Source organism: Streptomyces sp. NBC_00568, assembly GCF_026341855.1.
Classification (GTDB): domain Bacteria; phylum Actinomycetota; class Actinomycetes; order Streptomycetales; family Streptomycetaceae; genus Streptomyces.
Window position 1 is genome coordinate 3,280,997 of record NZ_JAPENW010000001.1, and the last position, 57,671, is coordinate 3,338,667.

41 protein-coding genes, 8 tRNA genes and 1 riboswitch (2 of these 50 running past the window's edge) are annotated in these 57,671 nt (G+C 70.8%); of the genes, 24 read left to right on the top strand and 25 right to left on the bottom strand.

Annotation, left to right across the window (positions count from 1 at the left end; translation table 11 throughout):
- The 6 genes from OOK38_RS14300 to OOK38_RS14325 all read right to left on the bottom strand — a co-directional run.
- Positions 1-325, bottom strand: the start of a protein-coding gene (locus tag OOK38_RS14300; RefSeq protein ID WP_266765755.1) for a sensor histidine kinase. It extends 974 nt beyond the left edge of the window; only the first 325 of its 1,299 coding nucleotides appear in the window; its start codon is at positions 323-325; its stop codon lies off the left edge, out of view.
- A gap of 20 nt (positions 326-345) precedes the next feature.
- Positions 346-1,149 (bottom strand): ABC transporter permease, encoded by an 804-nt coding sequence (locus OOK38_RS14305; RefSeq protein WP_266760332.1) that lies wholly within the window; start codon positions 1,147-1,149, stop codon positions 346-348.
- The gene (locus OOK38_RS14310; protein WP_266760330.1) at positions 1,146-2,177 is read right to left on the bottom strand and encodes an ABC transporter ATP-binding protein; all 1,032 of its coding nucleotides are present in this window, start codon (positions 2,175-2,177) and stop codon (positions 1,146-1,148) included. Before OOK38_RS14310 ends, OOK38_RS14305 begins: the two co-directional genes overlap by 4 nt.
- Positions 2,178-2,405: 228 nt before the next feature.
- Positions 2,406-2,481: transfer RNA gene (locus tag OOK38_RS14315), tRNA-Gly, on the bottom strand.
- A 79-nt stretch (positions 2,482-2,560) separates the two neighbouring features.
- Positions 2,561-2,632, bottom strand: a tRNA-Gly gene (locus OOK38_RS14320).
- 139 nt (positions 2,633-2,771) lie between these two features.
- Positions 2,772-3,089, bottom strand: coding sequence for an Lsr2 family protein (locus OOK38_RS14325; RefSeq protein WP_266760328.1), 318 nt, complete (start codon positions 3,087-3,089; stop codon positions 2,772-2,774).
- Between the two features lie 361 nt (positions 3,090-3,450).
- On the opposite strand from OOK38_RS14325, the gene purS reads away from it, so the two are divergent.
- The 7 genes from purS (at position 3,451) to purM (ending at position 11,231) form a co-directional block, all read left to right on the top strand.
- On the top strand, positions 3,451-3,714 hold the full coding sequence (gene purS / locus OOK38_RS14330) for a phosphoribosylformylglycinamidine synthase subunit PurS (RefSeq protein ID WP_005482678.1): 264 nt from the start codon (positions 3,451-3,453) through the stop codon (positions 3,712-3,714).
- Positions 3,711-4,391 (top strand): phosphoribosylformylglycinamidine synthase subunit PurQ, encoded by a 681-nt coding sequence (gene purQ, locus OOK38_RS14335; protein WP_266760327.1) that lies wholly within the window; start codon positions 3,711-3,713, stop codon positions 4,389-4,391. Before purS ends, purQ begins: the two co-directional genes overlap by 4 nt.
- A complete protein-coding gene (gene purL / locus OOK38_RS14340) occupies positions 4,388-6,664 on the top strand; it encodes a phosphoribosylformylglycinamidine synthase subunit PurL (protein ID WP_266760326.1) in 2,277 nt (758 codons plus the stop codon). Before purQ ends, purL begins: the two co-directional genes overlap by 4 nt.
- Before the next feature lie 167 nt (positions 6,665-6,831).
- Positions 6,832-7,629 carry a maleylpyruvate isomerase family mycothiol-dependent enzyme gene (locus tag OOK38_RS14345; protein WP_266760324.1) on the top strand — a complete coding sequence of 266 codons (798 nt, stop codon included), beginning with the start codon at positions 6,832-6,834 and terminating at the stop codon, positions 7,627-7,629.
- Between the two features lie 106 nt (positions 7,630-7,735).
- Positions 7,736-8,527 (top strand): META domain-containing protein, encoded by a 792-nt coding sequence (locus OOK38_RS14350; protein ID WP_266760322.1) that lies wholly within the window; start codon positions 7,736-7,738, stop codon positions 8,525-8,527.
- Between the two features lie 61 nt (positions 8,528-8,588).
- Positions 8,589-10,115: an amidophosphoribosyltransferase gene (purF, locus tag OOK38_RS14355; protein ID WP_266760320.1), complete on the top strand. Its 1,527-nt coding sequence runs from the start codon at positions 8,589-8,591 to the stop codon at positions 10,113-10,115.
- Positions 10,116-10,157: 42 nt separating this feature from the next.
- Positions 10,158-11,231: a phosphoribosylformylglycinamidine cyclo-ligase gene (purM, locus tag OOK38_RS14360; RefSeq protein ID WP_266760319.1), complete on the top strand. Its 1,074-nt coding sequence runs from the start codon at positions 10,158-10,160 to the stop codon at positions 11,229-11,231.
- A gap of 160 nt (positions 11,232-11,391) precedes the next feature.
- Here purM and OOK38_RS14365 read toward each other — a convergent pair whose 3' ends face one another.
- Both OOK38_RS14365 and OOK38_RS14370 read right to left on the bottom strand, forming a co-directional pair.
- Positions 11,392-11,646, bottom strand: coding sequence for a DUF3073 domain-containing protein (locus OOK38_RS14365; RefSeq protein ID WP_037615441.1), 255 nt, complete (start codon positions 11,644-11,646; stop codon positions 11,392-11,394).
- 301 nt (positions 11,647-11,947) lie between these two features.
- The gene (locus OOK38_RS14370; protein WP_266760318.1) at positions 11,948-13,042 is read right to left on the bottom strand and encodes a Glu/Leu/Phe/Val dehydrogenase dimerization domain-containing protein; all 1,095 of its coding nucleotides are present in this window, start codon (positions 13,040-13,042) and stop codon (positions 11,948-11,950) included.
- A gap of 222 nt (positions 13,043-13,264) precedes the next feature.
- On the opposite strand from OOK38_RS14370, the gene OOK38_RS14375 reads away from it, so the two are divergent.
- Both OOK38_RS14375 and bldC read left to right on the top strand, forming a co-directional pair.
- The gene (locus OOK38_RS14375; RefSeq protein WP_266760317.1) at positions 13,265-14,113 is read left to right on the top strand and encodes a hypothetical protein; all 849 of its coding nucleotides are present in this window, start codon (positions 13,265-13,267) and stop codon (positions 14,111-14,113) included.
- Positions 14,114-14,725: 612 nt separating this feature from the next.
- Positions 14,726-14,932, top strand: a complete 207-nt coding sequence (bldC, locus tag OOK38_RS14380) for a developmental transcriptional regulator BldC (protein ID WP_003949541.1) — start codon at positions 14,726-14,728, stop codon at positions 14,930-14,932.
- A gap of 467 nt (positions 14,933-15,399) precedes the next feature.
- Here the strand turns inward: bldC and OOK38_RS14385 are convergent, their stop codons facing one another.
- From OOK38_RS14385 to OOK38_RS14425, 9 genes are all read right to left on the bottom strand, one after another.
- On the bottom strand, positions 15,400-15,591 hold the full coding sequence (locus tag OOK38_RS14385) for a DUF6274 family protein (protein ID WP_266760315.1): 192 nt from the start codon (positions 15,589-15,591) through the stop codon (positions 15,400-15,402).
- A gap of 329 nt (positions 15,592-15,920) precedes the next feature.
- A tRNA-Asp gene (locus OOK38_RS14390) sits at positions 15,921-15,995 on the bottom strand.
- Positions 15,996-16,090: 95 nt separating this feature from the next.
- Positions 16,091-20,068 carry an ATP-dependent RNA helicase HrpA gene (gene hrpA / locus OOK38_RS14395; protein ID WP_266760314.1) on the bottom strand — a complete coding sequence of 1,326 codons (3,978 nt, stop codon included), beginning with the start codon at positions 20,066-20,068 and terminating at the stop codon, positions 16,091-16,093.
- Between the two features lie 156 nt (positions 20,069-20,224).
- Positions 20,225-20,500 (bottom strand): hypothetical protein, encoded by a 276-nt coding sequence (locus OOK38_RS14400; protein WP_323178804.1) that lies wholly within the window; start codon positions 20,498-20,500, stop codon positions 20,225-20,227.
- Between the two features lie 142 nt (positions 20,501-20,642).
- Positions 20,643-20,716: transfer RNA gene (locus OOK38_RS14405), tRNA-Phe, on the bottom strand.
- 24 nt (positions 20,717-20,740) lie between these two features.
- Positions 20,741-20,815, bottom strand: a tRNA-Asp gene (locus OOK38_RS14410).
- 46 nt (positions 20,816-20,861) lie between these two features.
- Positions 20,862-20,934 (bottom strand) — tRNA-Glu (locus OOK38_RS14415).
- Positions 20,935-21,133: 199 nt separating this feature from the next.
- A complete protein-coding gene (locus OOK38_RS14420) occupies positions 21,134-22,624 on the bottom strand; it encodes a metallophosphoesterase (protein WP_266760312.1) in 1,491 nt (496 codons plus the stop codon).
- 110 nt (positions 22,625-22,734) lie between these two features.
- Complete coding sequence (locus OOK38_RS14425) at positions 22,735-23,085, bottom strand: metallopeptidase family protein (protein ID WP_266760310.1); 351 nt, start codon at positions 23,083-23,085, stop codon at positions 22,735-22,737.
- 176 nt (positions 23,086-23,261) lie between these two features.
- Between OOK38_RS14425 and OOK38_RS14430 the strand changes: the two genes are divergently transcribed.
- The 6 genes from OOK38_RS14430 to OOK38_RS14455 all read left to right on the top strand — a co-directional run bounded on the left by OOK38_RS14430 (position 23,262) and on the right by OOK38_RS14455 (position 31,233).
- Positions 23,262-24,512: a serine hydrolase gene (locus OOK38_RS14430; protein ID WP_266760308.1), complete on the top strand. Its 1,251-nt coding sequence runs from the start codon at positions 23,262-23,264 to the stop codon at positions 24,510-24,512.
- 192 nt (positions 24,513-24,704) lie between these two features.
- On the top strand, positions 24,705-25,214 hold the full coding sequence (locus OOK38_RS14435; RefSeq protein ID WP_266760306.1) for a hypothetical protein: 510 nt from the start codon (positions 24,705-24,707) through the stop codon (positions 25,212-25,214).
- A 473-nt stretch (positions 25,215-25,687) separates the two neighbouring features.
- On the top strand, positions 25,688-27,919 hold the full coding sequence (locus tag OOK38_RS14440) for a DEAD/DEAH box helicase (protein ID WP_266760304.1): 2,232 nt from the start codon (positions 25,688-25,690) through the stop codon (positions 27,917-27,919).
- A 433-nt stretch (positions 27,920-28,352) separates the two neighbouring features.
- Positions 28,353-29,888: an amino acid permease gene (locus OOK38_RS14445; protein WP_266760302.1), complete on the top strand. Its 1,536-nt coding sequence runs from the start codon at positions 28,353-28,355 to the stop codon at positions 29,886-29,888.
- 120 nt (positions 29,889-30,008) lie between these two features.
- A tRNA-Lys gene (locus OOK38_RS14450) sits at positions 30,009-30,081 on the top strand.
- Positions 30,082-30,279: 198 nt separating this feature from the next.
- Positions 30,280-31,233, top strand: coding sequence for an epimerase (locus OOK38_RS14455; protein WP_266760301.1), 954 nt, complete (start codon positions 30,280-30,282; stop codon positions 31,231-31,233).
- Positions 31,234-31,299: 66 nt separating this feature from the next.
- On the opposite strand, the gene ribA is transcribed toward OOK38_RS14455, so the two are convergent.
- On the bottom strand, positions 31,300-31,953 hold the full coding sequence (ribA, locus tag OOK38_RS14460; protein ID WP_266760300.1) for a GTP cyclohydrolase II: 654 nt from the start codon (positions 31,951-31,953) through the stop codon (positions 31,300-31,302).
- A 122-nt stretch (positions 31,954-32,075) separates the two neighbouring features.
- The gene (locus tag OOK38_RS14465; RefSeq protein ID WP_266760298.1) at positions 32,076-32,585 is read right to left on the bottom strand and encodes a MarR family winged helix-turn-helix transcriptional regulator; all 510 of its coding nucleotides are present in this window, start codon (positions 32,583-32,585) and stop codon (positions 32,076-32,078) included.
- A 66-nt stretch (positions 32,586-32,651) separates the two neighbouring features.
- Here OOK38_RS14465 and OOK38_RS14470 point away from each other — a divergent pair, with 66 nt between their 5' ends.
- The 5 genes from OOK38_RS14470 (at position 32,652) to OOK38_RS14490 (ending at position 38,072) form a co-directional block, all read left to right on the top strand.
- Positions 32,652-33,791, top strand: a complete 1,140-nt coding sequence (locus OOK38_RS14470) for a dihydrofolate reductase family protein (RefSeq protein ID WP_266760297.1) — start codon at positions 32,652-32,654, stop codon at positions 33,789-33,791.
- An 81-nt stretch (positions 33,792-33,872) separates the two neighbouring features.
- Positions 33,873-33,946 (top strand) — tRNA-Met (locus tag OOK38_RS14475).
- 191 nt (positions 33,947-34,137) lie between these two features.
- Complete coding sequence (locus OOK38_RS14480; RefSeq protein WP_266848476.1) at positions 34,138-35,313, top strand: PP2C family protein-serine/threonine phosphatase; 1,176 nt, start codon at positions 34,138-34,140, stop codon at positions 35,311-35,313.
- A gap of 304 nt (positions 35,314-35,617) precedes the next feature.
- Positions 35,618-35,775: riboswitch (cyclic di-AMP (ydaO/yuaA leader) on the top strand.
- Positions 35,776-35,786: 11 nt separating this feature from the next.
- Positions 35,787-36,827: a M23 family metallopeptidase gene (locus tag OOK38_RS14485; protein ID WP_266760293.1), complete on the top strand. Its 1,041-nt coding sequence runs from the start codon at positions 35,787-35,789 to the stop codon at positions 36,825-36,827.
- A gap of 300 nt (positions 36,828-37,127) precedes the next feature.
- Positions 37,128-38,072 (top strand): aldo/keto reductase, encoded by a 945-nt coding sequence (locus OOK38_RS14490; RefSeq protein ID WP_266760291.1) that lies wholly within the window; start codon positions 37,128-37,130, stop codon positions 38,070-38,072.
- A gap of 185 nt (positions 38,073-38,257) precedes the next feature.
- On the opposite strand, the gene OOK38_RS14495 is transcribed toward OOK38_RS14490, so the two are convergent.
- From OOK38_RS14495 to OOK38_RS14510, 4 genes are all read right to left on the bottom strand, one after another.
- Positions 38,258-39,598: a PrsW family intramembrane metalloprotease gene (locus OOK38_RS14495; RefSeq protein WP_266760289.1), complete on the bottom strand. Its 1,341-nt coding sequence runs from the start codon at positions 39,596-39,598 to the stop codon at positions 38,258-38,260.
- Positions 39,599-39,690: 92 nt separating this feature from the next.
- Positions 39,691-40,527, bottom strand: a complete 837-nt coding sequence (gene trmB / locus OOK38_RS14500) for a tRNA (guanosine(46)-N7)-methyltransferase TrmB (RefSeq protein ID WP_266760287.1) — start codon at positions 40,525-40,527, stop codon at positions 39,691-39,693.
- A gap of 298 nt (positions 40,528-40,825) precedes the next feature.
- Entirely contained in the window at positions 40,826-42,061 is a 1,236-nt protein-coding gene (gene lhgO, locus OOK38_RS14505; protein WP_266760285.1) for an L-2-hydroxyglutarate oxidase, read from the bottom strand.
- A 77-nt stretch (positions 42,062-42,138) separates the two neighbouring features.
- Positions 42,139-43,563, bottom strand: a complete 1,425-nt coding sequence (locus tag OOK38_RS14510) for an MFS transporter (RefSeq protein ID WP_266760283.1) — start codon at positions 43,561-43,563, stop codon at positions 42,139-42,141.
- Positions 43,564-44,750: 1,187 nt separating this feature from the next.
- Here OOK38_RS14510 and OOK38_RS14515 point away from each other — a divergent pair.
- Positions 44,751-46,850, top strand: coding sequence for an asparagine synthase-related protein (locus OOK38_RS14515; protein WP_266760282.1), 2,100 nt, complete (start codon positions 44,751-44,753; stop codon positions 46,848-46,850).
- A 495-nt stretch (positions 46,851-47,345) separates the two neighbouring features.
- Positions 47,346-51,005 (top strand): BTAD domain-containing putative transcriptional regulator, encoded by a 3,660-nt coding sequence (locus OOK38_RS14520; protein WP_266760281.1) that lies wholly within the window; start codon positions 47,346-47,348, stop codon positions 51,003-51,005.
- Positions 51,006-51,015: 10 nt separating this feature from the next.
- Here OOK38_RS14520 and OOK38_RS14525 read toward each other — a convergent pair whose 3' ends face one another.
- Positions 51,016-53,088 carry a sigma-70 family RNA polymerase sigma factor gene (locus OOK38_RS14525; RefSeq protein ID WP_266848478.1) on the bottom strand — a complete coding sequence of 691 codons (2,073 nt, stop codon included), beginning with the start codon at positions 53,086-53,088 and terminating at the stop codon, positions 51,016-51,018.
- A gap of 357 nt (positions 53,089-53,445) precedes the next feature.
- Entirely contained in the window at positions 53,446-54,225 is a 780-nt protein-coding gene (locus OOK38_RS14530) for a TetR/AcrR family transcriptional regulator (RefSeq protein WP_266760277.1), read from the bottom strand.
- A 373-nt stretch (positions 54,226-54,598) separates the two neighbouring features.
- Between OOK38_RS14530 and OOK38_RS14535 the strand changes: the two genes are divergently transcribed.
- Both OOK38_RS14535 and OOK38_RS14540 read left to right on the top strand, forming a co-directional pair.
- Positions 54,599-55,963 carry an NAD(P)/FAD-dependent oxidoreductase gene (locus OOK38_RS14535; RefSeq protein ID WP_266848480.1) on the top strand — a complete coding sequence of 455 codons (1,365 nt, stop codon included), beginning with the start codon at positions 54,599-54,601 and terminating at the stop codon, positions 55,961-55,963.
- Between the two features lie 130 nt (positions 55,964-56,093).
- Positions 56,094-57,671, top strand: partial view of a SpoIIE family protein phosphatase gene (locus OOK38_RS14540; RefSeq protein WP_266760274.1) — the 5' portion only. Its footprint extends 90 nt past the window's final position; only the first 1,578 of its 1,668 coding nucleotides appear in the window; it begins with the start codon at positions 56,094-56,096; the stop codon falls past the right edge of the window.

The following is a 57,671-nucleotide window of genomic DNA, read 5'->3' on the forward strand; positions in this document are numbered from 1 at the left end:
GGCGCCAGGGGGTGCCCGAGAGGACGACCCCCACGACGGCCACCACGGCGGTGCCCACGGCGAGCGCGAGCAGCGTCCGCCTGATCTCCTCCCTGGTGCCGCGTGCCCGGTCCAGCGCCCGCGAGGCGGTCACCGCGCAGAGCACGGAGTGTCCGCACACCAGCAGGAAGAGGGCCCAGGACCGTGCCGTCGACACGTTCCCGAAGATCGGCAGCCCGATCGAGGCGGCCTCGAGCACGGCGAAGAAGTGGAACGACCACCGCGTGTACGTCTCGACCTTCGCCGGTGTGCTCTTGCCCCGCCACCAGCCCGCCGGTCTGGTCATGCCCGCCCCCGCGTCCGTGGTCACCGCCGCGGCTCCCAGCGGAACCACCGTCGTACAGCAAACACCGCGATCACGGTCCAGGCCACCGCGGTGACGACGGCACCCACGGTGTTGTGGGCGGAGAGGTGCCCGGTCCAGCCGCCGCGGATCAGGGTGATCACCGGGGTGAGGGGCAGCAGTTCGCAGAAGGAGGCCATGCCGTCGGGCAGCATCTCCAGGGGGATGAAGGTCCCCGAGCCGACCAGCGACACCAGGGTCAGGGGCGTGGCCGCGACCTGGGCGCCCTCGATGCTCCTGCTGAAGCCGGCGGTGACGGCCGCGAGCGCGGGCCAGGTGACGAGCGCCAACAGCAGCCCCAGCAGGACGAGATGGGGTGCCCTGGGCGCTCCGACGCCGAGCGTCACCTGGTAGGCGACGGCCAGGATCAGGCACTGGGCGAGACCGATCGCCACCGAGGGCAGCGCGGCGCCCGCGAGGATCTCCGTGTCCCGCAGTTCACCGGTGCGCAGCCGCTTGAGGACGAGTTCTTCCCGGCGGGCCGCGTACACGGTCACCAGCGAGCTGTAGACGGCGAAGAGGAGCGCGAAGCCGATGGAGGAGGGGAGCAGGATCGCGCCGACGGTGAGTCCGGTGCCCTTCAGGTTCATCTGGTCGACGGTCGAGCGGAGCGTGAACGGCAAGGCCAGCGGTACGAACACCGCTGCGGCCAGGGTCGCCTTGGTGCGGCCGAGCAGCGTCAGCTCGGCGCGTGCCAGCGCGATCGTCCGCCCCGCGGTCGTGGTCCCGGCCGTGCCGGTCCCGGTCGTGACTGCCGTTCCCGTCATGCCGCTGTCCCCCTGTTCCGGGCGCCCGCGATCGGCCCCGTCGTCCTCGCGCCGGGTGGCCCCGCCGTCGCTGTCCGCTCCGCGCCCCGCGCGGCCGCGTCGCGCGCGATCCGCAGGAACGCCTCCTCCAGGGAGGCCGGGCGCACATCGAGCCCCCGCAGCTCGACCCGCGCCCGCTCGGCCCACACCAGCAGGGCGGTCGCCGTCCGTTGCAGCTCGTTCGTGCGCAGCTTGATCACACGGCCCGCCGTCTCATGGCCGCTCACCCCGAGTCCGGGCAGCGGGGGAAGATCGCCGGGGAGGTAGCCGTCGGGCAGTTCGAAGGAGATGCGCGACGGCTGGGAGGCGGTGACCTCGGCCGGGGTGCCGATGGCCGCGACGTGTCCTTCGTGGAGGATCGCCAGCCGGTCGGCGAGTTCCTCAGCCTCTTCCAGATAGTGGGTGGTCAGCAGGACCGTGGTCCCGCCGTCGCGCAGCTCGCGCACCAACTCCCAGGTGCTCCGGCGGCCTTCCGCGTCGAGCCCGGTCGTCGGCTCGTCGAGGAAGAGGACCTCGGGGCGGCCGAGCAGCGCGAGCGCCAGGTCCAGGCGCCGCTTCTCACCCCCGGACAACTGCTTCACGCGTACGTCGGACCGGTGCGCGAGGCCGACCAGCTCCAGCGCCTCTCCGGTGGGCCGGGCTCCGCTGGTGCACGCCGCCCACATGCGGATGGTCTCCGCGACCGTCAGCTCGGAGGGGAAGCCGCCTTCCTGGAGCATCACGCCGATGCGGGGCCGTACGGCCGCCCGGTCCGTGTAGGGATCCTGCCCGAGGACCCGTACGCGTCCGCCGGCCGGGGGAGCGAGACCCTCGATCAGCTCGACGGTGGATGTCTTTCCCGCGCCGTTGGTACCGAGGAGAGCGAAGAGCTCACCGCGGCCCACGGAGAAGGTGACTCCGCGCACCGCCTCGAAATCGCTTCCGTCGCCCCCGTACACGCGCCGCAGATCAGTGACCTCAATCACGTCATCGTGCTCGTTCGTGTTCATGAAATCAGCGTCCCGGCGGACGGGTTCCGGCAGCAGTGCGCGGTGTCATCACTCCGCATGACAAATGTCAGACGGCACCCTGCGCGAGCGGACGGCGATACGCGGGAGGAGCGGGCGGCGGTACGCGGGAGGACGTGGATAGCGGGCGGACATCCGCGCCCGGACGAAGATCCCGGTCCACGTGAACACGAGAAAGACCCCGGTCGACTGACCGGGGCCTTTGCTTACTGGAGCGGACGACGAGGCTCGAACTCGCGACCTCAACCTTGGCAAGGTTGCGCTCTACCAACTGAGCTACGTCCGCATTGCCTCCGACCGGCTTTCACCGATCGGCGCGAGCACCACCCTACCTGATCCACAAGAGCGGTAGGTAAGGGATGCAGAGCGGGTGACAGGAATTGCACACTGCGCCTTCCCCCTGGAAGGGGGATGTTCTGCTACTGAACTACACCCGCACGACCCTGGGGTTCCGGCTTTTCGGCCTGGCCCCTCGGCGTGTTCCAGACTCTAGCTGATCTGCGGGGGGTCAGCGCAAGTCGGTTCTTCCGGGGTCCGGTGGAGGGGTCGGTGGGCACCCCGCGAGGGGGTGCCGGCTCAGTGCGCCTCGGCGAACGCCTCGTAGACCTTCTTGGGGATCCGGCCGCGCGGCGGCACGTCCATCTTGTTGGAGCGGGCCCAGGCGCGGACCGCGGCCGGGTCGGGCGTCAGCGCGGTGTGCGTGTACGCCTTCCCGGACTTCGACTGCTTGCGGCCGGCCTCGAGGTAGGGCTCGAGCGCCTTACGCAGTTTCTTGGCATTGGCTGGATTGAGGTCGATCTCGTACGACTTGCCGTCGAGTCCGAAGGCGATCGTCTCCGCCGCTTCCGAGCCGTCGATGTCGTCAAAGAGAGTGACCACGACACGCTGCGCCACGAATATCGGTCCCTTCGTGCGACACCTCTGCGATCAACGGGCATGACGTGCACGGACGTCACGGAGTTGTCGGGGAGATGTCGACTGTCCGGCTGTTATTGAGCAAAGTATCGGCTATTGCCAATTCCTTTGTACAGTGCCCGGCATTGCATTGTGAAGCCCGACTAAATCCCTCCGCGTGTCCGAAGGCAATGGGGTCCTGCCGTTCTTCTGCGGTTTTTCCCAGGATTTTCCGTGCGTGCCCCCGCGCCGATGCGGGATCGTGATCGGGGTCACGTAGGATTCTACGAATCTACGCGAGTAGAAATTTTGTGCGGGTAGTCTGAAGGGACCTGCTCAGCACCACACACCGGGAGTGCCAGTGGCACGCGTCGTAGTCGACGTCATGCTCAAGCCGGAGATCCTCGACCCCCAGGGCCAGGCGGTGCAGCGTGCACTGCCGCGCCTCGGTTTCGAAGGTGTCTCCGACGTCCGTCAGGGAAAGCGATTCGAACTGGAAGTGGACGGACCGGTGGACGACGCCGCGCTCGCCCGCATCCATGAACTGGCGGAATCCTTCCTCGCCAACACCGTGATCGAGGACTTCACCGTCAAGGTCGAGGAAGTCGCGGAGGCCGGAAAGTGACCGCTCGTATTGGAGTCGTCACCTTTCCGGGCAGCCTCGACGACCGCGACACGCAGCGCGCGATCAAGCTGGCCGGTGCCGAACCCGTCGCTCTCTGGCACAAGGACAAGGACCTCAAGCAGGTCGACGCCGTGGTGCTGCCCGGCGGTTTCTCGTACGGCGACTATCTGCGGGCCGGCGCCATCTCGCGCTTCTCGCCGGTGATGGAGACCGTCATCGAGCAGGCGAAGTCCGGAATGCCGGTTCTCGGCATCTGCAACGGCTTCCAGGTCCTCACCGAGGCCCACCTCCTCCCCGGAGCGATGCTCGGCAACAACCACCTCCACTTCATCTGCCGCGACCAGAAGCTGCGGGTGGAGAACGCGGGGACCGCCTGGACCGCCGACTACACGGCCGGCCAGGAGATCTACATCCCGCTGAAGAACATGGACGGCCGGTACGTCGCCGACGAGCACACGCTCGACATGCTGGAGGCCGAAGGCCGGGTCGCGTTCCGTTACGTGGACGTCAACCCGAACGGCTCGCTGCGCGACATCGCCGGCATCACGAACGAGGCGGGCAACGTCGTCGGTCTGATGCCGCACCCGGAGCACGCCGTCGAGCCGCTCGTCGGCTCCGGCCGCACCGACGGCCTCCCCTTCTTCACCTCGATCCTCAAGAAGCTGGTCAACGCATGAGCCGCACGCCTCTGGACACGGTCGAGAACGCGGCCGCGACCCCCGACGTCGAGCTGCCCTGGGCCGAACTGGGCCTGAAGAAGGACGAGTACGAGCGCGTCGTCGAGATCCTCGGCCGCCGGCCCACCGGCGCCGAGCTCGCCATGTACTCCGTCATGTGGTCCGAGCACTGCTCCTACAAGTCCTCGAAGGTCCACCTTCGCCAGTTCGGCGAGAAGGCCCCGCAGTCCGACGCGCTGCTCGTCGGCATCGGCGAGAACGCCGGTGTCGTCGACGTCGGCCAGGGCTACGCGGTGACCTTCAAGGTCGAGTCGCACAACCACCCGTCGTACGTCGAGCCCTACCAGGGCGCGGCCACCGGCGTCGGCGGCATCGTGCGCGACATCATCGCGATGGGCGCCCGTCCGGTCGCGGTCGTCGACCCGCTGCGCTTCGGCGCGGCCGACCACCCCGACACCAAGCGCGTTCTGCCGGGCGTCGTCGCGGGCATCGGCGGCTACGGCAACTGCCTGGGCCTGCCGAACATCGGCGGCGAGGTCGTCTTCGACGCCTGCTACCAGGGCAACCCGCTGGTCAACGCCGGTGCCATCGGCGTCATGCGGCACGAGGACATCCACCTCGCGAAGGCGTCCGGCACCGGCAACAAGGTCATCCTGTACGGGGCCCGCACGGGCGGCGACGGCATCGGCGGCGCGTCGATCCTCGCCTCGGAGACCTTCGACGACGCCAAGCCGTCGAAGCGTCCCGCCGTCCAGGTCGGCGACCCCTTCCAGGAGAAGCTCCTCATCGAGTGCACCCTGGAGGCCTTCGCCGAGAAGCTGGTCGTCGGCATCCAGGACCTCGGCGCGGCCGGTCTGTCCTGCGCCACCAGCGAGCTGGCGTCCAACGGCTCCGGCGGCATGCGCGTCACCCTGGACGACGTACCGCTGCGCGACTCCACGCTCTCGCCCGAGGAGATCCTCATGAGCGAGTCGCAGGAACGCATGTGCGCGGTCGTCGAGCCGGCGAAGGTCGACCGCTTCCTGGAGATCTGCGACAAGTGGGACGTCATCGCCACCGTCATCGGTGAGGTCACCGACGGCGACCGCCTGGAGATCTTCTGGCACGGCGGCAAGATCGTCGACGTCGACCCGCGCACGGTCGCGCACGACGGTCCGGTCTACGAGCGCCCCTACGCCCGCCCGTCCTGGCAGGACGCCCTCCAGGCCGACGACGCGAACAAGCTGCCCCGCCCGGAGACGAGCGAGGAGCTGAAGGACCAGGTCCTGAAGCTGGTGTCCTCCCCGAACCAGGCCTCCAAGTCCTGGATCACCTCCCAGTACGACCACTTCGTGCAGGGCAACACGGTGCTGGCGCAGCCCGAGGACTCGGGCATGATCCGCATCGACGAGGAGACCGGGCTCGGCGTCGCCATCGCGACCGACGGCAACGGCCGCTACGCCAAGCTCGACCCGTACACGGGCGCGCAGCTGGCCCTCGCCGAGGCGTACCGGAACGTCGCCACCACCGGCGCCAAGCCGCTCGCCGTGTCCGACTGCCTGAACTTCGGCTCGCCCGAGGACCCGGCCGTCATGTGGCAGTTCGCCGAGGCGATCCGTGGACTGGCCGACGCCTGTCAGCAGCTGGGCACCCCGGTGACCGGCGGCAACGTCTCGCTGTACAACCAGACCGGCGAGGTCGCCATCCACCCGACTCCGGTCGTGGCCGTGCTGGGCGTGATCGACGACGTCGCCCGCCGCACCCCGGTCGCCTTCCAGGAAGAGGGCCAGCTGCTCTACCTGCTCGGCGACACCCGCGAGGAGTTCGGCGGCTCGGCCTGGTCGCAGGTCGTCCACGACCACCTCGGCGGTCTGCCGCCGAAGGTCGACCTGGAGCGTGAGCGGCTGCTCGGCGAGATCCTGATCTCGGCCTCCCGCGACGGCATGATCGACTCCGCGCACGACCTGTCCGACGGCGGTCTGATCCAGGCCGTGGTCGAGTCGGCGCTGCAGGGCGGCAAGGGCGCACGGCTGATCGTGCCCGACGGCCTCGACGCGTTCACCTTCCTCTTCTCGGAGTCGGCGGGCCGCGCGGTCGTCGCCGTCCCGCGCTCGGAGGAGCTCCGCTTCAACGACATGTGCGGTGCCCGGGGTCTGCCCGTCACCCGTATCGGTGTCGTCGACGGCACCGAGTCCGACGCGACCGCGGTGGTCGACGTCCAGGGCGAGTTCGTGCTCTCCCTGGCCGAGCTGCGCACGGCCCACGAGGGGACGATCCCGGCGCTGCTGGCGTAACCCGTTGGTGTGCACGAAGGCCCCGTCCGGGTTCCGGGCGGGGCCTTCGCCTGTCCCGGCGCTTTCGCCTGTCCCGACGGTCCGAACCCCGCTCCGAGCGGCAGGCCAGGAGGCCCGGAGACGAAAATGCCGACGCCCGGCCGTTCCCCGGTTCTAGGGTGAGGATCATGCCCCCGGCCAAGAAGCGCGCCCGTACGTACGACTCCGCCAAGATCCGCGCCGCGGTCCTCGCGCAGTTCGGGAACGTACGGGAAGGTGTCCGCGCCCTGAGCGAGGAGCAGTTGGCGCTCCCCACGCACCTCGGCGCGTGGACCGTGCGGGAGCTGGCCGCACACGTCACCATGGCCGTCGAGACCGTGAGCCGGAACCTCGACCGGCCGGAGCCCGCCACCAGGGAACTCGCGCTGCTCGACTGGCCGTTCGCCACCGCCGCGCGGGCCGGGGACATCGCCGACGACAGCCGTGACCTCGCGGAGCGGAACCCGGACCTCGACGCCCTGTACGCCCGGACCGGGCAGCGGATCACCGAGCGCCTGGCCACGGCCCCGGACGGACGGCTCCTCGCCACGCGCACCGGTGTCATGACCCTCGCCGACTACCTGGTCACCCGGACCGTCGAACTCGTCGTCCACACCGACGACCTGAACCGCGCGGTGCCGGGCCCCGACATCCCGTACGACCGCCAGGCCCTCGCCGCCTGCACCCGCCTGCTCGCCGACGCGATCGCCGTGAAGGCGCCCGGCGCGTCGACGGAGGTCAGGGTCCCGCCGTACGCCGTCGTGCAGTGCGTGGAAGGGCCCCGGCACACCCGTGGCACCCCGCCGAACGTCGTCGAGACGGACCCGCTGACCTGGATCCGGCTCGCGACGGGACGTACGGGGTGGAAGGCGGCGCTGGACGACGCGAAGGTCAGTGCGAGCGGAGAGCGCGCCGACCTGGGCGGACTGCTCCCCCTGATGGGCTGAACCCCCGGGCAGGCTCCCCGAGCCCACCCGGGCGGCCGAGGGCGGGCGCGGCGGAGAGTCCGGGCCCGAAGGGAACCGACACCCCCACCCCTCCCGTCACATCGGCATGGACAAGCAGCGAACGACCCTCAGTGTCCTGACCCTGCTTCCCCTTGCCGTGGCGTGCGGCAGTCAGACGGCGGGGAGCGGCTCCGCCCGGACCGAACCGGCACCGGTGACCGGGGTCCACTGGACGGTCGACAGCCTCACCGTGGACGGAAGGACCGCGCGGGCACCGTCCGGCGCGTATCTGAAGATCGGGGAGGACGGTCGCGTCAGCGGCAACCTCGGCTGCAACGGGTTCGGTTCGAAGGCCACCCTCAAGGGTGACCGTGTCGAGTTCGGCGAGATCCGGACGACCGACATGGGCTGCGAGAAGGGCCCGATGAGCTTCGAGCGGAGCCTGAGCCGCACGTTCGCGGACGCGAGCGCGTTCACGACGAAGGCCGACGGCGACCGGCTGACGCTCACCGCCGACAGCGGCGACCGGGTCGGCCTCACCAAGGAGCCGGACGTGCCCCTGCGGGGGACGAAGTGGACGGTCACGGCACTCGGTGACAAGAACGTGGCCCAGTCGCTCCCGAAGGGCACCGAGGCGTACTTCGTCCTCGGCGAGAACGGCACCTTCGACGGCCGGCTCGGCTGCAACCACGCGTCCGCCCAGGCCACCGTGAGCGACGGACATATCACCCTCGGCCCGGTCAGGACCACCCGCATGATGTGCCAAGGCTCACTCATGAGGACCGAGAAGTCGCTGCTGAAGGCCTTCGACGGCAAGGTCACCTACGAGTTGGATCATCGTGGCATCACGCTGACCAGCGAAAACGGCACTGTCGTCAGTGCGGTGGCCGACGAGTGATCCATTGGGGCGCCGAATCCCCAATTCGGACCAGTGGTCGATCTCGCCTACACTCGGTGCCGTGCCACGTGGTGACGGTCGACTCAATCATGATCTGCTCCCCGGTGAGAAAGGCCCCCAGGACGCTTGTGGCGTCTTCGGTGTCTGGGCTCCGGGCGAAGAGGTCGCCAAGCTCACTTACTTCGGGCTCTACGCCCTCCAGCATCGGGGTCAGGAATCCGCGGGAATCGCGGTCAGCAACGGCTCCCAGATCCTCGTCTTCAAGGACATGGGCCTCGTGTCCCAGGTCTTCGACGAGACCTCGCTCGGTTCGCTCCAGGGTCATATCGCGGTCGGTCACGCCCGCTACTCGACCACCGGTGCCTCCGTGTGGGAGAACGCCCAGCCGACGTTCCGTGCCACCGCGCACGGTTCCATCGCGCTCGGTCACAACGGCAACCTCGTCAATACGGCGCAGCTCGCCGAGATGGTCGCCGAGCTGCCTAAGCAGGAAGGCCGCACCACTCGTGTGGCGGCCACCAACGACACCGACCTGCTCACCGCGCTCCTCGCGGCCCAGGTCGACGATGACGGCAAGCCGCTGACCATCGAAGAGGCCTCCACAAAGGTCCTCCCGCAGGTCATGGGCGCCTTCAGCCTCGTCTTCATGAACGAGCACACCCTCTACGCCGCCCGTGACCCGCAGGGCATCCGCCCGCTGGTCCTCGGCCGCCTGGAGCGCGGCTGGGTGGTGGCCTCCGAGTCCGCCGCCCTCGACATCTGCGGCGCCAGCTATGTGCGCGAGATCGAGCCGGGCGAGTTCGTCGCCATCGACGAGAACGGTCTGCGGAGCTCGCGATTCGCGGAAGCGAAGCCCAAGGGCTGCATCTTCGAGTACGTCTATCTGGCCCGCCCCGACACGGACATCGCCGGTCGGAACGTGTACCTCTCGCGCGTCGAGATGGGCCGCAAACTCGCCAAGGAAGCCCCTGTGGAGGCCGACCTGGTGATAGCGACCCCGGAGTCCGGGACGCCCGCCGCGATCGGTTACGCGGAAGCCTCCGGCATCCCCTTCGGTGCCGGCCTGGTCAAGAACGCTTATGTCGGCCGGACCTTCATCCAGCCCTCGCAGACGATCCGCCAGCTCGGTATCCGTCTGAAGCTGAATCCGCTCAAGGAAGTCATCAAGGGCAAGCGCCTGGTCGTCGTCGACGACTCGATCGTGCGCGGCAACACCCAGCGCGCCCTGGTCCGGATGCTTCGTGAGGCGGGTGCCGCCGAGGTCCACATCCGGATCTCCTCGCCGCCCGTGAAGTGGCCCTGCTTCTTCGGCATCGACTTCGCGACCCGCGCCGAGCTGATCGCGAACGGCATGACCATCGAGGAGATCGGCACCTCGCTCGGCGCCGACTCCCTCTCGTACATCTCCATCGACGGGATGATCGAGGCCACCACGATCGACAAGCCGAACCTGTGCCGCGCCTGCTTCGACGGCGAGTACCCGATGGACCTTCCGGACCCCGAACTGCTCGGCAAGCAGCTCCTGGAGACCGAGCTGGCCGCGGGTCCCGCAGCCACGGCCGCGGCTGACGCCATCCGTCGCCCGTAGCGCCGCAGAGCCCCGTTTCACCAACCCGAAAGATCCCAGGCAATGTCTGAGACCAGTGCTTCCGGTGCGTCCTACGCGGCTGCCGGAGTCGACATCGAGGCGGGCGACCGCGCCGTAGAGCTGATGAAGGAGTGGGTGAAGAAGACGCAGCGCCCCGAGGTCCTCGGTGGCCTCGGCGGCTTCGCCGGCCTCTTCGACGCCTCCGCCCTCAAGCGTTTCGAGCGTCCGCTGCTTGCCTCCGCCACGGACGGTGTGGGCACCAAGGTGGACATCGCCCGCCAGCTGGGCGTGTACGACACGATCGGCCACGACCTCGTCGCGATGGTCATGGACGACATCGTGGTGTGCGGGGCCGAGCCGCTCTTCATGACCGACTACATCTGCGTGGGCAAGGTCCACCCGGAGCGTGTGGCGGCCATCGTGAAGGGCATCGCCGAGGGCTGTGTCCTCGCGGGCTGCGCCCTGGTGGGCGGCGAGACGGCCGAGCACCCCGGTCTGCTGGGTCCGGACGACTTCGACGTCGCGGGCGCCGGTACGGGCGTGGTCGAGGCCGACGAGCTGCTCGGCCCGGATCGCATCCGTAAGGGTGACGCGGTGATCGCCATGGCGGCCTCCGGTCTTCACTCGAACGGGTACTCGCTCGTCCGGCACGTCCTCTTCGACCGGGCGAACCTGAGCCTGGAACGGCACATCGAGGAGTTCGGCCGCACGCTCGGCGAAGAGCTCCTGGAGCCGACCAAGATCTACTCGCTGGACTGCCTGACGCTGACGAAGACCACCGCGGTGCACGCGTTCAGCCACATCACCGGCGGCGGTCTCGCGGCCAACCTGGCCCGTGTCATCCCGGACGGCCTGCACGCCGTGGTCGACCGCGAGACCTGGACCCCGGCACCGGTGTTCGACCTCGTCGGCAGGACGGGCGGCGTCGAGCGCCTGGAGCTGGAGAAGACGCTGAACATGGGCGTCGGCATGATGGCGATCGTCCCCGAGGAGTCGGCCGAGGTCGCCCTCGCCACCCTCGCGGACCGCGGAGTGGACGCCTGGATCGCCGGTGAGATCACCGAGCGCGGCGACCACGCGACGGGCGCGGCGCTCATCGGCGACTACGCGGGCTGAAGCCCCCGAGGCAGCACGAAACCCGGTCCGGTGGTGAAACCCCGGACCGGGTGAGGTGCAGTCGCTACGAGAAATACGCCAGGCGAGATCTACCAGAAACCCACGGCAGGAGATCCGCTACGAAGAAGAGGTCGCGGAAACTGCGAGGGACGCTGTTGCGTCAAGCGCCACGACGTTGCGACTGGGGACCGGACTGGTCGTCTTCGTCCTCGTCGTCGTCGTTGTAGAGATCCGCGTACTGTGCGTACGGGTCGTCTTCCTCGTCGTCGTCCTCGAACGGCTCGCCATTCGGCGGCTGGCTCGAAGTCGAAGCGCCCAGCTCATTGGCCAGACGCGAGAGGTCAGTCCCGCCGCTGCTGTACTTCAGCTGGCGGGCGACCTTCGTCTGCTTGGCCTTTGCCCGGCCGCGCCCCATGGCTCGACCCCCTCGGATACGGGGCTCGACGGCCCCAGAGTCTTGACACGCGTTCATGATCTGGAACGGACTCTCCGTGGAGAGACCGGTCCGTAGGGCTTCCACGGTACCTGAGCCCGCGCCCATACGGTACGTCGCCCGCAGCACGCGCCTTCACCCAGAACCCGCGAGGTGCCCTGTCCTCGCTGGTCAACCGCGATTTTAACCTCTTCTTGGCGTACGACCCGCCGACAGACGTGAGAGTTCTCTCCCAACGGGCCGTCGGCGGGTCCCTGACAAGCAGGTATGGCCTCGGAAGGCGTCAGTGACGCCGTGCCTCCGCCATCCGCTGCTCGGCGATCCGGTCGGCCGCCGCGGCCGGCGGAATCCCGTCCTGCTTCGCACGTGCGAATATGGCCAGCGTGGTGTCGAAGATCTTCGACGCCTTGGCCTTGCACCGGTCGAAGTCGAAGCCGTGCAGCTCGTCGGCGACCTGGATGACACCGCCCGCGTTCACCACGTAGTCGGGGGCGTACAGGATGCCGCGGTCCGCGAGGTCCTTCTCCACGCCCGGGTGCGCCAGCTGGTTGTTGGCGGCACCGCACACGATCCTGGCGGTGAGCACCGGCACGGAGTCGTCGTTGAGCGCTCCGCCCAGCGCGCACGGCGCGTAGATGTCGAGGCCCTCGGTGCGGATGAGTGCCTCGGTGTCCGCGACGGCGGTCACGCCGGACGGGTGCCGGTCCAGAATCCGCCGCACCGAGTCGGCCCGTACGTCCGTGATCACGACCTCGGCGCCGTCCTCGCGCAGGTGATCGACCAGGTGGTGGCCCACCTTGCCGACGCCGGCGACGCCGACCTTGCGGCCGCGCAGCGTCGGGTCGCCCCACAGGTGCTGGGCGGAGGCCCGCATGCCCTGGAAGACACCGAAGGCGGTCAGGACCGACGAGTCGCCCGCGCCGCCGTTCTCCGGGGAGCGGCCGGTCGTCCAGCGGCACTCGCGCGCCACGACGTCCATGTCGGCGACGTACGTGCCGACGTCGCACGCGGTGACGTACCGGCCGCCGAGCGAGGCGACGAACCGGCCGTACGCGAGGAGCAGCTCCTCGGACTTGATCTGCTCGGGGTCGCCGATGATGACGGCCTTGCCGCCGCCGTGGTCGAGTCCGGCCATGGCGTTCTTGTACGACATCCCGCGCGCGAGGTTGAGGGCGTCGGCGACGGCCTCCTGCTCACTCGCGTACGGATAGAAGCGCGTGCCGCCGAGGGCCGGGCCCAGAGCGGTGGAGTGGATGGCGATGACGGCCTTGAGGCCGCTGGCGCGGTCCTGGCAGAGCACGACTTGCTCATGACCCCCCTGGTCCGAATGGAACAGGGTGTGCAGTACATCAGCAGGCGCGCCGGTTACGTCGGTCACTGTGGTGACTCCCAGTTAAAAAGCGGCGGTTGGGTGCGGGGCCCGTGCGGATGGCGGGCTCCGTGGGAATGAGACTAGAGCCTGCGCCGATCCGCCTTCGGCGCAGTGTTCAGGATCACCCATGGACGGGGTACAGCCATGGTTCGATTTGCATAGATTTCTCTTCAGGTTATGAGCGGTTCTCGCTGGTTTTCCCGGTGGTCGACGGGGGAGGGAGCAGGCGTGCCCAAGGTGTCCGCGGTGATCGTCCCGTACGCGTCGTATCTGCGCGTGTACGAGCCACTGGCCGCGTTCCCGGAGTCCGAGCGCGCCCACTGGACGCGCTACGCCCGGCGCACCGAGCGCCCCTCCTACCAGGACGAACTGCGTCGCTCGCTGGCGGACTTGCTGCCCACCCCGCCGGTCCCCGTACCGGTGCACGAGAGCGGCGACGCGTTCGTGGCCGAGATCGACGGGGTGGTGTGCGTCTGCCCCTGGCGCACCCGGCTGCGCGGCTGGCAGGCCCTGGACGAGCTGGGCGAGGAGCTCCCGGCGTCCGTCCTCGATGCGGTCCTGCCGCCGCTGGTCCGCCGGCAGGCCGCGCTGGACTACGAGCGCTGGCTGGCCCGCAACCCGGACGCCCGCCCGTGGATCCGCACCTCGACCTGGCAGGTGCCGCTGAACTGGTTCGTGCTCGTCACCGACGAGGAGCGGGAGTACGAGAAGGGGACGGGCCCCGATGGGTCCGCCCCGCTGCTGCGCTACCGGACACCGATGGTGCAGGCGCGGCGGCGCACGGCGCGGGCGCTGAGGACACTCAGGGACGCGCTGGACGAGGGTCCGCTCATCGAGGGTCTGGTGGACGTGGGGCGCTGGCTCGAGGAGTTCCATCCGCGCTCGCTGGTCGAGCTGGACTACGGCGGGCTCGTGCACGCACTGCCGGCGGGGCACCTCGAGGGCGACCACTCCGCCGCGGATGTCGCCGAGGGCATCGAGGCGCTGCGCACCGGGGACGGGGCGACGGCGGGCGAGGCGTACGGGCGTCTGGTGGAGCGCTGGCGGTCGGTCAGGGACCGGCGTTCGTCGAACTGAGGCGGGGCCGCCGGCGGGCGGGCCGGGGCGGGCTCTTCCGGTTTGGTTCGCGTGGGGCGGACGGGGCTCCTGGGCCCAATGTCCAGTGTGATCTGCTTCTCACTGGTTCCGGGTCGAACTCGCGTATGGTCCTCACACGCTGAAGAACCCTCACGTCCAGGACGTAGGTCCCGATCCGGGCTTATGCGTCAACGGGTGTCAAGCGTGATGGATGGCACTTACCTGGCTCTTGCATCGCTTGCCCCTCCTCGTGCCAAAATAGGACAAGGAGTCCGGGGGAGGGCTCTCTCCGCCCATGTATGGGTGGAATCTCAGCATTGCACGCTATGGGGGGTCTGATGACTCCTGATCGCCCTGTGACTGATCGTCACAGCGGCGTGACTGTCCGCTATGGCATGGTCCATCGGCTTCCGTCGCTGATGAACACCTGGGAGGGCAATTCCATCGGTTTGGCCGACGCGGCTGGACGGATGGTGTAGTTGTAGTGCCGAGGACAAGCCGTTCGTCCTATAACCGACTCGACTCGCGTCCGCCATTTCGGGCAACGCGGGTCAAGGTGCAGAATTTAGAGGAAAGAACCGAGAAGGTTCGGTTCTCCCGAGGAGGCCGCTCATGACCGCTCGCACCCCTGATGCCGAGCCGCTGCTGACCCCGGCTGAGGTCGCCACGATGTTCCGCGTCGACCCCAAGACGGTCACACGGTGGGCGAAGGCCGGCAAGCTTACGTCCATCCGCACGCTCGGCGGGCATCGCCGTTACCGCGAGGCTGAGGTCCGCGCACTGCTCGCGGGTATCCCGCAGCAGCGCAGCGAAGCCTGAACCATCGCATAACCGGACAAGTTGACGGATCCCCCAACCCGTCGAGGCGTCCACACCACAGCTCCAAGCGACGCGGGTTCTGCCCCAACAGAGCTCACGCCCAAGCTTTTTTGCCACATGAACAGGGTGCGTCGTAGATCGCGCTGGACTCCGCCGGGTCCAGCGCGATCTTTTTTGTGCGGTCTCCATGCCTAGTCGACCGGCCTGTGAGCGGCCTTGTCGGAGTCTGGGGGCGGGTGTCGGATCGGCTGTGGATGCCCTCGATGAGCGGTGCAATTGCACATATTAAATTGACTGGTTGTAGGAGAGGGGTAAGTTCCGCACTTCTGAAAACATATGCGGTGACTCCCGTCACATGCCACAGTCCTTGTCGCACGCGAACCTTCTGCGCTAGGGGAGTTGGGGGTTCGCGCCCTCGGATCGCCGCAGCGCGCGCACCGGGTGGAGCGCGTGCCCGCGTCCCTCGGTCACGCCGTGGAGGGGCTCTCGTCCTCCGGGGCGCTCTCGGGGTCCTGTTCGTCGTGCGGGGAGGGTTCCATGGCCAGCCGCAGGAGCTGATGGCAGATCGGACAGTGCCGCGTCAGGTGGCGGTACCCGGAGGCGGCCGCCAGATGGGCTCGGAGCAGAGCCCGGGTCTCGTGCCGAGCGGACACCGTCATACGCACCTCCAGAGGGCCGGCAGGGCGAGAGCCCTGGTTTCCGGGGTACCTGCGGAATGTGACGCCGTCAAGGGACGGGAACGCGCCCCCGGAGCGCCTCCGGAGGCGCTGACGGCCGCACAACGGCCGGTGCGCGCACGCGAAGGCCGGGACGGAGCGCGCGGCGGTGAGGTCGTACGCGACGGGGGAACACACACGGCGGCGAGGTCGTACGCGACGGGGGGAAGCACACAGGGCGGCGAGGGCGCACACGGGTGAGGGCGCACGCGGCGGTCCGGGGGCAGGCATGCGAAAAGGCCCGGAGCCGAAGCTCCGGGCCTTTCTTCACGCGGTCCTGACGGGATTTGAACCCGCGGCCTCCACCTTGACAGGGTGGCGAGCACTCCAAACTGCTCCACAGGACCTGGTTTCGCAGCGACTTGTTCTTGCGCTGTGCTGCGAAATGAGACTGTACAGGAGGGCGGGCCCAGGGTCGAACTCACCGCTCGTACGGACGCCGTTACGGGACGGCGGCGTCGATCGCCTTCACGATCCGCTTGTCGGAGACGGGGTACGCCGTGCCCAGCGCGTGGGCGAAATAGCTGACCCGGAGCTCCTCGATCATCCAGCGGATGTCCAGGACGGACGAGGGCACCGGTCGGCCCTGCGGCAGCTGCTCCAGGAGCCAGGCGTACTCGTCCTGCATCTCGTGGACCTTCTCCATGCGGCTGGTGTCCCGCTGGACGCCGGTCGGCATCTGCTGGAGGCGGCGGTCCGCGGCGACCAGATAGCGCATCAGGTCCGGCAGGCGCCGCAGTCCGGTCGCCGTGACGAAACCGGGCTTCACCAGGGCGTCCAGCTGCCTCCGTACGTCCGTGAGGTTCGCGAGCAGGGTCGGGCTCTTGACCGCCTTCAGACGGCGCTCACAGGCCTGCCAGGCGGCGAGCACCTGCTGCACCTGCCCGACCGTGCGCACGGTCGTGTCGACGATCTCGGCACGCACCTTGTCGTACAGCTTCCGGTAGGACTCCTCGTCCCACGCCGGGCCGCCGAAGTCCGCGATGAGCTTGTCCGCCGCGGCCATGGCGCAGTCGTCGAAGAGCGCCTGGACCGAACCGTGCGGGTTCGCGGACAGGGCGAGCTTCTGGGCGTTGGTGAGCTTGTCCGAGGCGAACTTGCCCGGGTTCACCGGGATGTTCCGCAGGATCAGCCGGCGGGTGCCCTTCCACATGGCCTCGGCCTGCTCGGCCTCGGTGTCGAAGAGCCGTACGGAGACGGTGTTCGCCGCCGGTCCGTCGTCGACCAGTGCCGGGTACGCCTTCACGGGCTGGCCCGCCCGGCGTGTCTCGAAGAGGCGGCTGAGCGAGCCGATCGTCCACTCCGTCAGCCCCGTGCGTTCCAGGGACTCGCCGCCCTCGCGCTCGGCCGTCGCCGCGGCGGCCTGCGAGATCGCCTGGCGCGCCTTCGGCTTCAGCCGGAGCTGGAGGGCCTCCAGGTCCTTGTCCTCGGCGAGGTTGCGGCGCCGCTCGTCGACGATCCGGAAAGTGATCTTCAGATGGTCGGGGAGCCGTGACCAGTCGAAGTCGTCGGCGGTCAGCGGGACTCCGACCATGCGCTTGAGCTCGCGCGCCATGGTCAGCGTCAGCGGTTCCTGGAGCGGTACGGCCCGCTCCAGGAACTTCTGGGCGAAGTTGGGGGCGGGAACGTAGTTCCGCCGGATCGGCTTCGGGAGGGAACGGATCAGCTCCGTCACCACTTCCTCCCGCAGCCCCGGGATCTGCCAGTCGAAGCCCTCGTCCGTGACCTGGTTCAGGACCTGGAGCGGGATGTGGACGGTCACGCCGTCCGCGTCCGCACCCGGCTCGAACTGGTAGGTCACCCGGAACTTCAGCCGTCCCTGGAGCCAGGAGTCGGGGTAGTCGTCCTTCGAGACCGCCCCGGCCCGGTCGTTGATGAGCATCGAGCGCTCGAAGTCGAGGAGTTCGGGCTCCTCGTGGCGCTTGTGCTTCCACCAGGAGTCGAAGTGCGCCCCGGACACGACGTGTTCGGGCACCCGCTGGTCGTAGAAGTCGTACAGGGTCTCGTCGTCGACCAGGATGTCCCGGCGGCGGGCGCGGTGCTCCAGCTCCTCGACCTCGGTGAGGAGCTTGCGGTTGTCGGCGAAGAACTTGTGGTGCGTACGCCAGTCGCCCTCGACGAGCGCGTTGCGGATGAACAGCTCGCGGCTGGCCTCCGGGTCGATCCGCCCGTAGTTGACCTTCCGCTGCGCGACGATCGGTACGCCGTACAGCGTGACCTTCTCGTACGCCATCACGGCGGCCTGGTCCTTCTCCCAGTGCGGTTCGCTGTACGTCCGCTTGAGGAGATGGCCGGCCAAAGGTTCGACCCACTCCGGCTCGATCCTGGCGTTGACGCGCGCCCAGAGCCGCGAGGTCTCGACCAGCTCGGCGGACATCACGAAACGCGGGGGCTTCTTGAAGAGCGCCGAGCCCGGGAAGATCGCGAACTTGGCGCTGCGCGCGCCCAGGTACTCGTTCTTCCCCGTGCTCCTGCCGCTCTCCCCGCCGGTCTCCTTCACGTCCTTCATGCCGACGTGCGAGAGCAGACCGGCGAGCAGCGACACATGGACGCTCTGCTCGGGCGCGTCCTCCTCGTTGAGGGGGATGCCCATCTGCTTGGCGACGGTCCGCAGCTGGCTGTAGATGTCCTGCCATTCGCGGATGCGCAGGAAGTTCAGGTACTCCTGCTTGCACATCCGGCGGAACGCGGACGAGCCGCGCTCCTTCTGCTGCTCGCGGATGTAGCGCCACAGGTTGAGGAAGGCGAGGAAGTCGGACGTCTCGTCCTTGAAGCGGGCGTGCTGCTGGTCGGCCTGCGCCTGCTTCTCGGACGGCCGCTCGCGCGGGTCCTGGATGGAGAGCGCCGCCGCGATCACCATGACCTCGCGCGCACAGCCGTTCTTCTCGGCCTCCAGGACCATCCGGGCGAGCCGGGGGTCGACGGGCAGCTGGGCGAGCTTGCGGCCGGTCGGCGTGAGCCGCTTGCGGACGTCCTTCTCCGTCGGGTCCAGCGCGTTCAGCTCCTGGAGGAGCTGGACGCCGTCGCGGATGTTGCGGTGGTCCGGCGGGTCGATGAACGGGAACCTCTCGATGTCGCCGAGGCCGGCCGCGGTCATCTGGAGGATGACGGAGGCGAGGTTCGTCCGGAGGATCTCGGCGTCGGTGAACTCCGGGCGGGCGAGGAAGTCGTCCTCGGAGTACAGCCGGATGCAGATGCCGTCGGACGTACGGCCGCAGCGGCCCTTGCGCTGATTGGCGCTGGCCTGCGAGACCGGCTCGATGGGCAGCCGCTGCACCTTCGTGCGGTGGCTGTACCGGGAGATGCGCGCCGTGCCCGGGTCGATGACGTACTTGATGCCCGGAACGGTCAGGGAGGTCTCGGCGACGTTGGTCGCCAGAACGATCCTGCGCCCGGTGTGCGCCTGGAAGACGCGGTGCTGCTCGGCGTGCGAGAGCCGGGCGTACAGGGGCAGTACCTCGGTGAACCGATAGTTCTTCTTCGTCAGCGCGTCGGCCGTGTCGCGGATCTCCCGCTCGCCTGACAGGAAGACGAGGATGTCGCCCTTGCCCTCGGACTGGAGTTCCTCGACGGCGTCGCAGATCGCGGTGATCTGGTCGCGGTCCGCGTCCTCGGAGTCCTCCTCGAGGAGCGGCCGGTAGCGCACCTCCACGGGATACGTCCGCCCGCTGACCTCGACGATCGGGGCCTCGCCGAAATGCCGGGAGAAGCGCTCCGGGTCGATGGTCGCGGAGGTGATCACGACCTTGAGATCGGGCCGCTTGGGCAGCAGCTGGGCGAGGTAGCCGAGCAGGAAGTCGATGTTGAGGGACCGCTCGTGGGCCTCGTCGATGATGATCGTGTCGTACGCGCGCAGCTCGCGGTCCGTCTGGATCTCGGCCAGCAGGATGCCGTCCGTCATGAGCTTGACGAAGGTGGCGTCCGGATTCACCTGATCGGTGAAGCGGACCTTCCAGCCGACGGCCTCGCCGAGCGGCGTGTCCAGCTCGTCGGCCACCCGCTCGGCGACCGTACGGGCGGCGATACGACGGGGCTGCGTGTGCCCGATCATGCCGCGGACGCCCCGGCCCAGCTCCATGCAGATCTTCGGGATCTGCGTGGTCTTGCCGGACCCGGTCTCACCGGCGACGATCACGACCTGGTGATCACGGATGGCGTCTGCGATCACGTCCTTCTTCTGGCTGACCGGCAGCTGCTCGGGATACGTGATGGCGGGCACACGGGCGCGGCGCTCGGCCATGCGGACCTCGCCCTTGGTGGCCTCCGCCTCGATCTCGGCGAACACGGCGGAGCGGGCCTCGGGCTTGCGGATCTTGCGCGCGCCTTCGAGCCTGCGCCCCAGCCGGTGCGCGTCGCGCAGGGACAGCTGGGCCAGGCGGGCGGCGAGATCGCCGAGGGCGGGGGCGGGTTGCGTAGACATACGCGGTCCAGGATCTCACCTCGGCGAAATGACTGGCGAACGCTTTTGCGCGGCCCCGGCCGTCCGGCCCCGCCCGTACCGCTTTCCGGACCCCGCAGGACGGTCGGCGGCCTGGTTCCCGGGGGCGCCGCCGGCTCTTGGGGTCACCCTCGGTGACTACTCCCGGGGCGGGGACTCGCGGTGCGCCATGGCCCTGGCCGTGTTCGAGACCGCCTTGATGCCCAGGTAGGCCGTGGTCGTGCTGCTCACCGCGGTGAAGGCGGCGGTCAGCACGCCGACGGTCACCGCCTTGTCGCCGTGCAGCTGCCAGACCCCGAAGATCGTGACGCCGACGATCGCGAGGTTGCTCATGATGACCGCCGTCAGCCCGTAGCGGGCGCGGTAGCGCTCCAGATCCAGTTCGCGCACCGGCTTCGACCTGTCACCGTTCAACACCACTCGTTCCCCCGTCCGAGACACCCGCGTCCGCCGGCCAGAACGTAGCGCCGTGCATGGGACATGCCAAGTTGAGGACGGGCGGACGCCCGGGGCGCATACGAAAAAGACCCCGATCCGAAGATCGGGGCCTTTGCTGTGGCTGGGGCCGGGGTCGAACCGGCGACCTATCGCTTTTCAGGCGATCGCTCGTACCAACTGAGCTACCCAGCCACGAGGTTTCCGGGGAAACCTCAGCGGTCCTGACGGGATTTGAACCCGCGGCCTCCACCTTGACAGGGTGGCGAGCACTCCAAACTGCTCCACAGGACCAAGCTGTTGCGTGCGACGTGTAACCAGTGTCTCACACGGTGTTGCGTACCCCCAACGGGATTCGAACCCGTGCTACCGCCTTGAAAGGGCGGCGTCCTAGGCCGCTAGACGATGAGGGCGAGCCAGTACCGCTCTGCTTCGTCTTCGCGTTCCCGAAGGGACGTGAGAAGCATGTGACTTCGCTTTCCCCCGAAGGGTTCCGCTTTTCCTTCGCTTCGACAGAAGCGCGGGACGGTCAAGCCCTGACCGGCGCCCTTGGGCACGAACAGACTGTACTACGTGGCCCGGACGTGGACCAAACCAGATAGCAAGGGGGGCTCAGGGCCGGTTCTCCTCGGGGAGATGGCGGCTGATCTCGGCCGTCGTGAGGCCGAGACCGCCCAGCTTGATCTCGTCCCAGGCCTGGAGATGACGGGTGTCCCGGTCGAAGTAGAGCACCGAGGCCTCGATCGGGTCCGGGTACTGGCCCTCGACGGCGCGCAGCCCGCTGCCGCCCGTCGAGCCCTCGACGCGCAGCCGGGTCCCGTACTTCATGACCTCCATGTCCTCGTGGTGCAGATGACCGGCCAGCGCCAGGGGCACCTCGCCGTCCGTCCCACGGGCTGCCGACGGTTCGTGGGCGACGGCGATGTCGACCGGGGTGCCCGCGGCCCGCTGGTCGCGCAGGGCCGAGGCCAGGCGGGCGCCCGCGAGATCCTCCGCCGCGTTGCCGCCCGGCGAGGCCGAGCGGTCCGGGGTGAACTGCGGGTCGCCGATGCCGGCGAAACGCAGGCCCGCGATCGTGACCGCCCGGCCGTCGTCGAGGACGTGCACGTTCTTCATGCGCCGCAGGTACTTCTGCGTCTCCTGCGAGTCGTGGTTGCCGCGGACCCAGACGTACGGGGCGCCCAGGTCCGGGATCGGGTCCAGGAAGCCGTTCTCGGCCGCCGAGCCGTGGTCCATGGTGTCGCCGGAGTCGACGATCACGTCGATGGCGTACTGCTGCACGAGCGAGGCGATGATCTTCCAGCTCGCCGGGTTCAGATGGATGTCGGACACGTGCAGGACCCGGATCGTGGTCGGGTCGGGCTGGTAGACGGGGAGGGTGGACGTGACGTCGTACAGCTTCGTCACGTTCCGCACCAGGCGCGCCAACTCCTTCTGGTAGACGTCGAATTCGCTGACGATGCTGCGGGCGTCGCCGACCAGGGAGGGGGCGGAGGAGAGCAGCCCGGAGTACTTCGGCTCCAGGACCGACTTGGGGTTCCAGGTGGCGAAGGCGGTCGCTCCCGAGGCGGCCAGCAGGGCGAGGGCGAGGCCGCCGGCGGTGAGGGCCCGGCGGGGGCGGCGGTAGACCGCGAGGCCGAGGGCGGTGGCGCCGGCGACCACCGCTATGCAGGAGCGGACGGCCAGGTCGAGGGTGCCGTGCTCGACGTCCCGCGCGACCTCCTCCTGGAGGCCGGAGAGGCGCTCCGGGTGGTCGACGAGGGCCTGGGAGCGTTCCGGGTCGAGCTGGTCCACGTCGACGTCGAGGCGCAGCGGGGCCTCGTGGCTGCGCAGTTCGAGTGCGCCGAGCGGGGAGATGTTGATCTTCGTGCCGCCGGTGAGGGAGGGGCGCAGGGTCATGGTGGTGTCCATGGGGCCGACCGGGACACGGACGTTGCCCACGACCAGCAGTCCCAGCCAGGCGCCGAGCAGCACCACGCACAGGAGTCCGAAGGCGCGGGCGTACGGCTTCGGCCGGGGGGCGAGCTCCAGCACCGGGCGCTCGGGCCGGCCGTGGCGGCGGCGGGCGAGGGTGTGCAGCGCCGGGCGGGCGCGCTCGGTCATGCGGCGGAGGGCGGCGGTTGCGGCGGCGGGGACGCGGACCATTGGTCCCGTATGCCCAAGTGCCGGGCCGGGTATGCGGGCGCCCCGCCGTCGTGCCGGGCGGGTGCCGGTCAGCCCCAGCCCAGTTCGTGCAGCCGTTCGTCGTCGATGCCGAAATGGTGGGCGACCTCGTGGATCACGGTCACGGCGACCTCGTGGACCACCTCGTCCGGGGTCTCGCACATGCGCAGGGTGGGGCCCATGTAGATCGAGATGCGGTCGGGGAGCACGCCGGCGTACCACTCTCCGCGGTCGGTGAGCGGGGTGCCTTCGTAGAGGCCCAGCAGCTCGGGGTCGTCGGCCGGCGGCTCGTCCTCGACGAACACGGCGACGTTGTCCATGACCCGGGTCAGCTCGGGCGGGATCTGGTCGAGGGCCTGGCTCACGAGCTCTTCGAAGGTTTCGCGCGTCATCTCCAGCACAAGGCCATTGTCAGGGACGGCACCCTCCCGGCGGAGACCCGCGGAGACTCCTGAGAGGCCGGATCGGGCCGGGCACGACCGGGGGGCGACCGGCCGCCTGCCCCACATGGGGTGTCTCATACCAGTTCCGGAGTGTTCTGGCCAATTGCCATGACTCGTCCGGACATAGTGCGGGCATGACACGCACCCCCTCCTCGACGCGCTCCCGCACGCGTTCGGGCGTCTGCAAAGCCCTCCTCTGCGCCGCCCTCCTCGCCGTCACGGTCCAGACCACCGCCGCCGCACCGGCGTTCGCCGGGGGGCCCGGAAGTCGCGACGCACGCGACTGTGTGAGGACCGAGAGACCGCTCGACGGCCAGGCCCGCAAGGTCCTGGACATCACCCGCAAGGCCAAGGCCGAGTTCCATCTGAATTCCGTGGAGCTGAAGGTCACCAGGGACGGCAACGAGATCCTCACCGACGCGCTCGGCGAGTCCATGACCGGTGTCCCGGCCCAGCCGGACATGCACTTCCGTGCCGGTTCCGTGGCTTTCTCCTACGTGGGCACGGCCCTTCTCCAGCTGGTCGCGGAGGGCAGGGTGCGCCTCGACGACACGGTGGAGCGCTGGCTGCCCGGCGTGCCCAAGGCGAACAAGATCACGCTGCGGATGCTGGCCACCAACACCACCGGCCTGCACGACTACGTCACCGACCCGGCCTTCCTGGCCGAGCTGGAGGCCCATCCGTTCCGCCACTGGACTCCGCAGCAACTGCTCGCGTACCCCTACAGCCACCCGTTCTGGTACGAGCCGGGCACCAACTGGAGCTACTCCCACGCCAACTACCTGCTGCTGATCGAGGCGCTGGAGAAGATCACCGGCACCCGGATCGACAAGTTCCTGAAGGAGCGGGTCACGGGTCCGCTGGGCCTCGACAACACCCGGAACAACTTCACGCCGGACATCCCGCGTCCGGTCCTGCACGCCTTCACGGCCGAGCGCGGCCTGTACGAGGAGTCGACCTTCTGGAACCCGTCGTGGACCACCGCGCCCGGCGCGGTCATCACCACCCACGTCTGTGACCTGGCCCGTTCGGCCGAGGGCATCGGCAGCGGCGAACTCCTCTCGCACCGCTCGTACCGCACCCTGCTCAACCCGGGGACGGTCGGACTCGGCCACGCGACCGCCACCTGTCCCGCCACGGTCTGCCTGGAGCAGACCGAGGCCAGGCACTTCGGGCTCGGCGTCATCGTGGTCAACGGATGGGTCCTGCAGAACCCGTCGTTCTCGGGCTACGCGGCGATCCAGGCGTATCTCCCGTCGGACCGGCTCGCCATCGCGGTCAACGCCACCAAGACCAAGGACACACCCGACGGCAACATGGCCGAAGTGGTCGCCCGGCGCATCGCGGCCGCGCTCGCCCCGCAGACTCCGCTGGCGATCGACTGACCCTCGGAACGCCCCGCATGACGTCTCGTCACCCATGAGGGGCGCGTTCCCCGCAAGCCCCCGGGCCCGGTTGGGCCCGGGGGCCGCGTGTCCTCCCGCGGGCGGCGGGAGTTGAACGGGGAGAACTCCCGTTCCTCCCCACGCTCTCGGCTCCTGTCGAGCGGGGGACGCCCCGTTCGGAGGTGGCCGCCCGTGCGCGCCTTGTACGTACCCGTCCGTCTGGCCGCCGCGGTCGTCGCCGTAGCCGCCGCCGCGGGCTGCATGAGCGTCGGCGACGACGGGGAGCGGCCGGGGCCCTCGCACTCGGCGGGTCAGCGGGCCGGCGAGGTGCCCGGCGGCGGGACCGCGGTGGGCGGCGGCGGAGTCGGGTCGCGCGGCGCGAGGGGCGGCAAGGGCGGCAAGTCCTCGGTGAAGCCGGGGGAGTCCGCGTCCGGCGACGCGTCTCCGTCGGCGTCGGGGTCCGAGAGGGCGAAGCCGTCCGCGAAGGCGACGGAGAAGGGCGGCGGGCCGTCCACGGACTCCGTGCCGCCCGGCGAACCGAGTCCCACGCGTACGACGGCGGAGCCCACGCCCGAACCCCCGCCCGCCTCCTCGCCGCCGGCGCCCGATCCCGGCTCGGCGGAGCCGTCGTCGTCGGCGCACGAGCAGCAGACGCAGCTGGTGCAGCGGGAGCCGGCACCCGAGGCGGGCGCGCCGGTGTAGCGGGCGCGGGGCCGTCCGCGGGGACCGGGATCGGAACCGGCACCGGGCCGACAGGGAATGGGCGGGGGTGCGCCGGGCGGTCGCGAAGGGCGGTCCGCGGTCGGCGGCACCCGTCCGGCGTGAGGGCGGGCCGTCGGCGTCGGCCGTCGTGAGTGTGGCGGGGTTCACGGCCTTTGAGGGGCCTGAATGTGGCCGGTTCAACAGCGCGGTCGGCCGGTCCGAGGTAGCTTTGTGGAAGTGAGCAGGTGGCGAGGAAACCACCGTGACCTGCTCGTACGGTGCTCGGTTTGCCTTCAGGGGGGCCGGGTGCGTATGGTAGTAGATCGTTTGATCCCATTTGCCCGGCGCCGCCGCAGAGAGCGCCGCGTGGCGCGTACTCTCCCTTGCCGTGGCCGGACCGCATAGAGGCGGTCGTTTGCGACTTCACGGAGTTTGGGCGCGTGCCGAAGAACTCCGGAAGGTTCGCATTTCGCATGTCTGTTTCCAGTACTGATCACGTCGTCGTGCCCGAGAACAACGAGAACAACGACGCGGTCGAGGCCGTCGAGGTCATCGAGACCGTCGAGACCGTCGAGTCCGCCCCCGAGCTCACGTTCGAGGACCTCGGTCTCCCCGAGGGTGTCGTCCGCAAGCTCGCGCAGAACGGCGTGACCAGCCCCTTCCCGATCCAGGCCGCGACCATCCCGGACGCCCTGGCCGGCAAGGACATCCTCGGCCGTGGCCGCACCGGCTCCGGCAAGACCCTCTCCTTCGGTCTGCCGACCCTCGCGCAGCTCGCCGGCGGTCACACCGAGAAGAAGAAGCCGCGCGCCGTCATCCTCACGCCGACCCGTGAGCTGGCCATGCAGGTCGCCGACGCGCTGCAGCCCTACGGCGACGTCCTCGGCCTGAAGATGAAGGTCGTCTGCGGCGGTACGTCGATGGGCAACCAGATCTACGCCCTGGAGCGCGGCGTCGACGTCCTCGTCGCCACCCCGGGCCGCCTGCGCGACATCATCAACCGCGGCGCCTGCTCGCTGGAGAACACCCAGATCGCCGTCCTCGACGAGGCCGACCAGATGTCGGACCTGGGCTTCCTGCCCGAGGTCACCGAGCTGCTCGACCAGATCCCGGCCGGCGGCCAGCGCATGCTGTTCTCCGCCACGATGGAGAACGAGATCTCCACGCTGGTCAAGCGCTACCTGACGAACCCGGTGACGCACGAGGTCGACAGCGCCCAGGGCAACGTCACGACGATGTCGCACCACATCCTCATCGTGAAGCCCAAGGACAAGGCGCCGGTCACCGCCGCGATCGCCTCCCGCAAGGGCCGCACGATCATCTTCGTCCGCACCCAGCTGGGCGCCGACCGCATCGCCGAGCAGCTGCGCGACGCCGGTGTGAAGGCCGACGCGCTGCACGGCGGCATGACGCAGGGCGCCCGTACGCGGACGCTGGCCGACTTCAAGGACGGTTACGTCAACGCGCTCGTCGCGACCGACGTCGCCGCCCGCGGTATCCACGTCGACGGCATCGACCTGGTCCTGAACGTGGACCCGGCCGGTGACCACAAGGACTACCTGCACCGCTCCGGCCGTACCGCTCGCGCCGGCCGCTCCGGCACCGTCGTGTCGCTGTCGCTGCCGCACCAGCGCCGCCAGATCTTCCGGCTGATGGAGGACGCGGGCGTCGACGCCGCGCGTCACATCATCAACTCGGGCACGGCCTTCGAGCCCGAGGTCGCCGAGATCACCGGCGCCCGTTCGATGACCGAGGTCCAGGCCCAGTCCGCGGGCGACGCCGCCCAGCAGGCCGAGCGTGAGGTCACGCAGCTCACCAAGGAGCTGGAGCGCGCGCAGCGTCGTGCCGCCGAGCTCCGCGGGGAGGCCGACCGTCTGGTCGCCCGCGCCGCGCGTGAGCGGGGCGAGGACCCGGAGGTGGCCGTCGCCGCTGCCGCCGAGGCCGCCGAGCAGGCCGTCGTCGTCGAGGCCCCGGCCGCCGAGGCCGTCGCCGCCGAGCCGGCCGAGCGTCCCGCGTACGAGCCGCGTCAGCGCCGCGACGAGCGGGGCAACTACGAGCGTCGTGACAACGACCGTGGTGGCTTCCGCCGTGACGACAACCGTGGTGGCGGCTTCAACCGCGACGACCGCGGTGGCCGTCGTGACGACCGTGGCGGCGACCGTGGTGGTTTCCGTCGTGACGACAACCGTGGTGGCGGCTTCAACCGCGATGACCGTGGCGGCCGTTCTTTCGAGCGTCGTGACGACAACCGTGGCGGTGGCTTCAACCGCGACAACCGTGGTGGCGGCTTCAACCGCGACAACGACCGCGGCGGCTTCCGCCGTGACGACAACCGCGGTGGCGGCTTCAACCGCGATGACCGTGGCGGCCGTTCTTTCGAGCGTCGTGACGACAACCGCGGTGGCGGCTTCAACCGTGACGACCGTGGCGGCCGTTCTTTCGAGCGTCGTGACGACAACCGTGGCGGTGGCTTCAACCGCGACAACCGTGGCGGCGGCTTCAACCGTGACGACCGTGGCGGCCACCGGGGCAGTGACCGTCCCTTCAACCGTGACCGTCAGGGCGACCGTCCCACGGGCGGCAGCTTCCGCTCCGGCCACGACCGCCCGACCGGCCGTCGCGACGACCACCGCACGACGGGCACCGGCACCGGCACGGGTTCTTTCCGCCGTGACGAGAAGCCCCGCTGGAAGCGCAACGGCTGACCGTCGCTGACATAGCCAAGTGATGTGGCCCCCACCCGAGTTCGGGGTGGGGGCCACTTCGCTGTCCGCGCTGAGTCCGTCGGTGCCGGGGACCTGAACGGTGACGGGATCGGGGAACGTCCTCGCGCGGGACGAGGCGGGGACGCTGTACCGCTACAACGGCACCGGGGCAGGTCTGCTGAAGGACCGGGCGGCCGGGGCGCGTCCTGCAACGCGATCGTCGGGGTCGGCGACATCACCGGCGACGGGAAGAACGACCTGGTCGTGCGCGACACCTCGGGTAACGCCTACCGCAACGCCGGAACGGGGACGGGCTCGTTCGGCTCGCGGGTGAAGATCACCGGCGGCTGGCAGAGCTGCAAGGGCCTTTTCTGGCCAACTTGCTCTTCCCCGTAGCGCATGTCATGCCCCCGGCAAGGGAATCGCTGGGGGCATGACAGATGACGCCAGAGCGACTGGGCTGTCGGACGAAGAGCGGCTTGCCCAGCTCGGCTACACACAGGTTCTCGCCCGCCGCATGTCGGCGTTCTCCAACTACGCGGTCTCCTTCACGATCATCTCGGTCCTGTCGGGCTGCCTGACGCTCTATCTGTTCGGCATGAATACCGGCGGTCCCGCCGTGATCACCTGGGGCTGGGTCGCGGTCGGACTGATGACGCTGTTCGTCGGGCTCGCGATGGCCGAGATCTGTTCGGCCTATCCGACGTCCGCCGGGCTGTACTTCTGGGCGCACCGGCTCGCCCCGGAACGCAGCGCGGCCGCCTGGGCGTGGTTCACGGGCTGGTTCAACGTCCTCGGCCAGGTCGCCGTGACCGCGGGCATCGACTTCGGCGCCGCGTCCTTCCTCGGCGCCTATCTGAACCTCCAGTTCGACTTCGAGGTGACACCGGGCCGCACGGTCCTGCTGTTCGCCGGGATCCTGATCCTGCACGGCCTCCTGAACACCTTCGGCGTGGGGATCGTCGCCCTCCTCAACAGCATCAGCGTCTGGTGGCACGTCATCGGCGTCGCCGTCATCGTCGGCGCGCTGACCTTCGTGCCGGACCACCACCAGTCGGCCGGCTTCGTGTTCACGGAGTTCGTGAACAACACGGGCTGGGGCAGCGGGGTCTACGTCGTCCTCATCGGACTCCTCATGGCCCAGTACACGTTCACCGGGTACGACGCCTCCGCCCACATGACGGAGGAGACCCACGACGCCTCCACGGCCGGCCCCAAGGGCATCGTGCGGTCCATCTGGACCTCGTGGATCGCCGGATTCGTCCTTCTCCTCGGCTTCACCTTCGCCATCCAGTCGTACGACAAGGAGTTGGGCTCGGCGACCGGCGCGCCCCCGGCGCAGATCCTGCTGGACGCGCTGGGCGCGACGTCCGGGAAGCTTCTGCTGCTGGTCGTGATCGGCGCGCAGCTGTTCTGCGGCATGGCGTCGGTGACGGCCAACAGCCGCATGATCTACGCCTTTTCGCGTGACGGAGCGCTGCCGTTCTCGCGGGTGTGGCACACGGTGAACCCGCGCACGCGGACCCCCGTGGCGGCCGTCTGGCTGGCCGCGCTGGGCGCCCTCGTGCTCGGCCTGCCGTACCTCATCAACTACGCGGCCTACGCCGCCGTGACGTCGATCGCGGTGATCGGCCTCTACGTCGCGTACGTCATCCCGACGCTGCTGCGGGTGCGCAAGGGGGACGCCTTCGAGCGCGGGCCCTGGCACCTGGGCCGCTGGTCCCGCCCCGTGGGGGTCGTCGCGGTCGGCTGGGTGGCCGTCATCACGATCCTGTTCATGCTGCCCCAGGTCTCCCCGGTCACCTGGGAGACCTTCAACTACGCCCCGATCGCCGTCCTCGTCGTCCTCGGCTTCGCCGCGGCCTGGTGGATGGCCTCGGCCCGGCACTGGTTCCTCAACCCCGACCACCAGCGCACGATCGACCGTGAGGCGGCCCGCAAGGGCGCACCCGAACCGGTCGATCCCTGACCTTGCGCACTTTTGGCGTGGCCGGGTCCCGATACCCGATCGGAGTCCCGGCCACGTCCCGCTATGCTCGGGGATGCATCGGCGCGGGTCGGTGCGCCGTATCGGCGTCGTCCGGTGCGGGGACCCTTAGCTCAATTGGCAGAGCAGTGGACTTTTAATCCATTGGTTGTGGGTTCGAGTCCCACAGGGTCTACGACTGCGGGGGAGGGGAGAAATCCCCTCCGACCTGCCGGGCAGCGCCCGGGTCGGCTTCGGCCGACCCGGGCGCTGTCTCGTTTTCGGACCCCTCGCGTGCGCGATGCGCGAGCGGATGTGTCCGTGGCCCGAGCATAAATTTGAACGCGTTCAGTTTTCTGGGCTAGGCTCGTCCCCACACACACGGGGGAGACTGATGAAGGTAGTGATCCCTGGGGGAACCGGGCAGGTAGGCGCGATTCTGAACCGCGTGTTGACCGCCGAGGGCCATGACGTCGTGGTCCTGACCAGGCGGCCGGTGCGTGACCGTGAAGTCCTCTGGGACGGCGAGACCCTGGGCCCCTGGGCCGAGGTGATCGACGGCAGCGATGTCGTGGTCAACCTGGCCGGGCGCAGCGTCAGCTGTCGCTACACCGCGGCCAATCTGCGGGCCATGATGGACTCGCGCGTGCGCTCCGCCACCGTCGTGGGCGAGGCGATCGCGGCAGCGGCCCGGCCTCCCCGGGTCTGGATGCAGATGAGCACGGCCACCGTGTACGCCCACCGCTTCGACGCACCCAACGACGAGGCGACCGGCGTGCTCGGCGGCACCGAACCCGGCGTGCCGGGCTACTGGGCCTACAGCGTCGAGATCGCCAAAGCCTGGGAGCGGGCGCAGGAGCAGGCCGAAACCCCCGACACGCGCAAGGTCGCCCTTCGCTCGGCGATGGTCATGAGCCCCGATCGGGGCGGTGTCTTCGACGTCATGCTGAGGCTGGCCCGGCTGGGCCTCGGCGGCCCGGTCGCGGGCGGCGCGCAGTACGTGTCCTGGATACACGACCACGACTTCGTTCGCGCGGTCGAGTTCCTGGCCGACCGGGACGACCTCGCCGGGCCGGTGAACCTGGCCGCTCCCGTCCCGCTGCCCCAGCGCACGTTCATGCGCGCGATGCGAGCGGCGTGGGGTGTCCCGGTGGGCCTGCCCGCAACGCGGTGGATGGCAGAGGCCGGCGCCTTCGCACTGCGGTCGGACACCGAACTCCTGTTGAAAAGCCGCCGTGTTGTTCCGGGCCGCCTGCTCGAAGCGGGCTTCGCCTTCGATCACGTCCGGTGGCCGGAGGCCGCCGACGATCTCGTGCGGCGAGTGCGCGGCGGCAGGGGCGTCACCTGAACAGCGCTGACGGCGTCACACGGCAGGGTCGGCCACTCCGGCCCGCGGGGCGGGGCTCACGGGGTGTCAGCCCGCCGAGAGGCCCGAGAGCTCCGTGATGTCCGTGAGTTCCGTCAGCGGCAGCGTGTGCTGGGTCTGGAGGACCTTGGCGCGCAGGTAGCGGACGTTGTGGGCGGTGGTGAAGACGCCCGTCGGGACGCGGTGCGAGACCGTGATGCCGAGTTCGCGGAGCTGTTCGGCCTTGTCGGGGTTGTTGGAGAGCAGGTCGAGGGAGTCGATGCCGAGGGCCCGGAGCATCTGGGCGGCCGCCGTGTAGTCGCGGTCGTCCTCGGGCAGGCCGAGGGCGGCGTTGGCGGCGTAGGTGTCGAGACCCTGGTCCTGGAGGGCGTACGCGTCGAGCTTGTTGTAGAGGCCGATGCCGCGGCCCTCCTGGCGCAGATAGAGAAGGACGCCGCCCCGGTCCGCGATCTGCTCCACCGCCTCGCGCAGCTGCGGTCCGCAGTCGCAGCGGGCCGAGCCGAAGACGTCGCCGGTCAGGCATTCGGAGTGCAGCCGCACCAGGGGGTCCGGGCCGGGCTCGCCGAGGACGACGGCCAGGTGTTCCTTCTCGTCGTCGAGGCCGTGGAAGGTGACGAGTTCCGCGTCGACGGAGTAGCCGTCGCCGAAGCGCAGGGGCACGCGGACGCGGGTGCGCACGGTGGCGGTGGGGTGGTCGCGCATGGGTCTCTCCGTCCAGCGGGTTCGTACGAGATGGTGCTTCAGATTTGAAGCACTGTCCTGGGAGGAGACACTACATCTGCTTAAAACTTCAAGCAATGGGGTTCACGTCCCCCTCACGCCCCTCACGAGGAGCAGGAACGCCGCCGCCACGGCAGATCTTCCCCGGATGCCCCGGAATTCCCGTCCTGGATCGCCCGCGTGATGGTTCCGCAGATCTCGTCCAGCTGTTCCACCTGCTCGGGCGTCAGATGGTCGAAGATCGCCGTCCGCACCGTCTCGACGTGTCCCGGCGCGACCCGCTCCAGGAGGGTCATGCCCTCGTCGGTGAGGACGGCCATGTGCCCGCGCTTGTCGGTGGGGCAGCCCTCCCGGCGTACGGTGCCGTCCTTCTCCAGTCGCGTCACCGCGTACGTCAGGCGGCTGCGGGTGATCTTCTGGGCCTCGGCGAGGTCGGTCATCCGCAGCCGCCGGTCCGGCGCCTCGGACAACTTGGCCAGGATGGAGTAGTAAAGGTGGGGCATTCCCGCCTCGGCCTGCAGCCGGCGGTCGATGGCGTCCTCCAGGAGGGAGGTCGCGGAAAGGTACGAGCGCCAGGCGCGCTGTTCGGCGGCGGAGAGCCAGCGGGTCGTCATGGACCCAGTCTAGGTATTGTTTAAAAGTTGAACCACTGTGCCCGTGTGACCGGAGGATGCGCCCCGATGCCCCGTCCCTACGTCCTGTTGTCCGCCGCCGTCTCCCTCGACGGCTTCCTGGACGACACCGGCCCCGAGCGGCTGCTGCTCTCGGGTGCGGCCGACTTCGACCGGGTCGACGAGGTGCGGGCGTCCAGCGACGCGATCCTGGTGGGCGCGGGCACCCTGCGCACGGACAATCCGCGGCTCCTGGTCAACTCAGCCGACCGGCGCGCGGCCCGCCTCGCCGCCGGACGCCCCGAGTACCCGCTGAAGGTCACCGTCAGCGGCTCCGGCGACCTCGACCCGAAGGCGCAGTTCTGGCACACGGGCGGCGAAAAGGTCGTCTACACGACCGACGGGGGCGCGCGGCGCGCAGCCGCCCGGCTGCAAGGCCTCCCGGGCGTCGATGTCGTCGCGACCGGCCCCGAACTCGACTGGCGTGTGCTGCTGGAACACATCCACGACGTACGGGGTGTGCGCCGCCTCATGGTCGAAGGGGGAGGGAAGGTCCACACCCAGCTCGTGCGGGAGGGACTGGCCGACGAACTGCAGCTCGCCGTCGCCCCCCTCTTCGTCGGGCAGCCGGACGCGCCGCGGCTGTTCGGGACGGGCACATATCCCCCCGGCCGGATGCGGCTGGTGGAGACCCGGCCCGTCGGGGACGTCGTGCTCATCCGGTACGCCCCCACCGCGCCCGGCACCGGCTCGCTCGCCTCCGCGGCGGACCGGCGGTGGCTGGAGCTCGCCTGCGAGCTGGCGGCGCTCTGCCCGCCCTCGGAGACCGCGTTCAGCGTGGGCGCCGTGGTCGTCGCGGCCGACGGGACCGAGCTGGCCCGGGGCCACTCCCGCGAGGGCGACGACCCCGTCGTGCACGCCGAGGAGGCCGCCCTCGCCAAGATCGACCCGGCCGATCCGCGGCTGGCCGACGCCACCGTCTACAGCAGCCTGGAGCCGTGCGCCCGCCGCGCCTCCCGGCCTGCGCCCTGCGCCCGGCTGATCCTCGACGCCGGTGTGCGCCGGGTCGTGACCGCCTGGCGCGAGCCCGACACGTTCGTCGCGGACGCCGACGGGAACGGGCTCCTCGAGGCCGCGGGCGCCGACGTCGTCGTCCTCCCCGAGTACGCGGAACGCGCCGAGGCCCCCAACCTGCATCTCCCCGGCTAGCCACCCCGAGGCCTCGCTCATGGGGCGCGTTTAAACGCGTGTGCTTCGGGTCCCGCGGATGGCGTACACTGGTTTCAACGACGCGGGGTGGAGCAGCTCGGTAGCTCGCTGGGCTCATAACCCAGAGGTCGCAGGTTCAAATCCTGTCCCCGCTACTCAAGGCCAAGGGCCGGAACTCGGATTCACGAGTTCCGGCCCTTGGTGTTGTGCCCTCCGGCCGGTTCTCTCCGGGACCGTTCCCCTTCCCGGCCGGTTCTCCGGACGGGTCCCCTTCCGGCAACCGGTGACATCCCCCGGTCGGGCCACACGGGTCGCCCGCCGTCCCCGCTCCGGGTCTTCTGGACGGGTGGGGCAGCCAGGAGGTGAGCAGCGATCCGGAGAACCGCATGACCGCGCCGACGGGTCGTCGCCCGGGGGCGCCCGGCTGCCCGGTCCGGCGGGAGCGGCTCCCCGCAGGATCTCCTTCGCGCGCACCTTGCTCCGGACCCTGCCGGTGCTGCTCATCGTCGCCGGGATCATCTACGACTACTTCACGCCGTCGGCTTTCACCGCGGCCCCCCTCTTCACGGCCGCGCCCCTGGTCGCCGCGCCCCTCTATTCGCTGCGCGGCACCGTCCTCACCGGCGTTCTCGCCGTCGGCGCGGTGCTCCTGGTCCACTACCTGCTCGACATCGTCCTGAAGGTCGACGCGGTCACCGAATCGGTCACCGTGGCGACGGCCGCCGTCCTCGCGGTCCTCATCAACATCCTCGTCCGGCGCAGCCACGAACGGCTCGCCTCCGTGCGGGAGATCGCCGAGTTCGCGCAGCGCGCCGTGCTGCCCGAGCCCGACGCGCGGATCGACGGCCTCGACGTCGCGGCGCGGTACGAGGCGGCGCAGGCGGACGCGTTCATCGGCGGTGACCTGTACGCGGTGCAGGACTCGCCGTACGGCGTGCGGATGGTCGTCGGCGACGTACGCGGGAAGGGGATGGCCGCCGTGGCCGCCGTCGCCGTGGTGATCGGGGCGTTCCGGGAGGCGGCCGAGCAGGAGGAGTCCCTGGAGGCGGTCGCACGGCGCCTGGAGCGGGCGCTGACGCGCCCGGGCACCCGGCACGAGAGCCCCGACGCGTTCGAGGAGTTCACGACCGCCGTCCTCGCGGAGATCCCGTACGACGAGGACATCGTGCGCATCGTCAACCGCGGCCATCCGCCGCCCCTGCTCCTGCATCCCGACGGCACCCTCGTCACGCTCGCCGCCGAGTCCTTCGCGCTGCCCCTCGGGATGAGCGAGCTCGGGATCTGGCCCGACCGCGTGCTGACGGCCCGCTTTCCGCGCGGGGCGACGATGCTCCTGCACACCGACGGTCTGTCCGAGGCCCGCGATCCGCGCGGGGAGTTCTACGATCCGGCCGCGCGGCTGGCCGGACGGGTCTTTCCCGGCCCCGACGCGCTGCTGACCGCCCTCGCCGGGGAGGTCCGCCGGCACACCGGCGGCGCCCTGACGGACGACATGGCGCTGCTCGCCGTCCGGCGCGTCTGAGGTGGGCCCGGAGAGCGGGTTCATGGACTGCTCGGGCGGCCGTCACCCGCGACGCGTACGGTCTTCCCGACCGTTGTCACGAGGAGTGATCGGACGGTGTCCCTCCGCATAACATCTGACACACCGTCAAATAAATTCGTGTCGAGGTCCGGTGGTCAACTCGCCCGTTTTTCATCGTCCATGACCCCAAAGTCCTGGCCAAAAGCTGTTAATGATCAGTCGGAACAGCTTGGAATCCGGTGCCTGAGTCTATTAACGTTCGATAACGCAGCGCGGTCGTCCCAGCCGTCACAAGAGATGGCTCCGTGCGCACGTGCCGAATCCTGCAAAGGAACCGGGGAACCACCTACTTGGGGTGAATCGAGCGTATTACGCCGTGGAAGCACGGTGGTTATACGCGCGTAGGAGACCTTCCTGCTCCGAACCCGTCAGCTAACCCGGTAGGCGACAGGGAAGGAAAGGAGTGCGCCCACGTGGCGTCCAACCGGCCTGCTCAGCCAACCTCGTTCGCGCCGAATGACACTCACACCTTCGGCTATGCCTCCGGCAAGGACGAGGGAACCTGGGAAGAGTGGAACCCCACCGAGGATTCCGTTCTTCCCGTCCGCGGCCGGCACCGCGTAGGCAAGCAGCGCGGTGGAGGACTCGCCCGCAGCTCCACCGTTCTCGGCGTGGGTGTCATAGCCGCCGTCGGTGCGGGTGGCATGGCCACCGCCGCGCCGGGCAAGGCGCCCGTCTCGATCTCGCTGCCCGACCTGTCGTCGGTCACCGAGTCCGCCAAGGCCCTGATATCGGACGGCGGATCCAGCGCTCCCAAGGGTTCCACCACTCCGCTCACGAGCGCCGGTCTGACCAGCGTCGACACGGCCCAGGGCACCACGGACGCCGGTGAGGCGCTGCGCGCCCGCATCATGCAGCAGGCCGAGTCGCAGCAGAACCAGGTCGACGCCGCCGCCCAGCAGGCCGCCCAGACCGCGGCCGCGAAGAAGGCCGTCGCGCTCGCCGCCAAGCAGCAGGACGACGCGGAGGCCAAGGCCGCCGCGGTGAAGAAGAAGGCGGAGGACGCGGCCAAGGCGAAGGCCGAGGCCGAGCGCCTCGCCGAGCTCGCCAAGAGCTACTCGCTGCCGACCTCCTCGTACACCCTGACCTCGACCTTCGGCGAGGCCGGCTCCATGTGGTCCTCCGGGTACCACACCGGACTGGACTTCGCGGCGCCCACCGGAACGCTCATCAAGGCGATCCACAGCGGCACCATCACAGAGGCCGGCTGGGCCGGATCGTACGGCTACCGCACGATCCTCACCCTCGACGACGGTACGGAGCTGTGGTTCTGCCACCAGTCGTCGATCAGCGTCAGCGTGGGCCAGAAGGTCGCCACCGGTGATGTCATCGGGCGCGTGGGTGCGACGGGCAATGTCACCGGGCCGCACCTGCACCTCGAGGTGCACGCCGGCGGCGCCGCCACCGGCATCGACCCGATGGCGTGGCTCCAGAGCAAGGGCCTCAACCCCTGACCCGTACGGCTTCCGACCCGTACGGGCTCCTGAGCCGTACGACCCCTGAGCCGTACGACCCCTGAGCCGTACGCGCGCTGATCCGTACGAGCGACTCCTCATGTCTGAGGGTTCGTGATCCGTGTGCTCGCGGTGTGTGCGGCTCCTGGCCGTGCGCGGCTCTCCTGGTCTCCGGCGGTCCTGACGACACCCCCCCCGACGTCAGGGCTGCCGGTCCGGCGTGTGCGGACGCGCGCTCCCGCCGGGCCGGCGGGAGTGGGTGCGGAATACATGCATCAGGTGGGGGCGTTGACGTCGGGCATGACTTCTCTTCGCAAGCTCGGTTCGTCCGACCTCGAGGTCTTCCCGCTCTCCCTCGGTGGCAACGTCTTCGGCTGGACGGCCGACGAGACACGGTCCTTCGCGGTGCTCGACGCCTACGCGGCCGCCGGCGGCAACTTCCTCGACACGGCCGACTCCTACTCGTCGTGGGCCGAGGGCAACGAGGGGGGCGAGTCCGAGACCATCATCGGCAAGTGGCTGAAGACCCGCGGCAACCGCGCGGACATCGTGGTCGCCACCAAGGTCAGCCAGCACCCCGCGTACCCGGGGCTGTCCGGCGCCAACATCAAGGCCGCGGCCGACGCGTCACTGCGCCGCCTGGGCACCGACCACATCGACCTCTATTACACGCACTTCGACAAGCCGGAGGTGCCGGTCGACGAGATCATCGGAGCCCTCGACGAACTGGTGACGGCGGGCAAGGTGCGGCACATCGCCGCCTCCAACCTCTCGCCCGAGCGGCTCCAGGAGTCCCTGGAGTTCTCCGACCGCGAGGGCCTCGCGCGCTATGTCGCGCTCCAGCCGCAGTACAACCTGGTCTCGCGCGACACCTACGAGGGCGCCCGCCGGGACATCGCCTCCCGGGCCGGCCTGGCCGCCGTCCCCTACTTCGGGCTCGCCGCCGGCTTCCTCACCGGCAAGTACCGCCCGGGCACGACGGTCGACTCGCCCCGGGCGGGGGCCGCGGCCAAGCACCTCGACACGGAACGCGGGCAGCGGGTCCTCGCCGCCCTCGACGAGGTGGCCGAGGCCCATGGCGCCGAGGTCGCGACGGTCGCCCTCGCCTGGCTGGCCGCCCAGCCGACGGTCGCCGCGCCGATCGCCTCCGCCCGGACCGTGGAGCAGCTCCCGGCTCTGCTGGGGGTCGCGGACCTGGTCCTGACGGACGGCGAACTGACGCGGTTGTCCAAGGCGTCGGCGTAACCGCGGAAGGACAGGGCGAACGGCACCGCCGGTAGCGGCCGGCGGTGCTGAGGCCGAGCCGGCGGGATGCCGCGCGCCGGGGATGCCGTCTCCCGGTGGAGCCGGTGGTGCCGTCTCCCGGTGGTCTCCCGGTCGTGCCGTTTCCCACCGGTGTCGGGGCCGGTGGTGACGGGGCGGTGGCGCGTCTACGAGCGGTACGGGTTGTACGCGGGATACGGCACCGGCGGGGCGTACGGCTGCGCGTGCTGGGCGGCGTACCCGTAGCTGTTCGCGTACCCGTGGGCCGGCCAGGGCGGCGGCGCGGGCATCGGTGTCGTCGCGCGGGCCGCGTAGGCGAGGGCCGGGCGGGCGATCCCCCGGCGGCGCCACAGCTCGTCGAGCAACTCGCGCTCCCGTACGACGAAATCGGCGCCCGCGCGGCCGAGGCGTCCCCGGTGGCGCAGGAACGCCAGCGAGGTCGCCAACGCCTCGTACTCCGCCACCGAGCGCGCGGCGGCCTTCCCGAAGTGGTGGCCGGCGTACTCGCGGGCGAGCCGCCGTGCCCGCATCGAGCCGAGCGCCCACGGCTCCGTCGCGCCCAGCCACCCGGCGACGGTGTACGCGGGCAGTTCCGTGCGCACGGTGCGCAGCTCGCGCTGCCGGGTCCAGACGGCCAGCCAGGTCAGCAGCCCGAACGCGGGCACCATGAACGCGGCGTACACCCCGAAGAAGCCCCACTCGCCGAATCCCGACGAGCCGTTCCAGAGCGCGTGCATGCCCATCGCGAGCAGCAGTCCGGCCAGGGGGAGCAGCACGCGGCGCACATGCCGGCGCTCGGCGGACAGCGCCGCGGCGCCGAAGCCGATGCCGGTCAGCACGGTGAACAGCGGATGCGCGAAGGGCGACATCACCACGCGGACGAAGAAGGTCGCGGCGGTGACGGAGGCGAGCCCGCTCTCCCCGCTGAGCTGGTCGGTGCCGAAGGCGGTGCCGAGATAGAGGATGTTCTCGGTGAACGCGAAGCCGGTGGCGGTGACCCCGGCGATCACGACACCGTCGACGATCCCGGTGAAGTCCCGTCTGCGGAAGAGGAAGACCAGCAGGACGGCCGCCGCCTTCGCCGACTCCTCGACGACGGGCGCTATGACGGTCGCGCCGAGGGTGTCGGCGCTGGACGGATCCGCGGTCGCGATCGCTATCCACCGGGTCGCGAAACTGTTGGCGACGATCGCTATGAGCGCGGCCGCGCAGGCACCCCAGGCGAAGGAGAAGAGCAGGTTGTGCCAGGGGCCCGGCTCGACCCGGTCCAGCCACCGGAAGGCGGCGATGAGCAGCGGCACGGGGAACACGGCCAGTCCGAGGCCGACCAGGAAGCCCTCGGTACCGGTCTGTTCGCGGACGAGGGCGAGGATCACGAGACCGGACATCGCGAGCAGCGTGATCAGCGCTCCGTACCGCACCCATCTGCGCTGCCACCAGTGCGGATGTCGCAGCGCAGGTCCGGCGGGGCCGCCGGACTGTGTCGGGTACGGAGGATGGATGGCCACGGCATTGACCCTAACGAGGGAGGGCGTGGTCCGCGACGGTGACCGGAGTCGTCCCGGGAGTCACCGGGAGACGCCGGAGCGACGCGTGCGGGTCAGTCGCCCGGGGTGTGCTGGTCTCGATGCTGTACGCGCCGGAACAGGAGGTCGTTCACCACATGACCCTTGTCCAGTCCCTGGCCCTCGAAACGGGTCAGCGGCCGGAACTCCGGACGCGGCGCGAAACCGCCGTCCGGCAGGGTGTTCTCGAAGTCGGGGTGCGCGCTCAGCACTTCGAGCATCTGTTCCGCATACGGTTCCCAGTCCGTCGCGCAGTGCACGAGCGCGCCCGGCGCGAGGCGGGTCGCGGCGAGATCCAGGAACTCCGGCTGGATCAGCCGCCGCTTGTGGTGGCGCTTCTTGGGCCACGGGTCGGGGAAGTAGACGCGCAGGCCGTTGAGGGACGCGGGCGGGAGCATCTCGCGGAGCAGGATGATCGCGTCGCCGTTGGCCACCCGGATGTTGGTCAGGCCGCTCCGCTCGGCGAGGTTGAGCAGGTTGCCCTGACCGGGTGTGTGCACGTCCACGGCGAGGATTCCGGTCCCCTGGTCCTCGGCCGCCATCTGCGCGGTGGCCTCGCCCATGCCGAAGCCGATCTCCAGCACGACGGGGCCGTCCGTCCCGAACAGCTCCGCCAGGTCGAGCTTCCGCTGTCCGTCGATGTCCAGACCCCACTTGGGCCACAGGCGCTGCAACGCGTCCGCCTGTCCGGTCGTCACCCGGCTCCGCCGCGGCTGGAAACTCCGGATCCGCCGCTCGAAGTGCGAGCCGGCGGGATCGGGCTGCGGACCCTCGGGGAAGCGGGGCTCGCCCTTGGCACGGTGGTGACGCAGCGAGCCGTCCTCGGCGGAGGCGGGCCGGGTCTCTTCGGGGGAGTCAAGGAAGTCAGACACAGTGGGGTCGATTTTACGGGCGGCCGTGGTGCGGGTGGTCCGGCGCGAGGTGGGGCGCGGGGTTGGGGTGCGGTGCGGTGCTCGCGTCGTGACGGCGAGTGCCCTGTCGCAGGGCGCGGGGTGTCTCGTCGTGACGCCGGGTGACGTGACACGGTGGCGGACGGTGACCGCCGCGGTGGCGGCGGGCGGCCGATGGGGCGGCTCGTCGCGGTGCCGCGCGGCCCGTGACGCCCTGCGCCGGGGGGCTGGGTGTCTCGTCGTCACGCCCGGTGCCGTGTCGTGGTGGCGGGGGTTCCGGTCAGGCCGCCGCCAGGGCCGCCAGGGCCCGGCGGGCGACCTCGCGGCCGATCGGGAGCGATGCCGTGGCCGCGGGGGACGGCGCGTTCAGGACGTGCACCGTCCGCGGGCCCTCCTTGATCAGGAAGTCGTCGACCAGGGTGCCGTCCCGCAGGACCGCCTGGGCGCGGACCCCGGCGGCGGCGGGGAGCAGGTCCTCCGGGGTCACCGCGGGCAGCAGCCGTCGCACAGCCTCCGTGAACGCCGCCTTCGACACCGACCGGCGCAGTTCCCCGGCTCCGTAGCGCCAGTGTCGTCGGGCTATCCGCCAGGAACCCGGCCAGGACAGGGTCGCGCCCAGCTCCCGGGGCCGGACGACCCCCCACCCGTACCCCTCCCGGGCGAGCGCGGGCACCGCGTTGGGGCCGATGTGGACGCCGCCGTCGATGCCCCGGGTGAGATGGACGCCGAGGAAGGGGAACGCCGGGTCCGGAACCGGGTACACCAGGCCCCGGACCAGCTCCGGCCGGGCGAGCGTGTAGTACTCGCCCCGGAACGGCACGATCCGCATGCCGGGGTCGTCCCCCGTGAGCCGGGCGATCTCGTCGCAGTGCAGCCCCGCGCAGTTGACGAGCACCCGCCCGCGGACGATCGTCCCGTCCGCCGTGCGCACGGCGACGCCGAGGCCGGGGCGGCGGTCGGCGCGCATGACGTCCGCCCCGTACCTGATCTCCGCCCCGGAGGCCTCCGCGAGCCGCCGGGCCACCGCCACGAAGTCGCAGACGCCCGTGGTGCTGACGTGGATGGCGGCGAGACCGCGGACCTCGGGCTCGTGCTCGGTGAGCTGGGCGGGGCCCAGCTCCCTGACCGGAATGCCGTTCTCCCGGCCGCGCTGCACCAGGCCGTGCAGCCGGGGGAGCTCCGACTTCTCCGTCGCGACGATCAGCTTGCCGGTGACGGCGTGCGCGATGTCGTACTCCGCGCAGAACTTGACCATCTCGGCGGCGCCCCGCACCGCGTACCGCGCCTTCAGGGAGCCCGGACGGTAGTAGATCCCGCTGTGGATCACCCCGCTGTTGCGCCCGGTCTGGTGCCGGGCGGGCCCCAGCTCCTTCTCCAGCACCGTCACACGGGTGCCCGGCGCCGCGCGCGTGATGGCATACGCCGTCGACAGGCCGACGATTCCGCCGCCGATCACCAGCACGTCGCAGTCGTACGCGCTCCGCACCTGCACCACCTCCCGGCTTCGATAGTGCACTGCGCCACTGACAATGCCCTCAAACCCGAGAAACACGGCCCCGCGCCGTTTCGGGCCGCGGGGCCGTCGCGCCCTGTCTACGCCGGAGCCATCAGCAGCGGCCGCGCCCGCTCCCGCAGCTCCACCACGCGCGGTTCGTCGCCGTACGGCTCCAGCCGGTGCAGCAGGTCCTTCACGTACTCGGTGGTGCGCGCGGAGGAGATGCGCCCCGCGACCTCCACCGCTCGTACGCCCTGCTCGCACGCTGCGTCCAGATTGCCCGATTCCAGCTCGGCGACCGCCGACACCACCAGGCGCAGCCCGTGCGAGCGGACGAACTCCTCCGTCGGCTTCGACAGCGCCTGTTCGGTGAAGCGGCGCACCTGGCGCGGCGCCTTCAGGTCGCGGTAGCACTCGGCGGCGTCGGCCGCGAAGCGGTCGTACGAGTAGAAGCCGAGCCAGGACGGATCGTGGTCGCCGTCGCGGGCCCGCTCCAGCCAGCCCTCGGCCGCCTTCAGCGCCGCGCCGGCCGCCTGGGCGTCACCCGCGCGCGCGTGGGCTCGTGCCTCGACGAGCCGGAAGAAGCTCATGGTGCGGGCCGTGGCGAGTCCGCGGTTGCGCTCCAGAGCGGCCTGGGCGAGGTCGACACCCTCGTCCCCGAAGCCCCGGTAGGTCGCCTGGAGGGACATGGAGGCCAGGACATAGCCCCCGAGGGGCACGTCGGCGGCGGCCCGGGCCAGCCGCAGGGCCTGGATGTAATAGCGCTGCGCGGCCTCCTGCTGGCCCGTGTCGAAGGCCATCCAGCCCGCGAGACGGGTGAGCTCGGCCGACGCGCCGAAGAGCGCTCTGCCGACCTCGTCGGAGTAGGAGCCGAGCAGCAGGGGCGCCGCCTCGACCCGCAGGCACTCGGGCACCATGGACGAACGCCAGTCGCCACCTCCGTACTTGGAGTCCCAGCGCCTGGCGTCCTCGGCTGCCTCGCGGAGCTTCAGCACATCGCTGTGGCCGACTTTCAGTGGTGCTCCGGAGCCCTCACCGGGGCTCACCTCGCGCGCCACCGAACTGTCGGCCGGGGTTATCAGCCACCGTGAGGCGGGAGTCGCGTACGCGCTCACCGCGAAGGAGCCGGCCAGCGACTGCCAGATGCCACCCCCGCCGGCCCGGCGTCCGGCGAGATCGAGGCGGTACAGCTCTGTCGCCGACCGCACCGCCTGCCCGACGTCACGGGGGAAGGCGAGGCCCACTTCCGGCGCGGGGTCCGCGTCCGCCAGGCCGATCTCGTGGAGCGGCACCGGACGGCCGAGCTTCTGGCCGATGGCGGCCGCGATGAGGTGCGGCGCGGCGCCCTGGGGCACCATGCCCTTCGACACCCAGCGCGCCACCGACGTCTTGTCGTAGCGAAGTGTCAACCCGCGTTGAGCGCCAAGGTCGTTGACGCGACGCGCGAGTCCTGCGTTGCTGATTCCCGCGAGGGCGAGAACGGCGCCGAGTTTTTCGTTCGGCCCGCGTTGCTCCCTGGACATGCGCCACCCCTCGACACAGACGGCTGCCGCGGTGGCATAACCACGCGGCATTCGTAAACCCAGCGTAGTTCGCCCGATCCCCAGCGTTAAGGGGCGTAGGTCCGGTTGGCGGGATTGTGGTCCGTACGACTGTACGGACGGTCGCGACGTGCTCCCGCTGTGTGGCCGTGCGCCCGTCCGTGCGCTCTTCTCCGGCCATCGGGGGAGCGCTTCCATAGAACGTGCGTGGGTCGGCCCGCTGTACTGGATCCAGTGGGCTGGGGGACACCGCCGCCTACATCCCCGCGGGCGGCGGACCGGTCCGGGAGGCGAACTCCGCCTCCCGGACTGTGCGTTGCCGAAGCGGTGCGCAAGGCCTGTACGGAGCGTGTCCACGCTTGTCCGTCCATCGCCGATTTGGCCGAAAATCGACGGTGGCCTCGAAGGGTAATTAGGGCTCTCACCACGTGAGTTGAGGGCGCGAAGGGCGTCCTGAGGGAGCGTATCGGGGGCGCATTCGCGTCGACCCGGTGGGGGTCGGGTGGTGCGAGAGGGGCCCTCGCGGGGGGTGTCGAGGTGCTGGTCGGGGCGCCGGCCGTGCGTCGGCGCGGGGGTCGGACCGGGGGCGGACCGGGCGTCCGGGGGCCCGCTGGGGTGCCCCTCGGGGGTGCTCGCCGGGGCTACGGCTGTGGTGGTGGACGGTGGCGGTCGGTGCGCGGTGCGCGGGGTGTTGAGGGCGCCGGCGTGGCCCGGTTGATCGCCTCGCGGTGCTTCCTCCCGGTGTCGCGTCGCGGTGTCGTGTCGGATCGGGTGCCGGCCCAGTGGCGGTCGGTCCGCTCCGTCCGTTCTCGGCTCGGGCGTCCGGTCGGCTGTCGAGTCGGCCGTTGAGTCGGCCGTCGAGTCGGGTATCGGGTCGAGTACCGGGCGGCGGCGGTTCGGCGCCGGTTCGGGGGTAGTTCGGGAGCGGATCGGGGGCGGCTCGGGTGGATTCCCAAGGGGGTGCGCTGCGGTTCCGGTTGTCTCAACAGGCCGTGCTTGAGGGGTATTTGTCCGTGGTGTGACCGCTTCACGTCGGCGCGGACGTACCCATGGGGGCGCACTTCGGGGAGCGCAAGCCGTCGCAGGGACCCTCCCACACGCTTCCTTCGTGGCAGCATGGTGCCGAGTTCGTACGGTGCACTGGTTGTCCACAGCCTGTGGAGGCGACGATGCGATGGTTGGTGGGGTGGAGCAGCACCGTCGCCAAAGCGTCCGAGATCGGCTCGGCGGGCGCCACGGGGAGCAACGGCGAGACCGTGCATCCGGTGGGCTCCCAACTCCTGTGGGGCGACCCCGATCCGCTGTGGGCCGTCGGCGACTGGCGCCCCGACGAGGTGCGCGTGGTGAAGGCCGACGCGCAGAACCGCATCGCGGTCCTCGGCACCTGCGGTGCTTCCGACGAAGAGCTGAAGGTCGGGCTGTTCGCCGCGCGCGGAGGCGCACTTCGCCACCTCACCAACTGGTCCGGCAGCTACACCGCGGTCGTCCAGGTCGGCCGCCGGGTGACCGTCTGCGGTGATCTCGCCGGCGCGCGGCCCGTGTTCTACACCCCTTGGGCGGGCGGCACGGCGTACGCGACCGCCGCGCTTCCCCTCGCCGACCTCATCGAGGCCAACCTCGACTTCGGGCACCTGGCCGCCATGCTCGCCGCTCCCGACGTACCGGCCGCGGTGCACGACTCCACCCCGTACGAGGGCGTGCGCCGCATTCCGCCGGGCCACACACTCATCCTGCGCGCCGGTGCCCGCGAGATCGCCGGGTACGAGCCCGTCGCCTCCCTCGCCGTCGCCGCGCCCATCGCCGACCCCGCGATCGCCGTGGACGCCGTGCGGGACGCCCTCGTGGAGGCCGTCCGCGCCCGTCTCTCCGCGCCGCGCCATGTGCCGGGCACCGATGTGGACCCCGGTCCCGTGCCCGGCATGGGACCCGCCGAGCGGCGCGCCGCGCGCGGGACGCCGGTGCCGGGCATCGGAGCCGACCTCTCCGGAGGGCCCGCCTCGGGGACCCTCGCGCTGCTCGCCGCCGGCCTTCCCGGGGCGCCCGGCACGGTCCTCGGGCACGGCACGGGGGCCGGGGAACGGCTCCTGGCGGTGACCTTCAACGACCTCGCCGTGCGGGGGCGCGAGGCCGAGCTCGAGCGGGCCGGGACGCTGGCCGCGAATCCCCGGCTGCACCATGTGGTCGTCGCCGGGGGCGAAGAGACCCTTCCCTACGCCGACTTGGAGGGGCCGCTGACCGACGAGCCGGGGCCGTCCCTGGTGACGGCGGCACGGCACCGCGCGCGGCTCGCCTCCGGCAGCGCGGACCACTTCACGGGCTATGGCGCGCGGCAGGTGCTGGACGCCCATCCGGCCCGGCTCGCCGACCTGCTCATGGACCGCAAGCGGCGCCATCTGGTGCGGCCCGTCGCCGCGTTGGCGAAGGCCGACGGCTCGGTGATGGTCCCCGCGCGCGTGTACGGCGCGGCGCGCAAGCTCGCCCGTACGCCGTACCGTGCCGGAGTCGACGTCCTCGCCGACCGGTTGCTGCACCGGCGGTTCGAGGAGCCCGGAGGTGCGGTGGGGGCGTCGCTGGCGGCGCTCAGCTGGGCCAGACCCGGGCCCGCGGCGCGGTGGCTGACCGGGGAGGCGCTGGCTGAAGTATCGGTTCGCCTCCAGGCGGGCGGGGGGCGGCTGAACGTCGGTCCCGGGCAGCGGCCGGGAGACTTCCGCGCGCGCGCCGCGCTGGCCCGCCACGCGGCGGACGTACGCGTCCTCGAGCAGGCCGCCGAGATCCGTTTCCAGCGGCTGCACGCGCCGTTCCTGGACAACCAGGTCGTCCGGGCGTGCCGGGAGCTACCGGAGGCGCTGCGGGTGCAGCCGGGGGCTCGGGCGGCGATTCTGCGTACGGTGCTGGAGGGGGCCGGGGTGGCCGATCTGCCCCCCGGGTGGGGGGCTCCGTCCCACGCGTCCTCCGCGGCGGCGGCTCGTACGGGGTTGCGGGTGGCGGCCGATTCCCTTGTCTCCCTGTTCGACACGCCGTTGCTCGCGCAGGCGGGGCTGGTCGAGGCGCGTGTCGTCCGCAAGGCGCTGCGCGCGGCGGCGGAGGGGGCGGCGCTGCCGCTCGACGGGCTGGCCGATCTTGTCTCGCTCGAACTGTGGCTGCGGCGGTTGCTGGCCCGGCGCGGGACGTGCTGGACGGGGACGCCCGCGCGGCAGCGGGCTGTTCCGGCGGGGATCGTGCCCCAGGGGAGGGCGTTGGGGGCGGGGGCGGCGGCTCGGCAGGGCTGAGCTTCGCCTTTACGGCCCGGAGCGTCCTGCCGGGGCCGGTGGGGGTCCGGAGCGTCCTGCGGTCGGTCCGGTGGGTGGGTCGGGGCCGTGCCGGTACATCCCGGTCCGTCGCCGCTGGATCAGACGTGAGTTCTGAACGGGAGCCGCTGCTCGATCCGAACGTAAGCGACGGACATCAGGGATGTACCGGCACGGCCCCTCCCGTGCGATGTCCGCTGCGGGTGCGTGGGGGCTTGGGCTTCGCCCCATTGGTGCACTTTTCGGCTGCGGGTGCGTTTCCCCTTTTCAGCCCCGGGAAGTTCCAGCCCCTCCGGCGTTCGAGGAGCGGGGTCCGGGGCGGAGCCCCAGGTACGGGACGGGTAGGGGCGGAGGGGGCGAAAGAAGGTTGTTGCCGGGCCTCGGTGCCGGGGGACTTGGGGGAAATGGGTGGGGGTGCAGGCGGGCTTGCCGGGGTGAAGCGGTGACCTGGGGTGGGGTGGCGGTGAGAATGGGGGTGTGCGGTACAGGATTCTGGGGGTTGCCCAGGTGGAGAACGACCGGGGGGCCCTGATCACCGTGGGCGGCCCCCGGGTACGCGCGCTGCTCACCGCCCTGGCCCGTCACCCCACCCGCACCACCGCCCCGGACACCCTGATCGACGAGGTGTGGGCGGACGACCCTCCCCAGGACGCCCCGGCCGCGCTGCAGGCCCTGGTCGGCCGCCTCCGCCGGGCCATCGGGAAGGACGCGGTCACCTCGGAGGCCGGCGGCTACCGGCTCCGCGCCGCCAAGGACGACGTGGACCTGTTCGTGTTCGAGCGCCTCGTCGCGGAGGGCAGGTCCGCGCTCGACCGCGGCGACGCCCCCACCGCTGCCACCCGCCTGCGCGAAGCCCTCGCCCTGTGGCGCGGCCCCGCCCTCGCGGACCTCCCCGACCGCACCGCCGCGACCCGCCCGGAGGCCCTGCGCCGGGAGGCGACGCGCAGCCGTGTCGAGGCGGATCTGAGACTCGGCCGCGCCGGCGACCTCGTACCGGAGTTGAAGGAGCTGACGGCGGCCCACCCGTACGACGAGGCACTGCACGTTCTGCTCATCCGTGCCCTGCGCGAGGCCGGCCGCGGTGCCGACGCGCTGGCCGCGTACGAGGACGTGCGCCGCGGGCTGCAGGACGGGCTCGGGGCGGATCCCGGGCCGGAACTCCGGGCCCTGCACGCCGCATTGCTGGACCCGCGGGACCCGCACGGGCCGCAGGGACCCCGGTCCCCCAGGAACGGCGCCATGTCCTCCGGTCCGGCCCCCGGCCTGGAGTCCGGGGAACCCTCCCGTGCCCGGCGAACCGGCAACATTCGTCCCCGTCTGAACTCGTTCGTGGGGCGGGAACGCGAGATCGGGGCCATCCGTTCGGATGTGCAGAGGGCACGCCTGGTCACGCTGACCGGACCGGGTGGTTCGGGAAAGACCCGCCTCGCCGAGGAAGCCGCCGCCGGGCTTCCGCAGGCGTGGCTGGTCGAGCTGGCCCCGCTCGACCGGCCCGAGGCGGTCCCGGGTGCGGTGGTCAGCGCCCTCGGTCTGCGCGAGACCGTGCTGATCACCAACGAGATGGCGGTTCCGCAGGACGACCCGGTCGCCCTGCTCGTCGAGTACTGCGCCCCGCGCAGCCAGCTCCTGATCCTTGACAACTGCGAGCACGTCATCGGCGCGGCCGCCGAACTCGCCGAGACGCTGCTGACCCGCTGCCCAGGGCTCACGATCCTCGCCACCAGTCGTGAACCCCTCGGCATCCCCGGCGAGTTGGTGCGCCCGGTCGAGCCCCTCCTGCCCGATTCCGCGCACCGCCTCTTCATGGAGCGGGCCTCGGTCGTGCGACCCGATGCCGGCACCGCGCCCCACGACTCCGACGCCGTGGACGAGATCTGCCGACGGCTGGACGGCCTGCCCCTGGCCATCGAGCTCGCCGCCGCCCGGTTGCGACTGCTCACCCCGCGCCAGATCGCCGACCGGCTCGACGACCGCTTCCGGCTGCTCACCTCCGGAAGCCGCACGGTGCTGCCCCGCCAGCAGACCCTGCGCGCCGTCGTCGACTGGTCCTGGGACCTGCTCGACGAACAGGAACGGACCGTGCTGCGCGAGGCGTCGGTGTTCGCGGGCGGCTGGGACCTGGCGGCCGCGGAGGCCGTGTGTACCGGTCCCGCGGCCGACCTCATCGGCGCGCTCGTCGACAAGTCCCTCGTCGTCGCCACCCCGGACGGCATGGATGCCATGGACGGCACGGGCGGCGTGGAGGGCACGGGTGGTGGTGACCGTGCTGGTCGCGTGGATGGTGCGGGCGGTGATCGCCACGGCGGTGAACAGGGAGGTGAATGCGGCGGGCGGGACCTCCGGGGCGGCGGAGGAGTCGGCGGTGGCGGTGGCGCCGGAGCCGAGGGCTCGGGGAGCGGTGCGGGTGGTGTCGGTGGGGGGATGCGCTATCGCATGCTGGAGACCATCCACGAGTACGCCACCGAGCGCGCCGCCGAGGTTCCGGAGCTGCGTGCCGCTGCCGAGCGGCGTCACGGCGCGTGGGTGCGCGCCCTCGTGGAGGAGGCCGAGCCCCAGTTGCGCTCGGCCGCTCAACTTCCCTGGATCCGGCGTCTGGAGACCGAGCTCGACAACATCCGGGCGGCCCTCCACCGCACATTCGTCGCCCGTGACGAGGAAGAGGCGGGTGCTCTGGTCCTCGCCATGGGCTGGTTCTGGTGGCTGCGCAACTTCCGTCGCGAGGGCACGGACTGGACGGAACTCGTTCTGAGGCTGGGCGCGTCGCTCGACACCTCGACCAGTGGCCTCGCGGGGACCGCAAGCCTGACGGCGACCGGCGGTGACGCGGGCGGCGGCCGTCACGGTGGCAGCGGACCGCCCGACACGGCTGGTGCCGCGGTGCCCGTCGCCGACGCGGAGAGTGCCGCCGGTGATGGCCTCTTCCCCGAGTTCGCGGGCGTCGATCCGGTCGCCCTCTTCCTCGATCACCCCGAGCGGGACGAGCGGCATCCGCTGCACGGCATGCGGATGCGGCTGCGCATGTTCCACCTGTTCATGAAGGTGGATGTCGTGCCGATGGACGAGTGGGGGGAGGGTCGGCTGCCGGAGTACGTCGCGCGGGTGCGGGCCGCGTTCGAGAAGGGCGGTCCGGACGCGGCGCGTATGCCGGGGATCGTCTGGCCGCTGGCCGCGCACTTCCTGGGCGCCGTGGGCGACACGCAGCCCGCGATGGACGAGGCGGTCGCCAACTGCCGTGAGTACGGCGGGGAATGGGAGGTCGGCGTCGCCCTGATGCTCCGTACGCACATGGTCGTCGACGCCCCGGGCGGTATGCCCGGGGTGGACGAGGACCTGGAGGAACTGCGCGGGATCAGCCGGCGGGTGGGCGACCGCTGGATGCGGGCCCAGGTGTGCAGCGCGGCCGGAGAGGCGGCGATGGCGCGCAGCCGGTTCGACGAGGCGGAGGCCGAGTACGCGGAGGCGCTGCGGCTCGCCTACGAGGTGAGGGCGTACGCGGAGGTGCCCTTCCTGATGGCGCGGCTGGCCGAGATCGCCTACCGCGCGGGAGACCGGACCGGGGCCCTGGCCACCCTGGACGAGGCGAGCGTCGCCGCCGACCTGTACGGGGTGATGGACTCCCGGGCGTTCGTCCATCTGCTGCGTGCCCAAGTGGTCCTGGACGACGGGGAGGTCGGCCTCGCCCGCGAGCTGTTCGAGAAGGCGCGTGAGGAGAGTGCCCGGGGTACCCCGCCGCCGCAGTTCATCGCGGCACTCAACTGGGTCGACGCCCTTGTCACGGCCGCCGAGTCCGGCCCGGCGCGGGGCCTGCGGAAGCTGAACACCGCCGTGCGGGAGGCGGTGGACGACCGGTGCGCCGATGTGGTGGCGGCGGGTCTCATCGAAGTCGCGGCGTGTCTCCTCACCGAGCTGGAGGCGCACCCGGTGGCGACCCGGCTGCTGGCCGCCGGCAGCCGCTGGCGCGGAGGGGACCCGCGTCCCCCGCGGGAGAGCACCGATGCCCGGCGTACCGAAGCCGAGGCCCTCGCGGCGCTCGGCCCCGCCCGCTACGCGTCCGAGTACGCCCGGGGTTCCGGCTACAGCAAGGAAGAGGCCCTGAGCGACCTGGCCGAAGCGCTCGAGGAGTACCCCGTCGAGTAGGCGCCGGCGTTCACCGGCACAGGAACTTCGACTCCGCCCAGTCCCCGAGCGCCGCCGAGCCGAACGGCGTGCGGGGTTCGACGACGAGCCGGATCGTCCGGTGGCCGGTGAGGTTCACATGGACGGGGACCGCCCGGTCACCGCCCGCGATCAGCGGTGACTGCCACAGGGGGGATCCGTCCGCGTAGACGGAGAACCGCATCCTGCCCAGGCCCATCGTGAGGTCGTCGACGCCGACCATCGCGTCGTACGCGCTGCAACCGCGGTTGAGGTCGATGGTGACGGAGGACTGGCCGTGGACGGTCACGCCGTCCGTGTACCGGGTGTCCGCGATCTTCATCTCGTTGCGCTGCCAGACCCAGTTGCTCTCGCCCAGCCGCATCTCCGGCTCGGTGTGATCGCCGCCGAGGTCGTATTCCAGCTCGCTCCACCGGTAGACGGAGACGGCGGGCGCGGGAGGCGTCGGGGCCGGCGGGGGCTTCGGCTCGGCCTGGGAAGGCGTGGGCTTCGGGGCCGGTGTCGGGGTCGGAGCCGGTTTCGGCGGGGAGGGCGGGTTCGGAGTCGCCCTGGGCGTCGGCTTCGGGGTGGGCTTCGGTGCCGGCGAGGGGGGTGGGGTGGGTGTCGGCCTGTGGCCCACCACCGGCGGATTCGGCGCGGGCTCCTTCTTCGGCGGCTCCGGCGACGGCACCGGCGCTTCGACGGCGGGTGAGGCGGCCGGTCCGGCCTCGGGGTGCCGGGCGGGGCTGTCGTTGCCGACCAGGGCGAGTGCCACGGCCGCCGCGGCCACGGCGACGACACCCGCCGCGATACCGGCCTTGACCGGTGCGCCGATTCCCTCGGAGATCGCGGCGCCGCCTCCGGCGCTCGCCCCTCCCGAGCCGCCGCCCGCCGCGGCTGCCGCGCCCGCGGCTCCGGCCGCGCCCGCTCCGGCGCCACCGGCGATGAACGCGACGGCCTTCGCGTACCCGGCGGCCCCGAACCAGCCGATGACCGCGACCGGCACGACCGCGGGGATACCGCCAGCGACTTCCTTGATCTGCCCCGCGGCGAGGCGGCACCTGGCGCATTCGTCCAGGTGCTTGCGCAGCCCCCGTTCGGCCCGGGTGCGCAGGCCGCCGCGCGCGTAGGCGCCGAGCCGGTCGGCGTAGCGCGCGCACTCCTCGTCCATGGTGAGCGTGGTGCTGACGTGCGCCTGGAGATAGGCCTGTTTGAGGCCCTCGCGGGCGCGACTGGCGAGCACACGGGTGCCGTTGGCGTCGAGGCCGAAGAGCGTGGCCACCTCGCTCGGGGACTCGTCCTCGACCTCGGTGTGCCACAGGACCGCCTGCCAGCGCTCCGGCAGCGAGCGGAAGGCCCGCATGGCCATGGACTGTTCGGCCTCGTGCATCGCCCGCACGTCCGCGCCGAGGTCGAGGGTGTCGTCGTCGGAGACCTCGGAGCCGCGGGCGGCCTGCGCGGCGAACACCGCGAAATCGTCGACCAGTTGTTCCCGCTTGGCCGTCTTCGTCCAGTTCGCGGCGACCCGGCGGACCGTGGTGAGGAGATACGCGCGCACGGCGTGCTCGGGGCCGCTGCCGCCGCGTACGGCCTGGAGCATGCGGGCGAACACCTCGGCCGTGAGGTCGTCGGCGGTGTGGGAGTCACGGCAGCAGGTGCGGGCGTAGCGCCGGACGGCTTCTGCGTGCCGGCGGTACAGCTCCTCGTACGCCGTGTCGTCACCCGAGCGCATCCGCTCGATCAGACCGGCGTCCGGGGGCGGCAGATCCACCGGGAGCGGCAGATCCACCGGGGGCGGCAGAACGCTGCCGTCGCGCCGGTCGAACCGGTCGCGCTGCGACGGCACGCTGGGGTCGGCCGCGTCGGTGTCCGAGGAGGGATCGGTGCTGCCGACAGTGTGCGCGTCGCCGGGCAGGGCGCCGGGCGGAGGGACTTTCGGGCCTCCACCGTGCGGGCCGCTGCCGTGAGGGCTTCCACTGTGCGGGCCGCCCTGGCTCGGCACCTGTCGCGACGGTGAGCCGCCGGTTTCCGTGCCGCCGTCGGGGCCGCCGTCACCGAGTGACTCGTCCCGCCCGTCAAAGCTCATCGCGGAAAGCCCCCGCCTGCACACTCGGACCGAATACCGGGACAGAGTGCCACAGGCTCCCCGAGCGGGACCTCCTCGTCCGGACCAACCACTCGTCCGAGGGGATTTATCGCTCGGGAGTACTAACCGTCACCTGTTCGGGGAATGGTCAACAACCGTCTTGTGCTCGGGAGTTGCCGTTCTGGTCCGGAATGACGGAAGACGGAATGGCGGAATGGCGGGATGACCGCTGGTCGGCAGGACGACCGAGGTCCCCGGTGCGCGAGTGACAGCGCACTCGCGCCCGGGAACACCTTCGTGCTCGGGAACATCCCCGCGACCGGAACGCATCCGCGCCGAGGCTGCCCCCGGTCCGGTTCAGGCCGGACGCGAGCGCAGGCCCTCCAGCAGGATGTCCAGGAGCCGCGCCGAGGCCGCCGCCTGCTGGGCCGCGTCCGGCAGCGAGGGCGCCGCCGTCGCGATGACCAGCAGCACGTCCGCCACGGTGACATCGGCGCGCAGCTCGCCCGCCGCGCGTGCCCGGTCCACCAGCCGGCCGACCACTTCGAGCAGTGCCGCCGCGCCGGCGTCGTCCACCGCCGCGATCACCTGCTCGTCCTCGCGCGCGGGCCGCTGCTCCACGAGCCTCAGCTCGGGCGCGAGCTGGGACCGCTGCTGCGGCACCCGTGCCCCGTCCGTCTCGGCTCCGTCCTCCGCGACGCCGACCCGGAGCACCTGCGGCGGCAGCAGCCGTCCGGCACCCGAGGCCACCGACGTCCGCAGGAAGCGCGAGAGCGCCGACCACGGTTCGTCCTCCTGGCCGAGCGCGGCGCGAGCCTGGTCGGTCAGCCGGGAAGTCTCTTCCTCGGCTATCCGGCGCACCAGGACGTCCTTGCTCGGGAAGCGCCGGTACACCGTGCCGACGCCGACCCTCGCGCGGCGTGCGACGTCTTCCATCGGCGCGCCGTATCCCAGCTCGCCGAAGACCTCGCGCGCCGCGCGCAGTACGTGCTCCAGATTGCGCTGTGCGTCCACGCGCAACGGCGTCGTGCGCGATCCGTCAGCCGGACCGCGGCCGTTGCCGCCCGTCGCCGCGCCGATCGCACCACCAGGTGCGATGGCGGACGCGGTAGACCAATGAGAGTCCTGAATGTGCATAAGCGTTCCCCCGGTAATGACGTCTCCCCCCGGAGACTCTCCCCGCCATTGATGGCCGGAGCGTGTGGAACAAGCTTGTGCACGAGCCCGTCGTACGGACTCGCCGAGCGCATCCCCCTACACCCCGTCGTCACACGAACATAGTTGAGAGGGGGTCAATTCAGAAGGGGCAGGTTCCGCACAGAGCGCCCCCCGATCGGAGTACGGGCCGGTTACGTCCCGGTTGCACCCCCTCCGAGTACCCCCCTCGCCCACCCTGACCTGCGCTTTCTCTCTGAACTCAGGCAAATCGGCCAACCCTGCACGTTGTCGGCGAGCGGTCACACAAATTGCTGGGGCTGTGGACAAACTCCGGACAGGGGTGCGTCATGGGATGGTGAAGGAACGTGCGCGCATTCTCATTGTCGGCGGCGGCTACGTCGGGATGTACACCGCTCTGCGCCTCCAGCGGCAGTTGAAGCCCGAACTGAACAGGGGCGAGGTCGAGATCACGATCGTCTCGCCCGACCCTTATATGACGTATCAGCCGTTCCTTCCCGAAGCCGCCGCGGGCTTGATCTCGCCGCGTCACGTGGTCGTTCCGCTGCGCCGGGTCCTCGGCCAGTGCCGGATCATCATCGGTGAGGTCCAGTCGATCGACCACGCCAAGCGCACCGCGACGCTCACCACCCTCGCCACCGAGGAGGAGGGCGCGGGCGCGGAGCAGATCACCTACGACGAACTCGTGCTCGCCCCCGGCTCGATCGCGCGCACCCTGCCGATCCCCGGGCTCGCCGAGTACGCCATCGGCTTCAAGACGGTCGAGGAAGCCATCGGCCTGCGCAATCACGTCATCGAGCAGATGGACATCGCCTCCTCCACCCGCGACCCCGCGATCCGCGACGCCGCCCTGACCTTCGTCTTCGTAGGCGGCGGCTACGCCGGTGTCGAGGCGCTCGGCGAGCTCGAGGACATGGCCCGCTACGCCGCGCGGTTCTACCACAACGTCAAGCCCGAGGACATGAAGTGGATCCTCGTCGAGGCCTCGGACCGGATCCTGCCCGAGGTCGGCGAGGAGATGGGCCGGTACACGGTCAGCCAGCTCCGCCGCCGCAACATCGACGTACGCCTGGAGACCCGCCTCAACAGCTGCGCGGACCGGGTCGCCGTCCTCAGTGACGGCGCGCGCTTCCCGACGCGCACCGTCGTGTGGACGGCCGGCGTGAAACCGCACCCGATCCTCGCCGCGACCGACCTCCCCCTGAACGAGCGCGGCCGGCTCAAGTGCACCCCCCAGCTCGCCATCGACGGCGCCCCGCACGCGTGGGCCGCCGGAGACGCCGCCGCTGTTCCCGACGTGACCGCGGAGCCCGGCAAGGAGACCGCGCCCAACGCCCAGCACGCCGTCCGCCAGGCGAAGGTCCTCGGCGACAACCTCGCGCACACCCTGCGCGGCGAACCCCTGGAGACGTACTCGCACAAATACGTCGGTTCCGTCGCGTCCCTGGGACTGCACAAGGGAGTCGCACACGTCTACGGGCGCAAGCTGAGGGGCTATCCTGCCTGGTTCATGCACCGCGTCTACCACCTCAGCAGGGTGCCGACCTTCAACCGCAAGGCCCGTGTACTCGCCGAATGGACCCTGGCGGGTCTCTTCAAGCGGGAGATCGTGTCCCTCGGTTCACTCGAACACCCCCGTGCGGAGTTCGAACTGGCGGCCGGGGGAAAGCCTCCTACCGACCCGAAGGGGTCGTCCTGACCGGACCGAGGAACTCCACGGGCAGGGACGGCGTCTGAAGGATGTCGGCCCGGTCGGTCAGACTGCCAGACAGGTCCACGACTTTGGGCGGGTGAACCGCTCGCCCTTCTAACACGAGGCTTTCCCCACTGTGAACTTCACGCGCTGGAGCGCCCGGCTCCCCGGAACGCAGCGCCGCGCCGCAGCGCGGACCGAGCACACGGCCGCGCACACGGCCGCCCCGGACCGGCGCGGGGAAGGCTCCGTGCCGGCGGCCCGCGTCGAGCAGCTGACCGACGACATGCCGCCCGGGCTCGCCGTCGACGAACTGCCGGTGCGCGCGGTCCTCGACCGCGTCCCCGCGCTCGTCGCGCTCGTGCACGGCCCCGAGCACCGCCTCTCGTACGTCAACGACGCCTACACGGCGGCCTTCGGTACCCGCCCCGTCGGCGAGCCCGCGCGCGAGGCACTGCCGGAACTGGACGAACTCGGCCTGCTGCCGCTCCTCGACCAGGTCCTGCGCAGCGCCAAGCCCCGCACCGTCAAGTCCCGCAAGGTGTCGACCGGCCGCTCCTACACCTTCACCTGCACCCCCGTCGACACCTCTCCGGAGGACCACGGCCGCGGCGTACTCGTCTTCGCCACCGACGTCACCGATCACGCGGAGGCCGCCGAGCGGCTGCGCGCCAGCGAGCGCCGCCAGCGCGAGACCGCCGTCACCCTCCAGCGATCCCTGCTCCCGCAGGAGTTGGAGGAGCCCGACGACCTGCGCATCGCCGCCACCTACCTGCCCGGCGGCACGGAGGCGGCGGTCGGCGGCGACTGGTACGACGTCATCACCCTCGGCGGCGGCCGCACCGCGCTCGTCATCGGCGACGTCATGGGCCGCGGGGTCCGCGCGGCGGCCGTGATGGGCCAGCTGCGCACCGCCGTCCGCGCGTACGCCCGTCTCGACCTGCCGCCGCACGAGGTCCTGCAGCTCCTCGACGGCCTCGCCATCGAGATCGACGCCAACCAGATCGCCACGTGCGTGTACGCCGTCCACGACCCGAACGAGGGCCGGCTGGTGTATGCCTCAGCCGGCCACCTGCCCATCCTCGTCCGCGACGAGAACGGCACCATCCACCGTGCCGACGAGCCGACCGGGCCGCCGCTCGGCACCGGCGGCTGGCTGCACGCCTCCGGCTCGGTGCCCCTCGGCCCCGGCTCCACCGCGGTCCTCTACACGGACGGTCTGGTCGAGCGCCGCGACGAGGACCTCGACGAGGGCATCGCGTCCCTGGAGCGCGCCCTCGCCGGCGCCACGGGCACCCCCCAGGTGATCTGCGACCGCCTGGTCCGCGCGGCCGGCGTCACCGCCGACCACGACGACGACGTCGCGGTCCTGGTTCTCCAGCACCCTTCCCGTACGGGCCCCGACGGCGAGCTCTTCCGCAACGCCGCGCTGGAACTGCTCGGTGGCGTGGAAGCGGCCCCACGCGCGCGTGCCTTCGCCTCCGGCGTACTGGCCAGCTGGCGGTTCCCGGCCGATCTGCACGACCTCGGTGTCCTGGCCGCCAGTGAACTCGTCGCCAACTCGCTCCAGCACGGCACCCCGCCGATGCGGCTGCGGCTGCGCCGAACCGACCGCCGCCTGATCATCGAGGTCACCGACGGAGACGACCACCTCCCGCGCCGCCGCCGCGCCGAACCCGCCGACGAAGCGGGCCGCGGCATCGCGATCGTGGCC

What these genes read in the sequence shown, in the direction of transcription:
- OOK38_RS14345 (WP_266760324.1), top strand. Translation starts at nt 6,832, where the DNA reads ATGCCCCCGGCCAAGAAGCGCGCCCGTACGTACGACTCCGCCAAGATC.
- OOK38_RS14510 (WP_266760283.1), bottom strand. Translation starts at nt 43,563, where the DNA reads ATGTCCAGGGAGCAACGCGGGCCGAACGAAAAACTCGGCGCCGTTCTC.
- OOK38_RS14440 (WP_266760304.1), top strand. Translation starts at nt 25,688, where the DNA reads ATGTCTGTTTCCAGTACTGATCACGTCGTCGTGCCCGAGAACAACGAG.
- OOK38_RS14525 (WP_266848478.1), bottom strand. Translation starts at nt 53,088, where the DNA reads ATGAGCTTTGACGGGCGGGACGAGTCACTCGGTGACGGCGGCCCCGAC.
- ribA (WP_266760300.1), bottom strand. Translation starts at nt 31,953, where the DNA reads ATGCGCGACCACCCCACCGCCACCGTGCGCACCCGCGTCCGCGTGCCC.
- purL (WP_266760326.1), top strand. Translation starts at nt 4,388, where the DNA reads ATGAGCCGCACGCCTCTGGACACGGTCGAGAACGCGGCCGCGACCCCC.
- OOK38_RS14365 (WP_037615441.1), bottom strand. Translation starts at nt 11,646, where the DNA reads ATGGGGCGCGGCCGGGCAAAGGCCAAGCAGACGAAGGTCGCCCGCCAG.
- OOK38_RS14385 (WP_266760315.1), bottom strand. Translation starts at nt 15,591, where the DNA reads ATGACGGTGTCCGCTCGGCACGAGACCCGGGCTCTGCTCCGAGCCCAT.
- purM (WP_266760319.1), top strand. Translation starts at nt 10,158, where the DNA reads ATGTCTGAGACCAGTGCTTCCGGTGCGTCCTACGCGGCTGCCGGAGTC.
- hrpA (WP_266760314.1), bottom strand. Translation starts at nt 20,068, where the DNA reads ATGTCTACGCAACCCGCCCCCGCCCTCGGCGATCTCGCCGCCCGCCTG.
- OOK38_RS14350 (WP_266760322.1), top strand. Translation starts at nt 7,736, where the DNA reads ATGGACAAGCAGCGAACGACCCTCAGTGTCCTGACCCTGCTTCCCCTT.
- OOK38_RS14310 (WP_266760330.1), bottom strand. Translation starts at nt 2,177, where the DNA reads ATGAACACGAACGAGCACGATGACGTGATTGAGGTCACTGATCTGCGG.
- OOK38_RS14430 (WP_266760308.1), top strand. Translation starts at nt 23,262, where the DNA reads ATGACACGCACCCCCTCCTCGACGCGCTCCCGCACGCGTTCGGGCGTC.
- OOK38_RS14515 (WP_266760282.1), top strand. Translation starts at nt 44,751, where the DNA reads ATGCGATGGTTGGTGGGGTGGAGCAGCACCGTCGCCAAAGCGTCCGAG.
- bldC (WP_003949541.1), top strand. Translation starts at nt 14,726, where the DNA reads ATGACCGCTCGCACCCCTGATGCCGAGCCGCTGCTGACCCCGGCTGAG.
- OOK38_RS14465 (WP_266760298.1), bottom strand. Translation starts at nt 32,585, where the DNA reads ATGACGACCCGCTGGCTCTCCGCCGCCGAACAGCGCGCCTGGCGCTCG.
- OOK38_RS14530 (WP_266760277.1), bottom strand. Translation starts at nt 54,225, where the DNA reads ATGCACATTCAGGACTCTCATTGGTCTACCGCGTCCGCCATCGCACCT.
- OOK38_RS14470 (WP_266760297.1), top strand. Translation starts at nt 32,652, where the DNA reads ATGCCCCGTCCCTACGTCCTGTTGTCCGCCGCCGTCTCCCTCGACGGC.
- OOK38_RS14535 (WP_266848480.1), top strand. Translation starts at nt 54,599, where the DNA reads ATGGTGAAGGAACGTGCGCGCATTCTCATTGTCGGCGGCGGCTACGTC.
- OOK38_RS14455 (WP_266760301.1), top strand. Translation starts at nt 30,280, where the DNA reads ATGAAGGTAGTGATCCCTGGGGGAACCGGGCAGGTAGGCGCGATTCTG.
- OOK38_RS14420 (WP_266760312.1), bottom strand. Translation starts at nt 22,624, where the DNA reads ATGACCGAGCGCGCCCGCCCGGCGCTGCACACCCTCGCCCGCCGCCGC.
- OOK38_RS14305 (WP_266760332.1), bottom strand. Translation starts at nt 1,149, where the DNA reads ATGACGGGAACGGCAGTCACGACCGGGACCGGCACGGCCGGGACCACG.
- OOK38_RS14490 (WP_266760291.1), top strand. Translation starts at nt 37,128, where the DNA reads ATGACTTCTCTTCGCAAGCTCGGTTCGTCCGACCTCGAGGTCTTCCCG.
- OOK38_RS14445 (WP_266760302.1), top strand. Translation starts at nt 28,353, where the DNA reads ATGACAGATGACGCCAGAGCGACTGGGCTGTCGGACGAAGAGCGGCTT.